Origin of the sequence: Pediococcus acidilactici, assembly GCF_016127815.1 — a bacterium.
GTDB lineage: Bacteria > Bacillota > Bacilli > Lactobacillales > Lactobacillaceae > Pediococcus > Pediococcus acidilactici.
Genome location: NZ_CP066046.1, coordinates 634,386 through 692,056 on the forward strand (window position 1 = coordinate 634,386; position 57,671 = coordinate 692,056).

General features: G+C 40.2%; 59 protein-coding genes, 1 pseudogene and 1 riboswitch (2 of these 61 cut by a window edge). Of the genes and pseudogenes, 52 read left to right on the forward strand and 8 right to left on the reverse strand.

Going from position 1 to position 57,671, the window contains the following annotated elements; all coding sequences use genetic code 11:
* Nucleotides 1-805: the 3' portion of a S41 family peptidase gene (locus I6H64_RS03165; protein WP_056984964.1), read on the forward strand. The gene continues 614 nt to the left of window position 1, outside the view; only the last 805 of its 1,419 coding nucleotides appear in the window; its start codon lies beyond the left edge, outside the window; the stop codon is at nt 803-805.
* A gap of 200 nt (nt 806-1,005) precedes the next feature.
* A complete protein-coding gene (locus tag I6H64_RS03170; RefSeq protein WP_005917033.1) occupies nt 1,006-1,359 on the forward strand; it encodes an arsenate reductase family protein in 354 nt (117 codons plus the stop codon).
* Between the two features lie 331 nt (nt 1,360-1,690).
* On the opposite strand, the gene I6H64_RS03175 is transcribed toward I6H64_RS03170, so the two are convergent.
* Nucleotides 1,691-3,244 carry an APC family permease gene (locus I6H64_RS03175; RefSeq protein WP_051069949.1) on the reverse strand — a complete coding sequence of 518 codons (1,554 nt, stop codon included), beginning with the start codon at nt 3,242-3,244 and terminating at the stop codon, nt 1,691-1,693.
* 408 nt (nt 3,245-3,652) lie between these two features.
* On the opposite strand from I6H64_RS03175, the gene I6H64_RS03180 reads away from it, so the two are divergent.
* From I6H64_RS03180 to I6H64_RS03200, 5 genes are all read left to right on the forward strand, one after another.
* Nucleotides 3,653-4,003, forward strand: a complete 351-nt coding sequence (locus I6H64_RS03180; RefSeq protein WP_224428680.1) for a hypothetical protein — start codon at nt 3,653-3,655, stop codon at nt 4,001-4,003.
* Between the two features lie 187 nt (nt 4,004-4,190).
* Nucleotides 4,191-5,474, forward strand: a complete 1,284-nt coding sequence (locus I6H64_RS03185) for an alpha/beta hydrolase (RefSeq protein WP_008841043.1) — start codon at nt 4,191-4,193, stop codon at nt 5,472-5,474.
* 211 nt (nt 5,475-5,685) lie between these two features.
* Nucleotides 5,686-6,540, forward strand: coding sequence for a PRD domain-containing protein (locus I6H64_RS03190; protein WP_008841042.1), 855 nt, complete (start codon nt 5,686-5,688; stop codon nt 6,538-6,540).
* Nucleotides 6,530-8,380 (forward strand): PTS beta-glucoside transporter subunit IIBCA, encoded by a 1,851-nt coding sequence (locus tag I6H64_RS03195; protein ID WP_056984965.1) that lies wholly within the window; start codon nt 6,530-6,532, stop codon nt 8,378-8,380. The genes I6H64_RS03190 and I6H64_RS03195 overlap by 11 nt, the downstream gene beginning before the upstream one ends.
* A gap of 10 nt (nt 8,381-8,390) precedes the next feature.
* Nucleotides 8,391-9,818, forward strand: a complete 1,428-nt coding sequence (locus I6H64_RS03200; protein WP_008841039.1) for a glycoside hydrolase family 1 protein — start codon at nt 8,391-8,393, stop codon at nt 9,816-9,818.
* Nucleotides 9,819-10,040: 222 nt separating this feature from the next.
* Here the strand turns inward: I6H64_RS03200 and I6H64_RS03205 are convergent, their stop codons facing one another.
* Complete coding sequence (locus tag I6H64_RS03205; protein ID WP_008841037.1) at nt 10,041-10,409, reverse strand: TIGR02328 family protein; 369 nt, start codon at nt 10,407-10,409, stop codon at nt 10,041-10,043.
* Between the two features lie 276 nt (nt 10,410-10,685).
* Between I6H64_RS03205 and I6H64_RS03210 the strand changes: the two genes are divergently transcribed.
* The 9 genes from I6H64_RS03210 (at nt 10,686) to ndk (ending at nt 20,522) form a co-directional block, all read left to right on the forward strand.
* Nucleotides 10,686-12,143 (forward strand): AcpB/EbpR/MafR family transcriptional regulator, encoded by a 1,458-nt coding sequence (locus I6H64_RS03210; RefSeq protein WP_056984967.1) that lies wholly within the window; start codon nt 10,686-10,688, stop codon nt 12,141-12,143.
* Nucleotides 12,144-12,353: 210 nt separating this feature from the next.
* Nucleotides 12,354-13,010 carry a WxL domain-containing protein gene (locus I6H64_RS03215; protein ID WP_036685081.1) on the forward strand — a complete coding sequence of 219 codons (657 nt, stop codon included), beginning with the start codon at nt 12,354-12,356 and terminating at the stop codon, nt 13,008-13,010.
* Nucleotides 12,997-14,058 (forward strand): WxLIP family cell surface protein, encoded by a 1,062-nt coding sequence (locus I6H64_RS03220; protein WP_008841033.1) that lies wholly within the window; start codon nt 12,997-12,999, stop codon nt 14,056-14,058. Before I6H64_RS03215 ends, I6H64_RS03220 begins: the two co-directional genes overlap by 14 nt.
* 1 nt (nt 14,059) lies before the next feature.
* Nucleotides 14,060-14,389, forward strand: a complete 330-nt coding sequence (locus I6H64_RS03225) for a hypothetical protein (RefSeq protein ID WP_008841032.1) — start codon at nt 14,060-14,062, stop codon at nt 14,387-14,389.
* Complete coding sequence (locus I6H64_RS03230; RefSeq protein ID WP_036685079.1) at nt 14,386-16,428, forward strand: hypothetical protein; 2,043 nt, start codon at nt 14,386-14,388, stop codon at nt 16,426-16,428. Before I6H64_RS03225 ends, I6H64_RS03230 begins: the two co-directional genes overlap by 4 nt.
* Before the next feature lie 251 nt (nt 16,429-16,679).
* Nucleotides 16,680-17,150: a hypothetical protein gene (locus tag I6H64_RS03235; protein WP_008841030.1), complete on the forward strand. Its 471-nt coding sequence runs from the start codon at nt 16,680-16,682 to the stop codon at nt 17,148-17,150.
* A 61-nt stretch (nt 17,151-17,211) separates the two neighbouring features.
* Nucleotides 17,212-18,210 carry a WxL protein peptidoglycan domain-containing protein gene (locus I6H64_RS03240; protein WP_008841029.1) on the forward strand — a complete coding sequence of 333 codons (999 nt, stop codon included), beginning with the start codon at nt 17,212-17,214 and terminating at the stop codon, nt 18,208-18,210.
* A 271-nt stretch (nt 18,211-18,481) separates the two neighbouring features.
* Nucleotides 18,482-19,930: a helix-turn-helix domain-containing protein gene (locus I6H64_RS03245; RefSeq protein ID WP_036685077.1), complete on the forward strand. Its 1,449-nt coding sequence runs from the start codon at nt 18,482-18,484 to the stop codon at nt 19,928-19,930.
* Nucleotides 19,931-20,096: 166 nt separating this feature from the next.
* Entirely contained in the window at nt 20,097-20,522 is a 426-nt protein-coding gene (gene ndk / locus I6H64_RS03250; RefSeq protein WP_008841027.1) for a nucleoside-diphosphate kinase, read from the forward strand.
* A gap of 140 nt (nt 20,523-20,662) precedes the next feature.
* On the opposite strand, the pseudogene I6H64_RS10085 reads toward ndk, so the two are convergent.
* From I6H64_RS10085 to thiS, 5 genes and pseudogenes are all read right to left on the reverse strand, one after another.
* Nucleotides 20,663-21,810 (reverse strand): annotated as a pseudogene (locus I6H64_RS10085) (dicarboxylate/amino acid:cation symporter).
* Between the two features lie 75 nt (nt 21,811-21,885).
* Entirely contained in the window at nt 21,886-23,106 is a 1,221-nt protein-coding gene (locus tag I6H64_RS03260; RefSeq protein ID WP_008841024.1) for a M20 family metallo-hydrolase, read from the reverse strand.
* Entirely contained in the window at nt 23,103-23,876 is a 774-nt protein-coding gene (locus tag I6H64_RS03265) for a thiazole synthase (protein WP_008841023.1), read from the reverse strand. The genes I6H64_RS03260 and I6H64_RS03265 overlap by 4 nt, the downstream gene beginning before the upstream one ends.
* A 21-nt stretch (nt 23,877-23,897) precedes the next feature.
* Nucleotides 23,898-24,560 (reverse strand): sulfur carrier protein ThiS adenylyltransferase ThiF, encoded by a 663-nt coding sequence (gene thiF / locus I6H64_RS03270; protein ID WP_008841022.1) that lies wholly within the window; start codon nt 24,558-24,560, stop codon nt 23,898-23,900.
* The gene (gene thiS, locus I6H64_RS03275; protein ID WP_008841021.1) at nt 24,561-24,758 is read right to left on the reverse strand and encodes a sulfur carrier protein ThiS; all 198 of its coding nucleotides are present in this window, start codon (nt 24,756-24,758) and stop codon (nt 24,561-24,563) included.
* 93 nt (nt 24,759-24,851) lie between these two features.
* Nucleotides 24,852-24,943, reverse strand: a riboswitch (TPP riboswitch).
* Nucleotides 24,944-25,031: 88 nt separating this feature from the next.
* Here thiS and thiE point away from each other — a divergent pair.
* From thiE to I6H64_RS03450, 35 genes are all read left to right on the forward strand, one after another.
* Complete coding sequence (thiE, locus tag I6H64_RS03280) at nt 25,032-25,661, forward strand: thiamine phosphate synthase (protein ID WP_036685073.1); 630 nt, start codon at nt 25,032-25,034, stop codon at nt 25,659-25,661.
* A gap of 61 nt (nt 25,662-25,722) precedes the next feature.
* Nucleotides 25,723-25,890 carry a hypothetical protein gene (locus tag I6H64_RS03285; RefSeq protein ID WP_036685071.1) on the forward strand — a complete coding sequence of 56 codons (168 nt, stop codon included), beginning with the start codon at nt 25,723-25,725 and terminating at the stop codon, nt 25,888-25,890.
* Nucleotides 25,891-26,082: 192 nt separating this feature from the next.
* Complete coding sequence (locus tag I6H64_RS03290) at nt 26,083-26,802, forward strand: hypothetical protein (RefSeq protein WP_008841018.1); 720 nt, start codon at nt 26,083-26,085, stop codon at nt 26,800-26,802.
* Nucleotides 26,803-26,826: 24 nt separating this feature from the next.
* Nucleotides 26,827-27,552, forward strand: coding sequence for an ABC transporter ATP-binding protein (locus I6H64_RS03295; protein WP_008841017.1), 726 nt, complete (start codon nt 26,827-26,829; stop codon nt 27,550-27,552).
* A gap of 49 nt (nt 27,553-27,601) precedes the next feature.
* On the forward strand, nt 27,602-29,002 hold the full coding sequence (locus tag I6H64_RS03300) for an ABC transporter ATP-binding protein (RefSeq protein ID WP_144235474.1): 1,401 nt from the start codon (nt 27,602-27,604) through the stop codon (nt 29,000-29,002).
* 30 nt (nt 29,003-29,032) lie between these two features.
* Entirely contained in the window at nt 29,033-29,185 is a 153-nt protein-coding gene (locus I6H64_RS03305) for an ABC-type multidrug/protein/lipid transport system (RefSeq protein WP_008841015.1), read from the forward strand.
* A gap of 580 nt (nt 29,186-29,765) precedes the next feature.
* Nucleotides 29,766-30,563 carry a sensor histidine kinase gene (locus I6H64_RS10090; RefSeq protein WP_232623515.1) on the forward strand — a complete coding sequence of 266 codons (798 nt, stop codon included), beginning with the start codon at nt 29,766-29,768 and terminating at the stop codon, nt 30,561-30,563.
* Nucleotides 30,564-30,579: 16 nt separating this feature from the next.
* A complete protein-coding gene (locus tag I6H64_RS03315) occupies nt 30,580-31,326 on the forward strand; it encodes a LytR/AlgR family response regulator transcription factor (protein WP_008841012.1) in 747 nt (248 codons plus the stop codon).
* 26 nt (nt 31,327-31,352) lie between these two features.
* A complete protein-coding gene (locus tag I6H64_RS03320) occupies nt 31,353-31,682 on the forward strand; it encodes a DUF4260 family protein (RefSeq protein ID WP_008841011.1) in 330 nt (109 codons plus the stop codon).
* A 215-nt stretch (nt 31,683-31,897) separates the two neighbouring features.
* On the forward strand, nt 31,898-32,236 hold the full coding sequence (locus I6H64_RS03325) for a helix-turn-helix domain-containing protein (protein ID WP_008841010.1): 339 nt from the start codon (nt 31,898-31,900) through the stop codon (nt 32,234-32,236).
* Between the two features lie 14 nt (nt 32,237-32,250).
* Nucleotides 32,251-32,946 carry an ATP-binding cassette domain-containing protein gene (locus I6H64_RS03330; RefSeq protein WP_008841009.1) on the forward strand — a complete coding sequence of 232 codons (696 nt, stop codon included), beginning with the start codon at nt 32,251-32,253 and terminating at the stop codon, nt 32,944-32,946.
* A 79-nt stretch (nt 32,947-33,025) separates the two neighbouring features.
* A complete protein-coding gene (locus tag I6H64_RS03335) occupies nt 33,026-33,724 on the forward strand; it encodes an ABC-2 family transporter permease (RefSeq protein WP_036685065.1) in 699 nt (232 codons plus the stop codon).
* Complete coding sequence (locus tag I6H64_RS03340; RefSeq protein ID WP_128472171.1) at nt 33,709-34,389, forward strand: hypothetical protein; 681 nt, start codon at nt 33,709-33,711, stop codon at nt 34,387-34,389. The genes I6H64_RS03335 and I6H64_RS03340 overlap by 16 nt, the downstream gene beginning before the upstream one ends.
* A gap of 4 nt (nt 34,390-34,393) precedes the next feature.
* On the forward strand, nt 34,394-34,735 hold the full coding sequence (locus tag I6H64_RS03345; protein ID WP_008841006.1) for a hypothetical protein: 342 nt from the start codon (nt 34,394-34,396) through the stop codon (nt 34,733-34,735).
* Nucleotides 34,736-34,957: 222 nt separating this feature from the next.
* Nucleotides 34,958-35,140, forward strand: coding sequence for a hypothetical protein (locus tag I6H64_RS03350; RefSeq protein ID WP_008841005.1), 183 nt, complete (start codon nt 34,958-34,960; stop codon nt 35,138-35,140).
* Nucleotides 35,141-35,523: 383 nt separating this feature from the next.
* Entirely contained in the window at nt 35,524-36,006 is a 483-nt protein-coding gene (gene purE / locus I6H64_RS03355; RefSeq protein WP_008841004.1) for a 5-(carboxyamino)imidazole ribonucleotide mutase, read from the forward strand.
* Nucleotides 35,990-37,150, forward strand: coding sequence for a 5-(carboxyamino)imidazole ribonucleotide synthase (purK, locus tag I6H64_RS03360; RefSeq protein WP_008841003.1), 1,161 nt, complete (start codon nt 35,990-35,992; stop codon nt 37,148-37,150). Before purE ends, purK begins: the two co-directional genes overlap by 17 nt.
* Nucleotides 37,128-37,862 (forward strand): phosphoribosylaminoimidazolesuccinocarboxamide synthase, encoded by a 735-nt coding sequence (purC, locus tag I6H64_RS03365; protein WP_008841002.1) that lies wholly within the window; start codon nt 37,128-37,130, stop codon nt 37,860-37,862. The genes purK and purC overlap by 23 nt, the downstream gene beginning before the upstream one ends.
* A complete protein-coding gene (purS, locus tag I6H64_RS03370; protein ID WP_008841001.1) occupies nt 37,849-38,109 on the forward strand; it encodes a phosphoribosylformylglycinamidine synthase subunit PurS in 261 nt (86 codons plus the stop codon). The genes purC and purS overlap by 14 nt, the downstream gene beginning before the upstream one ends.
* A complete protein-coding gene (gene purQ, locus I6H64_RS03375) occupies nt 38,106-38,780 on the forward strand; it encodes a phosphoribosylformylglycinamidine synthase subunit PurQ (protein ID WP_036685062.1) in 675 nt (224 codons plus the stop codon). Before purS ends, purQ begins: the two co-directional genes overlap by 4 nt.
* A gap of 17 nt (nt 38,781-38,797) precedes the next feature.
* Nucleotides 38,798-41,002 (forward strand): phosphoribosylformylglycinamidine synthase subunit PurL, encoded by a 2,205-nt coding sequence (purL, locus tag I6H64_RS03380; protein ID WP_008840999.1) that lies wholly within the window; start codon nt 38,798-38,800, stop codon nt 41,000-41,002.
* Nucleotides 40,987-42,456, forward strand: coding sequence for an amidophosphoribosyltransferase (gene purF / locus I6H64_RS03385; protein ID WP_008840998.1), 1,470 nt, complete (start codon nt 40,987-40,989; stop codon nt 42,454-42,456). Before purL ends, purF begins: the two co-directional genes overlap by 16 nt.
* 2 nt (nt 42,457-42,458) lie before the next feature.
* Entirely contained in the window at nt 42,459-43,505 is a 1,047-nt protein-coding gene (purM, locus tag I6H64_RS03390; RefSeq protein WP_008840997.1) for a phosphoribosylformylglycinamidine cyclo-ligase, read from the forward strand.
* The gene (purN, locus tag I6H64_RS03395; protein ID WP_008840996.1) at nt 43,505-44,086 is read left to right on the forward strand and encodes a phosphoribosylglycinamide formyltransferase; all 582 of its coding nucleotides are present in this window, start codon (nt 43,505-43,507) and stop codon (nt 44,084-44,086) included. The genes purM and purN overlap by 1 nt, the downstream gene beginning before the upstream one ends.
* A 12-nt stretch (nt 44,087-44,098) precedes the next feature.
* A complete protein-coding gene (gene purH / locus I6H64_RS03400; RefSeq protein ID WP_008840995.1) occupies nt 44,099-45,634 on the forward strand; it encodes a bifunctional phosphoribosylaminoimidazolecarboxamide formyltransferase/IMP cyclohydrolase in 1,536 nt (511 codons plus the stop codon).
* A gap of 12 nt (nt 45,635-45,646) precedes the next feature.
* Complete coding sequence (purD, locus tag I6H64_RS03405) at nt 45,647-46,906, forward strand: phosphoribosylamine--glycine ligase (protein WP_056984970.1); 1,260 nt, start codon at nt 45,647-45,649, stop codon at nt 46,904-46,906.
* Between the two features lie 665 nt (nt 46,907-47,571).
* Complete coding sequence (locus I6H64_RS03410) at nt 47,572-48,153, forward strand: TetR/AcrR family transcriptional regulator (protein ID WP_008840992.1); 582 nt, start codon at nt 47,572-47,574, stop codon at nt 48,151-48,153.
* A gap of 37 nt (nt 48,154-48,190) precedes the next feature.
* The gene (locus I6H64_RS03415; protein WP_036685059.1) at nt 48,191-49,048 is read left to right on the forward strand and encodes a DUF4097 family beta strand repeat-containing protein; all 858 of its coding nucleotides are present in this window, start codon (nt 48,191-48,193) and stop codon (nt 49,046-49,048) included.
* A 71-nt stretch (nt 49,049-49,119) separates the two neighbouring features.
* Nucleotides 49,120-49,308 (forward strand): hypothetical protein, encoded by a 189-nt coding sequence (locus tag I6H64_RS03420; protein WP_158441190.1) that lies wholly within the window; start codon nt 49,120-49,122, stop codon nt 49,306-49,308.
* Between the two features lie 270 nt (nt 49,309-49,578).
* Entirely contained in the window at nt 49,579-50,595 is a 1,017-nt protein-coding gene (locus I6H64_RS03425) for a YdcF family protein (protein ID WP_008840989.1), read from the forward strand.
* 16 nt (nt 50,596-50,611) lie between these two features.
* Nucleotides 50,612-50,983, forward strand: a complete 372-nt coding sequence (locus I6H64_RS03430; RefSeq protein ID WP_008840988.1) for a YxeA family protein — start codon at nt 50,612-50,614, stop codon at nt 50,981-50,983.
* A 423-nt stretch (nt 50,984-51,406) separates the two neighbouring features.
* A complete protein-coding gene (locus I6H64_RS03435; RefSeq protein WP_056984972.1) occupies nt 51,407-53,521 on the forward strand; it encodes an ATP-dependent Clp protease ATP-binding subunit in 2,115 nt (704 codons plus the stop codon).
* Nucleotides 53,522-54,105: 584 nt separating this feature from the next.
* Nucleotides 54,106-54,837, forward strand: coding sequence for a lantibiotic protection ABC transporter ATP-binding subunit (locus tag I6H64_RS03440; RefSeq protein WP_198458926.1), 732 nt, complete (start codon nt 54,106-54,108; stop codon nt 54,835-54,837).
* Nucleotides 54,830-55,612 (forward strand): lantibiotic immunity ABC transporter MutE/EpiE family permease subunit, encoded by a 783-nt coding sequence (locus I6H64_RS03445; RefSeq protein ID WP_008840983.1) that lies wholly within the window; start codon nt 54,830-54,832, stop codon nt 55,610-55,612. The genes I6H64_RS03440 and I6H64_RS03445 overlap by 8 nt, the downstream gene beginning before the upstream one ends.
* Entirely contained in the window at nt 55,609-56,367 is a 759-nt protein-coding gene (locus I6H64_RS03450; protein WP_056984977.1) for a lantibiotic immunity ABC transporter MutG family permease subunit, read from the forward strand. The genes I6H64_RS03445 and I6H64_RS03450 overlap by 4 nt, the downstream gene beginning before the upstream one ends.
* 208 nt (nt 56,368-56,575) lie before the next feature.
* Here I6H64_RS03450 and I6H64_RS03455 read toward each other — a convergent pair whose 3' ends face one another.
* Nucleotides 56,576-57,208, reverse strand: a complete 633-nt coding sequence (locus I6H64_RS03455; protein WP_036685056.1) for a GyrI-like domain-containing protein — start codon at nt 57,206-57,208, stop codon at nt 56,576-56,578.
* Nucleotides 57,209-57,652: 444 nt separating this feature from the next.
* Here I6H64_RS03455 and I6H64_RS03460 point away from each other — a divergent pair, with 444 nt between their 5' ends.
* On the forward strand, nt 57,653-57,671 hold the beginning of the coding sequence (locus I6H64_RS03460; protein WP_008840980.1) for a thiolase family protein. 1,160 nt of this gene lie beyond the right edge of the window; 19 of the gene's 1,179 nt are visible here — the first part of the coding sequence; its start codon is at nt 57,653-57,655; its stop codon lies off the right edge, out of view.

A 57,671-nucleotide genomic window follows, 5' to 3' on the forward strand; every position in this document is an offset into this window, starting at 1 on the left:
CATCACGATTTCTTCTGTAGCAGAGAAGACGGCGAGTGAACTAAAGAAGAACTTGAAGGAGCTAGATCATCAAGGGGCTAAATCATACATTATCGACGTGCGTAATAATCCGGGAGGCTTGATGCAACAGGCGTTGAAGATGTCTTCAATGTTCTTAAAAGATGGCCAGCCAATTATGCAGGTCAAAACCCGGAGTGGTAAGCCTGAAGTTTATAAGGCTAGTCGTAAGTTAGACGGGGGCTACAAAGTTAAGAAACCGGCCGTAGTAATTATTAATGGCGAAAGTGCTAGCGCTGCCGAAATTTTTGCGGCTGCTTTGCATCAATCAGCGGGGATTCCGTTGGTGGGCGCGCAAAGCTACGGCAAAGGAACCGTACAAAATATTACCCAGTACACGAATAATGACGAACTTAAGCTAACGATTGCTAAGTGGTTAACGCCGGATGGAACCTGGATCAATAAAAAAGGACTAACGCCAGATTACAAAGCCGACTATCCTGAAATGGCCTACATCACCACGTTTAACCACCATCAAACGTACCAAGTGGGGCAAAGCGGTACCGATATTAAGAATCTACAAATTGCGTTGAAAGATTTGGGTTATTATTCTGGCAAAGTTACTAAAGATTACACGGAAAGCGTTGCGCAAGCAGTGCAAGCTTACCAACAAGCTAATCATCTAACGGTTACCGGAAAAACTGACGCGAAGACCATGCGTTCTATTGAACAAGCGGTAATTAACGCACTTTCGAAGAGCGACCCCGCGTTAAATAAAGCAGAACAAGTGCTTGCTAAGCAAAAATAAGTATGAATCAAAACTTTTAACATGAACTTCAATTTAGTAAAAGTAATTAGGGTCTCGTCATTAAGTTGGCGAGCCCTTTTTTAATACGGAATTTTCAAAATAATAGTGAATCTCTAAATAAAAAGCGGATGGAGTCTGGTTCTTTAGCTAAAAAATGTAGTATCATAAATTAAAGTTTAGATATGACTTAGGAGGCTACTATGACCACATTTTATTGTTATTCTAAGTGTAGTACGTGTAAAAAGGCCGAAAAATGGCTAAAAGAGCAGCAAGTTTCGTATAAAAAAATTGACCTGGTTGAACAGCCGCCAACTAAGGCGCAAATGCTGGATTTTTTTGCTAAAAGTGATCAGAATTTACGCTATTTTTTCAATACCAGTGGAATGGACTATCGTAAGATGAAACTTAAAGATAAGGTAGATACGATGTCAAAGGAACAAGCAGCGGAATTAATGTCGCAGAATGGCAAATTGATTAAGCGCCCACTAATGGTTGATGATACTAAGGTTACTTGTGGCTTTAATACCGCGGTATATGAAGAAAACTGGCTTTAGTCTAAGAAAAAATTTTATCCAAGGTGGAATAAAAGCTAGTTTAGAAAAGTAATCTGACAATTCGGTGCCTACTAATTTGTTCCTACGTAAAAGAGAGCGGGACAAGAACCGGTAGTTTGCGAGCATTAACTGAAAATTGGCCATGATGCCTGAATTTGGCATGATGATCAATTTTTTGGTTAAGCGAAACCAACTGACTTTTGGTACACGCTTTGGCTCAATTGAAGTCAAAAAACAAAATAAAAACGATTCATGAGGAAGTTTCACCTCATGAATCGTTTTTTTTGTTTAGAGACTTTTGTCACAGCCCCTTATTTTTACATTAGTTAGTTTATTTTTTGACGCGATTATTAACTTCGCGGGCATTGCCAAATGAGACGGTAATAATTCGGCTACGCATTCCCCATACGTAGAAAATGAACGCCGCTATAATGATCACAATAAAGTCGAAGGGGTAGTGAATTAAGTTTTTACCGTTAAAATCGGCGCTACCAATGTAGGACATGATTGAAAGAAAAATTAGATACACAATTAGCCAAAGACTACTACGCAACTGGTTAATAGTTTCTTTCCAATGTAAACGCCACTCGTAATATATGAAAATTGGTAAGCCAAGTAAAATAACTAGGATAACTTCTACCGTAGTGGGCCACATTGCCCAGTAAATAGCTAAGGAAGCTAAGATGAAGGCTAACGGAGCCATGAATTTAATTGCTTTTAACCGGACGGGCCGGTTGAAACGCGAGGCCATCTTTCTTAACGAAACCACCGTAATCGGGCCCGTTAGGTAAGCAATTAAGGTCGAAGTTGAGATGACACTTGCTAAAGTACCCCATGACCTAAAAATCGAAACCATTACCATACTTAAAACGGCATTGAAGGCCATTGCGATCCGTGGAATTCCATACTTAGCATTGATCTTCCCTAAAATTTTAGGAAAATGGTTATTACTCGACATGGCGGCTAAGGCCCGTCCCGTTGAAGCAACGAAGGAAACTCCGGTACCAAATGGTGAAATAAAGGCGTCCAGGTAAAGTAGGACGGACAACCAGTGAATCCCTAGGAGGATTGCTAAATCGGCGAAGGGAGATTCAAAATTAATCCCGTGCCAACCTGATTGAGCGATCAATGAACTTGGAATCGAAGTAATGTAGGTGCTTTGTAAAACTAAGTAAAGTACGGCACTAATCAAAAGGGAGATCCCCACACCCAAACCAACGTTTCTTTTAGGGTTCTTAACTTCATTACCCATATTAATTACCGTCTGAAAGGCATTGAAGGAAAAAATGATTCCAGAAGCCGAGGTGGCAGCAAAGATTGAAGCCGATCCGTACGGCATAAACTCAGTTAAAGAATGGCCGTAATTTTCTGGATGAAAACCGCTTAACGTTAAAAAGATGATGGTGATTAAGGGCACGGCAATTTTAAAGATTGAAATTAAACTTGTAAACCTAGTTAATAAAGATACCGACCAGTAATTTAAGAGGGTAAAGATTAAAATGAAACAAAATACTACTAATAAACCACTAGTGGTGATGGTCCCATTTTTGAAAAAGTGATGGGTCCAATTAGCCCAGGCCCACGGCCAGGTACTCATGTATTGGACCGAGGCAACAGCTTCAATGGGAATTAAGGTTATTAAAGAAATCCAGTTGGCCCAAGAGGCAATGAAGCCCACCAGCGAACCGTGGCTGTATTGGGCAAATTTACTCATTCCTCCGGATTCGGGAAACATGGTGCCTAGTTCGATATAGTTGTAGGCAATCACAGCAATCACGATAAACCCAATTATCCAAGAAAAGATTGCTGCCGGACCTGCCACCGAAGCAGCCTCCATTGATCCGAAAAGCCACCCGGAACCAATTAGAGAACCAAGTCCGAGCATTACTAGCTGAAAAAGATTTAGTTTTTTAATAAAAAATACGCTCCTTAATTTTTGATTGATAAGGAAAATGTTAACGTATTTGTAGGTATAAATCAAATTGGTATAGGTTGCGCTTGCTACGGCATTAAAAGATTTTCTTACCGGATTAGTTGAATTCGACGGTTAGTTGCTAACCTAGCTGTTAATTTAGCATGGTCCTTTTAACGTTAGGAAAGCCCAGCCATGAACAAGGGAAAGGTTAATTTTAGTGATTCGGTGAAAAAGATAAGTTTTGTAAGGAAGGCACCAAACCCAACGGTTAAAAATTGTAAATTTAAGAAACTATAAAGAATAGTGCTCCCTAATTTTTGGCTCAGGATTGGTGTTAGACTTCAAGTGAAATTGCACACTAAAATTAGGAGGGGCATTTTGGATAACGATAAAGATTTTATTATGAAACAGGTGAAGTCGTTTGCTGAAGGATTGGGATATGTGCTTGGAAAGAAAAGGAACGGAGATATCGAGGTGGTTTTTCAGCAAGAAAATCAGCAAAAGAATAAGTTTTTAGCCGAAATAGAGCAGTATCTTGAGAAGAAAAAATATCGTGAGGCGATTCAATCTTTTTTTAAATTAAAGTATGAACTCGAGCCAGGAGAGTACCTAAAAATTGGAAACCAACTCTTAGATAAATTAAAAGCGCGACTAGCTGATGAAGACGAGCAGGTTTTACTCTTGGAAAGAAGTTTGAAAAATTTTAAGGAGCGGTGGTTGGGAAAATAGTGAGTATCAAGAAACCCAGTCTCTGACTTTAAAATTGTGAATCATATTATTTGCCTTGCGAACCATTAAGCGGGTATAATACCCTTACACATTAATAATGTGAATAAAAACACGAACTATATTACATATGAGGCTATCTTTTAGATCATGGTTAATATTGGCACTGTTTTATTACGGGGGAAGAACAATGAAAAAAAAGTATCTATTGATGACTGGGATGGCATTAACAATTGCGGTAAGTGGACCAGTGCAAACCGTCGTCCATGCTGCTAATTTACCAAGTGAGAAATTAGCTAAAAACGTTAAACAATCTCAAGAATTTAATGCGAAGGAGTATGCTGATGAAATTATGGAATTTATGCAGAAACAAGACGCAACGGATTTGAAAAGTTTGTTTAAAGCGATTGTTGATAAAGAAAATAGCGATATCACTACTTATGGTGCGAAAAACACGGAACAAATTAAGATGTTATGGGGCGCTTATATATTCTTTGATTTTGGATTTGTAGGGCAGAGTAAAATATTTGAGCTATTCCAAAATAATACAAAAGGCTATCCACAACTAAAAGCGTTGCCTGGACTAAGTGATGACAACCAATCAAACGGGTTCTTGCCGGGGACTGGTGAGGCAATTGCTTTACCAGTAAAAAATAATGCGGATGGAAGTACCTTTACCTCGTATGCTTATTACACGCCACACAAAGAGTCAATTACAGAAAATGCAGATAAGACGGTAGTAATGCATGGAGGTTTTCGTGGAAATATTGATTCAGGAAATGATATTCCAGAAACACGCACTTTTTATGATAAAGGGTATAACGTTTTGTATATTGATAATCGGGCGACTAGTAAGAGTGGCGGCGACTACGTAACACTCGGACAGTACGAATCAGACGATGTAATTGCATGGATTAAAGATTATTTGAATGTTCAGCACGCCAATCAAAAAGTAGTTTTGTATGGTGGTTCAATGGGAGCGGCTACGATGATGAGTGTGCTGGCCAAGGCACATCCGGAAAATATTCATGGCTTGATCGAAAATTGTGGGTACGCGTCGACAAGGGGTGAATTAGAGTACGTCTATGGAATGGTGACCGGATTACTAAAAGGGTTCATTAAGAGTGCAACCGGGGTCGATTTTGCGGAAAGCTTTTTAGTTACCAAAGACAATTCAGATAAAATGTTTGAAATTCTGGACCAATACTACACACGGCCAAAAGCAAACATGGATATTAACAACTCGTTGCCTGCAGAGGGCGTTCAAAAATCTAAACTCACTAAATTATTTATTCATGGCACTCTGGATAGGGTGGTTCCATTTTCAAATTTAGAAACTTTGGAGGCTATTAACGGAGGACCTTACTACGAACCTTTCATTGCTGATAAAGCTGGCCACGGTGAAGCACAAGCGAAGTACCCAGCAGAATACGACGCTGCAGTGCAGGGATATTTAGAGAATATTTTTGGTTAAAAATTAAGTTGATGAAAGCGTTGACAAAACAAAATTAGAAATGATAATATTAAGAAGTTAAAGAATTAAATATAGAAAAAAGCTTAGAAGAGTACGTAACTTTTCTTTGAGTAATGTGACCGAACAAAGGGCAGGACTCAGGCAAGACACGTTTTAGCCAATAAATGGCTTAGCGTGTTTTGCCTGAGTTTTTTTCTGGAAAGGAGTAGGAATGAAAGTAAAAAAGATACTAAATAACAACGTTGCCATTATATCTAAAGGTACTCATGAATTAATTGCATATTCTCCAGGAATTGCTTTCAAGAAAAAAGTTGGACAGCAAATCGAGGAAAAAGAGATTAGCAAACTGTATGTTCTAGATTCAAAAGACCGTTTAGAACATCTTAGTTTTTTATTAACCCATTCTGATAAAAAAATCATTGCTTTGGTTAATAGGATCGTTGATTACGGTGAAAATTACCTAAAAGTTAAGGTGACTGATTATTTGTATTTAGCGTTATTAGATCATATTTCGTTTGCGTTAAAACGAGGTCAAAAAGGACAGTTTATTGCAAGTCCGTTGGTATGGGAAGTAAAGAAATTTTATCCCCAATATTACGAAATTGGAATAAAGGCAATTAACTGGCTTAATCAGACTTATGAGGTTGATTTTCCAGAAGACGAAGCAATTCCAATTAGTTTGCACTTTATTAATGTTCAAGATGAACAGAACAATGTCGAACAAAAGGTTAAAGACATTACGGTACTGAGAGATTTACTAAATATAATTAAATACCATTTTAATATCAATTTTGATGAAAGCAGTATTAACTACCTGCGCTTGGTCACGCATTTACAGTATTTTATTGACCGTTTAAATTGCCACGAACTGTCCACGAAAACCGACGTAAACGTTTTATATGAACAAATAAGGGAAATTTATCCTGAAGCGTTTCGAGCGGTACAAAAAATTGATAATTACATTAGTAAAAGTTTTGGGCAGAAAATTTCTCCTGATGAATATACCTATTTGATGATCCATATTAACCGAGTTACAAGCAGAAAGGACGTTGGAAATGAAGTATAAAGAGTTTAATGAAAATATTATCAAGTACGTCGGTGGAAAAGAAAATATCCAAGCGGTAGTCCATTGCATGACAAGACTGCGTTTTACACTCAAAGATCGTAATAAAGCAAATACGGCAGCACTCAAGGATTTAGATGGGGTAATTGACGTAGTTAGTAACAACGTGGCTTACCAGATTATTATTGGGACTCATGTAGTGGATGTGTACGATGAATTAATCGATTTGTTGGGAATCAGTGGTAACGATAAAGGAGAAGTACATAAGGTAAAAAAGAACTGGATTAAAGCAGTGTTGGATGTGGTTTCAGAATCCATGACGCCAATTTTAGAACCGATTATTTGTGCAGGTTTGTTGGCAGCCTTTTTATCGATCATCTCGCTTACGGGGTTAATTTCACCAAATAGTCCTACTTACCAGATCTTTGACGCATTGCGGGTTTCGGTATTTTACTTCTTACCAATCTTAATGGCAATGAGTAGCGCCAAACGTTTAGGTGCCAGCCCGTACTTGGCGGTTGCGTTAGCCGCAACAATTTTATCGGAGAGTATCAACGGAGTAAAGGGGCTTAATTTATTTGGAATCCCGTTGCCCCAAATTACGTACGCAAATAGTTTTATTCCGATTCTCTTAGCAGTTTGGTTTATGGGGTACGTAACCAAATTTGTGAAACGAATAGTTCCCAACGCTTTACAGTATTTTATGACTCCGCTACTTATCATGCTAATAACTTTACCGGCGACGCTACTAGTTTTTGGCCCGTTGGGTTATTACCTAGGTGAAGGAATTATTGCCTTCTTTAATCTATTAATGAAGTATGTTGGTAGCTGGTTTGTAATGATGCTTTATTCAGCGTTACAACCGTTCATCGTCATGTTAGGAGCGGGTAACTTTATCATGCCAGTGGTTGCCTCCTTAATTTCGGCTAACGGTTACGATCCTGCATTTATTTCTTCATGTACCATCTCAGATATTGCAGTTGGTGGCTCAATGTTAGGATACTTTTTGAGAACCCGTAACCGTAAGCAAAAGCAACTATTTGGAACGGTGACCCTATCCGCAATTCTAGGGGTTACGGAACCTGCCATCTATGGTGTCTTTGTTAAATATCGTCGGCCTTTCATTGCCGTTATGATTGGCGGAGGCTTAGGAGGTTTATTTGCCGGTCTTACTGGTGTAAAAGCATATTCAATTGCTTGGGGATTATTTGGTTTACCAGCTTACATTGGTAAAGGGCATTTCATGAACTTATGGTTGATGGTTGCTTCCGTTATTATTAGCTTTGTTGGTGCGGCAATTGCAGCATTCTTACTAGGTGTGCCTGCTGAAGATTCCGCAGAAGATGAAGCTGGAAATGTTGATAATGCGGTTGCTTCAAAATTACAAACGGTATCTTTGAGTAGTGTAGTGAAGGGAGATTTAGTCCAGCTAGCCGAAGTTGGCGATGCCGCGTTTTCTACGGGATCCATGGGTAAAGGAATTGGCATTAAGCCCACTGACGACCACATCTATGCACCAATTGATGGAAAGGTAACTGCGGTTTTTCCGACTAAACACGCAATTGGGATTACCGGAAGCAACGGAATTGAGATCTTGATTCACATCGGAATTGACACTGTTGAATTAGAGGGGAAATATTTCACGCTCCAAGTAAAAGAAGGGGAAACCGTTTCCCAGGGGGATGTTTTAGCGGTCGTAGATTTTTCCAAAGTGGTCGAGGCTGGATATGATCCGACCGTGATGGTGATTATTACTAACACGAACGACTTTTTAGACGTAATTCCCAGTGTTAATCAAATTGTAACTGACAAAGATCAGATGCTAAACGTAGTGCTCGGATAAGGAGGAAGTAATGAAATTTCCAGATAACTTTTTATGGGGCGGAAGTATTGCTGCCCACCAAACGGAAGGAGCTTGGAACGAAGACGGTAAGGGGCCAGCAATTATGGACTACGTAACGGTTGGTGAGTATGGGCAACCAAGAAAGATCCACCAGACAATTGATCCAGAATGTCGGTACCCATCCCATATTGGAATTGATTTTTATCACCGGTATCTAGATGATGTTAAACTCTTTGCGCAGATGGGGTTTAAGGCACTTCGAATTTCAATTGATTGGAGTAGAATTTATCCAAATGGCGACGACTTAGAGCCTAATCTAAAAGGAATTGAATTTTATATAAATTTAGTTGACGAGTTAAAAAGGTATCATATCGAGCCTATCGTAACTCTATATCATTTTGAAATGCCAATTAATCTGGTTAAAAAATATGGTTCTTGGCAAAATCGCTCGGTTGTTGAGTTATATCTCAAATTTTGCAAGACGATGTTTACAGCGTTGCGCGGGAAAGTTAAATATTGGGTTACCTTTAATGAGATGAATCATATTGATCCACAAACGGAGGCTAGCGACATCTTTACGTATATAATCGCTGGCTTGAAATATTCCGAAATGAAAGATAAACCGCAAACGTTGGCAACCATTGGCTACAACATGACCTTAGCTAGTTGTAAAGCAGTCCGGTTAGGACATGAAATTGATGCTTCCAATAAAATTGGCTGCGTATTCGGAATTGAACCCGTTTACCCAATTAACAGCGATCCGGAAAATGTAATGAACGCCTTTAGACAAATGGACCGTGATTTTTATCAAATTGATGCAATGTGTAACGGCGAGTTTCCGCAGTACAAACTAGCAGAGTATGAAGATGACGGGATTCATTTGGCGGTTTCAAAAAATGATTCCGCTGATTTTAAACAAGGAAAAATCGATTTTATCGGAATGAATTACTATGCCTCATCGGTGGCCGAATATCATGGGGCAAAGGAAGCAAAAAGTACACTTTTTGGCGGTTTAACTAATCCTTTTTTGGAAACGAGCAAGTGGGGCTGGACAATTGACCCCGTGGGAATTCGATACTTATTAAATTATACGTATCGAAAGTATGGAATCCCAATTATGATTACTGAAAACGGACTAGGTGCGGAGGATCGATTGGATGATAATGGAAAAATCCATGATGATTACCGAATTGATTATTTACGTAAACATGTTCAAGAAGTCAAAAAGGCAGTAGAAATTGACCAGGTAAATTGTTTTGGCTACTTAACTTGGGGGCCAATTGATCTTGTTAGTGCGACAACCGGCCAAATGAGCAAACGATATGGGTTCATCTACGTTGATCTGGATGACTCCGGACGCGGAACATTGCAACGATTGAAAAAAGATTCGTTTGCTTGGTACAAAAAGGTGATTAAATCTAACGGAAAAGATTTATAAAATATTTTATAATTTGGAAGGCTAGAAGAAAAAATACTTTTCAAGGATGAAAAGATCCTTAAAAAGTTGTTTTGATATTTTGCCTTCAATAAAGCCAAAACGTGTGCCAAAAGTCAGTTGGTTCCGCTTACCCAAAAATTGACCATGATGCCAAATTCAGGCATCATGGTCAATTTTCAGTTAATGCTCGCAAACTACCCGACTTTTGTCCCACTCTCTTTTTCAAATCAATATCTGAATTCCCTTAGATCTCAAATTTTCTAAGCATTCTGCCAAATATTGTTGGTCATGTTCGGGATAGATCGGGTCGGTGAGCGGACAAGGTGTCAATGCTAAATAAGCTGGGCAATGCAACCCCCGGTAAGTGGGGTCGAACCATTTAGGGTCAGGATGATATCCCCGCACCTGCATTTCAGCCATCACTAACAAATGAAATTGGTACAACTTGTATGGCGAATGGGTAAAAACGTAATCGACGGTGGCGTGTTTTTTACCCCAGCCCTTGCCGCGGAGCGCCGCGACTTCCCGGTGCTGACCTAAAAGCTGGGCCCGAGGCAGTTTGGAAATTAATTTCTCGTGCCATAAACGCATGAACTCGGCCTCCTGTATTAATTTAGTTTAAGAATAGCTTAATCAAAGAATAAATGGAATTAACTTGACTGAGGAATTTTTACTTAAGCTGTAATGCTCGAACCCGGTTAAGCTAAAGATGTATTTTTCAAGTCGAATATGGTATAAATAGCTACAAAAATAGCAAACCCTGACTATTTTGGAATAGATAACTCACTAATTAGGAGAAAAAGTCTCTTAAGTGGTGGGCATTAGCTCAGTACGTGCAATTTGAATTTAACTTTTTGGGGGCAAAAAATGAAAACGTTTTTGACAGCGTCGTCTTTGAACAAGGTGATTTTACTAGATTATTTATTAGAAAGTACTACGTGGCGCTCAAGCAAAGCGCTTGCAAAGGTAATCGGCGTAACGGAAAAGTCGATTTTAAATTACCTTGAAGAATTCCAGCAGTTATTTAAGGAAACCGGGCAAAAAATTCAGCTGTTTAACGATCATAATAAGAATTTTCAAATCGTAAAGGAGGAGGATTTCCCCATTTACACCCTGTATTTGAAGTTTTATCAATCTTCTTACAATTATAAGTTGATTGACTTCATGTATCATCATCCGCACCAGCGGTTAACCGATTATGCGGAAAGTCAGTTTACAAGCTTATCAACGGTTTTCCGCTATGCCAAGCTATTAAAACCTTACTTTAAACGTTATCAGTTAGAATTTTTGCCGTACCGTCTGGAATTAAAGGGCAGTGAAACTAACGTTCGAAGCTTCTACTATTATTTTTATTGGAATTCAACCCGGGAGATCGCAGATGATTGGCCGTTTAGTACTGAATTGTCGGCAATCGAAACGGTCATTACTGACTTCGAAAAGGTGTATGCGGTTACTTTAGAACCGCTTCAACGTAAAACTTTTGCTTATTGGTTAGCGATTACGTTAGAAAGAAGTAAAGTTGTTATTGCAACGACGGACGCAACGAAGCAAAGGGTGATTGATAGCGATCCGACTTTCAAATTAATGCAAAAATGGCATAAAATATGCAATCTGCCGTTAAGCAGAGATGAGTTGTATTTTCTATATCAAGTGATATATGATTTCGGGATTATTGATGGTAATCCGAATTATGAAAACAGCTATGCGTTAGCTCACCAGCAAAATCAGACGGACTCCTACCTGGCCGTAATGAATTTGGCTAGGGTGGTTAAAGAAAATTTTGAGTTTCAATTGGCAACTGACGATTTAGAATTAATGTTTAATTTTATTGCTTTTCACGAACGGAGCGCCTTTTTTAACGGTAATTCCGACGTGTTTTTTAACCGTTCTTACATTATGGAATTAAAAGCGGAGCGCCCAAGGGAGTTTCAAATAATGCAGGAACTTCGTAAACATCTTTTAAAACGTGCGCAGCCATCAGTTAAGGCTTTACTAACTAATTGGCAGCAACTATTTCTAAACTATTATTTTATCTTAGATTATTACGACCTCTTCGCTAAAAAAGTTACGCCTATCAAAATTTTAGTGCAGGATGATTTGCATCACACCCACCGATTGTGGTTGATGAATAAGGTGCGTACTTACTTTGGCCATTCCTTTGCGTTTGAGTTTTACGATTACCAAACGCCCATTGCAGAAGTAGATTTAGTGATCTCTAACTACTACATTGATACTGGAAATACACCATTAATCTTAATGAAAAATTTGCCCACGGAACGTAACTGGCGACAACTAGGAGCAATGCTTTATCAATTAACCAAGTAGTCCCCAGGGCAAATTATTTTTGGGAATTATAACTCGAATAGTTAAAGAACCGCTCCAGAAGCTAAGTATTCTGGGGAGGTTCTTTTTAGTTGAAAAACCTTTTAATTTTTTTCTGAATCAGGAAAAAAGTTGGACTAGTAACTAAAAAAGGGGCGTGCGAGAATGTTTTTAAATCGATGAGGTTGATTAAATTTAAGGAGGAAGTATTCAATGAACAAGAAAGCAATGATCACAAGCCTTGCATTAGGAATGTTAGTTTTAAATGCGCCCACGGTAATGGCGTCTCAGATTTCCGAGGCAACTAATAAAACGGACGTGACCTTGACCGCTGGTTCTGGTAAGGATATTCATCCAGTCGTCCCCGATGATACCCATGATGATGATTCTGGAACTGGTGACGTGGGTTCGCTATCCATTCCGTACGCTTCAAACATTACGTTTGGACAACAGGAAATTAAGGCAGAAGATACGGACTATTATGCATTAAACAAAAAACCTCACGTGCAGGTTAACGACACCCGCGGAGGTGCGAAGGGCTGGAGTTTGGGAGTAGCAATTTCACCTTTCGTAGGTGCCAACGGAAAAGAATTAGTGGGTGCCAAGATGTCCCTTACGAATGGAAAGGTAGTAACTAAAAACAACCAATCTCCGATGCCGAAAATCACTCAAAATACTTTTGAATTAAATAAGGAATATCAAGAAGTAATGACGGCTAAGGAAGGCCAGGGAGCCGGAGCATTTGCGGCCGTATTTGAAGGAAAAGATGGAGAAAATGAGAATGTCAAACTTCACGTACCGCGTGCTGGTGTAGAAGCACAAAGTTATTCTGCTGATTTAACTTGGGTGTTGACCGATGCACCATCTTAAACCAATTAAACAAAGCCCAAAACTGTATTTTCTTAGCTTTATTCTGGTTTACGTATCCTGCATTTTACTAGCGCTAACTTTTCCCCATGCCGTAGCTGCGAACACAAAAGCAAATAACCGGGTAACCTTTGATGCGGAGGCAATTTTACCGAAGAATCAGCAATCTGATGCCAGTTATTACGATTTGCGGGTGCGCCCGGGAAATAATGAGCGACTATTTATTAGGTTGCGCAATCTCACTAACGAAAAGCAAACCATTATTATTAAAACAAATAACGCGGTTACTAACCGGAATGGCGCGATTGATTATTCCAAGTCCAAGACTAAGTTACTAGGAGGTCCGACTTTCAAACAAATGATTTCGGGACCGCAGACCGTTACGCTGAACCCTAAGGAAGTGCGTAAAGTTGACTATCATTTAAAGATCCCCTCAAAAGGATTCGAAGGTACGGTGCTGGGCGGTTTTTATTGTTACGCAAAGTCTTCGAAACGAACCACTAAGCAACAAAGTTTAAGCTTAATAAATAATTTTGCTTATACCATCGGTGCAAAGCTGAGATGTTCAAATAGTCAAGTGCGACCCAAGTTGTCATTAGAAAAGGTTACTCCAGGATTAGACAACGGTTACTTGACGGTGTTTGCAACTTTACAAAATTCAACACCGACGTTGCTAAGTAAATTACACATGCGGGCTACCGTAACCCAAAAAGGACATCGTAAGGTGCTAAAGGAAACTAACCAGCAAATTTCGATTGCTCCACGAGTGCGTTTTCGGTTGCCAATTAGCTGGGACAATCAGCCCTTAAAAAGCGGGAAATATGTTTTAACGATTGTTCTAAAAAGTGCCGCTGGTAAGAAATGGCAATTCAGTAAAGAATTTACAATTACGGGTGCCGATACCAAATTAAACCAAAAGGCGGTGGAAGTTAAAAGGCCTATTAATAACCGGTTGATTTACCTAATCATAGGACTTTTAATTGCAGTGATTTTACTTCTGAGTGGTTATATTTATCGGATGAAACGGAAAAATAGTAAAACGGAGAAATAAAATGAAATTTTGGGGTGGGTTAGTTTTATTAACATTACTATTTAACGTAGAGGGGGTGGTGCTGGCCAACGAGCGCACCAATAGTGAAGTAGGCATTACCTTTTATCAAAAAACGACCGCAAATCAAGTAGTGCCGATGCAAAAGGTTTCCCAACCAAATCAGAATTATCTAAAGCGGCCTCCTGCAAAAAATCCTCGATTTCAACTTTTACCGCAAACTAACGAAAAGATAGGTTTAGGACTGATTTGGGCAGGAATTGGTTTGATTTGTTGCGTTGTAGCAAGCAAAGCGTGCCAAAAATTTTTAAAAGGCAAGGGGGATGACGAATGAAAAAAGTTCCAAGTTTAATATTAGCAACTTTTCTCATAAGCTTCTGGTGGCTAACAGCCAGTGCGAAGGCTAGTCTAAGGCCATTGCCCACTTTCGGAAATTTTCAGTGGGCTAATCAAACAGTCACCCCGGCTGATAATACCTTTATAATGCATAACGGTGCACATACGGTGGTGACTCCCTTGAGCGGAGATGCAACTGTAAATCGGTTAGTGGTTGATCAAAAAACTAACGAAAGCCGAGCGCTGGTAAAAAACGTTGGTTTTTACAAAGGTAAGTCGGTAAATTTACTAGTCACGTTAAAACGAAACAAAAGTAATTTTAAAGGAGGTTCGTTGAGTTTTTCTAAGACTTATTTCCTAGGTATTGACGTCGATGGTGAAGTAAAGGTGACCTATAATTTTGTTGATGAGCACGATAATCCCTTAACTATTAAAACGGCCTTTAATTATTATGGGCTCAATACAAATAAATATATTGGATACCAAAATCCCGATTCCGTCATTAGTGCGATTTACGCGAATAACCCAACCAACATTATGTATGACACAGAAGACCGGTGGATGTATTTGAAGAATATTACCGCTGGCGTTCCGTGGCGAGACCCGCGTCAAAGTTTTGAAGTGGTTACTAAGGCAATCTCGCAAGTTACTTTTGTGGTGCATAATAACGATAGTACAACCTCGTCACTAGTTTATTTAACTGAATTTTTAGCGAAGCCTGAACTCGCTCCTGCTTACGCTGTAGATGCTAAATTTGATCAAGCTGACCGGGATGTCTATCTGGCTGCACAACAAACGATTCCTAATAGCAGCAACTTGGAAACCGAGATAAGTTTTAATTTGGCCCAGGTGCACGACGGTGAGCAGTACGTACCACAACGTGTGGTAGTCACCAATTTTAACGGTGAGGACGTAACCAAATACTTTACCAGTCAAATTGAGGACCAAAAAGTTCAGATTAAAACCAAAGGATCTTCTGCTGATCAAATAAGTGATACGGCATTAAATTATAAAGTATATTTGAAATGGCAGGGAAAAGAAAAGCCAGTTGATCCTAAAAAAGTGATTGATGGTAAATTAACGCTTCCATTTGACGTAACCACCACCATAAATGGTCAATCCGTCGGTAAAAGCGGAGCAGTAACGGCGGTTAATTACATTGGCAAAGTAACGACCATGTTTTTAAACGAAGATGATGAAAAAATCCACGACGCCCAAGTAAAAAGCGGGATCTTGACGACCAATTTTGATTTGGCTGGCAACTATCCGGAAATTAAAGGATATTTTCCACTTAAAAATGATCCTAAGAAGGATAAGGGAATTTTTCTGCCTAGCGCCCAAACAATCGTTCACCGATACCGAAAGAGCCAAGAGCTTAAATTTAAACTAAAGGATGCCGGCACAGAACTTCATATTTCTCGTTTCACTAACAAAGGTAGACTTGCATTCTCCTTTACGCACGAAGACAGCCAGCCGGTAAAGTTAATCGCCAGTTATGATGGAGAAAAACGAGTGCTAAAGGATTATGTTAACGCCGCCTCCTCAGTTAAGGATGAAGTCGAGTGGCAATGCCCCAAAAACTGGATAGATAAAAAAGTGAGTTTTTACATTGAAGATGACCATCACCAATCATCAAACAAGGAAGACCGGGTAGTTAGATTAGAATCCGGTCCGCAACTAACCTTACCATATGAAATTAACTTTGGTACTCACGAAATTCCCGGAGAAAAGAGTACCGTTCCGCTAGCCACCAAAGCAATTTTACGAATTAAGGATCGACGTAAAATTGACCAAGGTCGCTGGACTTTAAAGGTTCGCGAACGTCATCCCCTTACTAATCAAGATGGCCAAGTGCTTTCTCGGCGGCTTCTTTATCAGGGTACGCCAATTAACAAAGATGAACAGATTATTTATCAAACTACTGGAGACGCCACCTTAGATCTAAGCAAACTCCTCAAATTACAACTTAACCCTGCGGATCAAATCGGTGACTATCAAGGGGGACTCGGGTGGACCATCGAGGATGCGCCTAATTAAGAAGTCGATCATCTTAACCTTGTGAATTTCAAGCAGGGGTTAAGACCCCTAAGTATTATTAACCGGAAAATGTCTTATATAAATATTATCAACTGTTAGACTGGGAACTCGCCATTTGCGGGTTCCTTTTTAAATTCCCTATCCTTTAATATGGAAAATTCGTAAAAAGAAGAGAATCATAAAATCGTTTTGCACTTAAAGTAGGGGTAACGGGAATGTCAATACGCATGATATTTTAGGAGGGCATTAAAATGAAAAAAATCACTTTAGCGGCGGCCATGTTAATTACGCTGTTATCGTTAGGAATTGCGGGCGGTGCCAAGGCGGCAATAGTCACGGGGCCTACTGATGCAAACATTACGGTTAGTGAAGGTAACTCTGCAATTGAATTAAGCGGCGTTAAGGATATTGCTTTTGATTTTAATAACATCACTAAGGAAACCAGAACTTTTAAAGAGACCGAGCCGATTAACGCCGACGTCATTAATAAAACTTTCGGCGAAAAAGAGTATACACTATCTGTCGAAAAGAACTTCGTTTCCGCGGGGTTGGATGCTCAACTTGTTGGAAGTAAAAAAATTGGTCAAGCGTTGAACGACACCGTCAATGGTGACCTTGTAGTTAATCTGGATGCTACCAAATATACCGTTCCTGGAAAGGATCAAAGTAATACGGTAAAGGTAGTGGTAACGGAAGCACCAGTAGAAGATCCAATTGAGTAGCGAATAAATGAAAACGTTATCAAAAGTAAAAACACACCCTTTTATTAGGGTGTGTTTAATAATGTTAATTTTATTGTTGGAAATCGGGATAGCTGGTCTTTCGGTACATGCTGCTCAACGGAACGGTTCCGCTCTTAAAGTAACCGTTCAAGCTGGAGAGCGATCTACTTCCCCAACCGACATCCGATTTTCACCGAAAGTAAATAAGGAATACTCGTTCATAGTTACCGTTAATAACACGAGTAGTAAAGAAATCAACGTAGCCGTTTTTCCGAGTGTCGGGACTGCTACTAGCGGCGGAATAACTTACGTAAAATCCACGAAAAATCTGTTAAATGACAAATATGCTTTACCAAAATATACGAAGATAACCCCAATTGGCGATAAATTAAGAAACGGTGCTTTAAAATTGCAGGCTAAGCAGAGTAAAAGGCTTCGGGTGGTTATTAACGTAACACAAGACCTTCAAGGAGAACTTTTAGGCGGCATTAACTTTGCCCAAACTATTGGAAAAAGAGTGAATCGGCGGCTGATTAACGTCGTTAAGGTTTACCAAAAAGTGGTTGTGGTCCGCTTAAGAATGCGGGATTTGGTTAAGCGAAAGGGACTGACCTACGTAAACTTTAAATTTACCAATGCTAAAAGTGCCGCGTTGCTCAGTTATGATGTATTAAATAATAACCCGCTGATTGCCTATGCTGAAAGTGGTTCTTATCAAGTGCTAAATCCTAAGGGAAGGGTGATCGCTAAGGGTAATTTGGAGAAAAATAAGGTTGTTTTGACCCCAGTTACTAGAACTCAGCTAAACGTCCCCCTCCTTGATGGTGCCAAATTGATCCCAGGAAACTATAAATTTTTGGTAACTAGTAACGGCAAACACCGGGTGTATAAATTCACCTACACTAAAAAGCAATTAAATAATTTTGTTAAGAAGAACGGTAAACCGACACACGTAACGATAAAGACGGGCCACGCGGGAATGATTATTTTCGGAGTAGCTGTTTTGGCAACGTTAATCCTAGTAATAACGGGGTTCTATGTGAGAAAGAAAAGGACTTGACGTTTTCTAAAACGAAGAAGACCAGTGGAGGGCGACTAATCGCTGATATCGGCACATCAGTGAGTAGTCGCCTGATTTTTAAATAGCAATAAAAAAATTAAGGGTGATTTGATTATCGAAATTGCTCAATTACATTTTTAGTGTCCTAAAAATATAAATATTGCTGAATTTAGGTAGCTAAATGGACTATATTTAAACGGGTACGTGATTGTATGAATACAACAACGGGTATTGGGTTGAGCTAAAATTTTTGTTAAAAGGAGCTTGGTTTATGGATTTATGGCGATCATTTTTGTCTTCAAAACAGGTAAGAAAGATTAGACTTCTTGAACAGATTATTTCTAAGTCAGCGGTTTCTCCCGATGATTTAGCAACTAACCTCGCAACAACTAACCGATTAATAAAGGACCTGATTGAGGAATTGAATCTTGAACAGCAACAATTCTACAATAGTTCCCAAAAGTATTATCTGTTTGAAAACCGGATGATCAAGTTATCGAAGCAAGTCCGGGTACGGACGTACGTCGAATTTTACCTGCATTTAAAATCGCAATACGTTAACCAAAGCGCAGTTTTTAAATTTTTACGGTTTTTTTTAACCAACCGAAAAGCAGGAATAATAAAGTTATCCCACTATTTTAACTATAGCCAATCTTATTGTTATAAATTAATTAACAAGGCTAACAGCTTATTACAACGTTTGAATTTTAAGTGTCAAATCAATAAAAGGCTAAATTATTTGTTGGTTGAAGGCGACGAAAATCAAATCCGGATGTTAACCTATCTTTTGGAAATTACCGCGAACCAAATTGATAAGACGATGACAACCACAGTTGCTGTTTCGACCAATCAAGCGTGGTCGCTTAGCCATCAGCTAAAAATGCAGACTTTATTAAATGTTTTTGATAACGCTAACAAAATGGGGAAACTTGCTCAAAAAGCGTCTCGTGAGGAATTGGAGGTTATGACTGCTGTTTATAAAGAATTACACCTAGGTTTTAGTAATCACTTTAATTACATAAGTAAAAATGCTTTTCCAACCGAAAAAATGTTTTTTTACTTGGCGACAATGTATTATTTACCGGAAAGCTTAACGGCTGACTTGATGAGAAAAGTCGGTGAACACCTGGGAGAATACCGCAATAACCAGATCATCGTTAAAGCAAACCAGCTCTTAGGTAAACTAGTAGAAAAATATACCATTCCTAAAAAATACCATCAGCTTTTCTTATTTCACATTACTTATCGGTTCCTCATTACGAAGCAGCTGTCGTTAGAAGTACTGTTTTTAGCAACTAACTCAATCAGCGATATTAACGCAAACGTTCGGCAAATTAGCAGAGACGTTCAAATGACTTACAAAAATGAGTTATCGGTAGGGGTACTTGAAGTTTTTGGCTTTCAAATTGCAGAACTACTATATTCGTACATGAGTCATCTAGTAGCTGAACCAGTGAAAATTGCCATTTATTCTTCATATAGTGCTAACTACCTAATGGTTTTAAAAAACATTCTGCACGGGATCTATAAAAAGAAGTCCGTTTTAATTGTGGAAAAAATAGAAGACGCAGAAATTGTAATTGCCGACAGTGCGGTTAATGTAAATGATCACCAAGTCCTTTTTTATTTCGAAGACGTGCACCGGATTGAGACGTGGAAGAAGTTAGCGATTTATATTCAAACGGTCTTGATTAAGCGAAGGACACAATTAAATATTTAACTGGTTAAAAGCGGATGTTTTCCGAAAGCGTCAGGACTAGACTCGTCCGGATTTAAAATGTAACGGTTAGCAAAAATGAAAACTAAACGTAACCAAATATGGATGCTGAACGATGAGTTTTCTAGTACAATTAAAGCACGCTTAAACGGAAAATGGAGGGGTTTTGATGGACCAAGAACGAATTTTAATTTTAGTGAAGCCAGACGGGGTTAGTTTAGGACACATTGGTGAAGTGATTACCCGCCTGGAACGGAAAGGCTACGAAATTGATGCGCTCAAAGTTACCCGGGCTACCGATAGCCAATTACAGCAGCATTACGCTAAATTAGTTGATAAACCATTCTTTAAGGAAATTGAAACATACATGTTGGAAGGCAAAATCGTGGCCATGATTGCTAGTGGTACTCGCGTGATTGAAGTTTTCCATCGGATGGCGGGGGCTACCAATCCGTCCGAAGCTGCCTTCGGAACGATTCGGGGAGATCTTGGTCGGGAATGGCCAGACGGACTACTTCGAAACGTTGTGCACAGCTCTGATAGCGTTGAAAGTGCTGAACGAGAAATTAAAATTTGGTTCCCCGAATTAAGTTAATTTGGTTATCCAACTAAGGCATGTTTATAAGTATTTATGAATGAAAAATCTAGCTAACTAGTGGAATTATTTCCGGCTGGTTAACTAGATTTTTTTGTATAGATTAATAAATCAATTCCTGAAAAAGCCAACCTCAGCCATCAACCAGCTTCTTCATGATCAATGATTACTGCTGTAGTTACGTCCCCAATTACGTTGGCCACGGTGCGAAACATGCCTACAAACCAGTCTATACTAGCGAATAGCGCGATACTTTCCGCTGGCAAATGGAGGGTGGTTACCGCAATGGTCAGTGCCATGATTCCGCCACCGGGTACCGTAATCGTTCCCACGCATAGGAGTACTGCCAAAAGAATAAATTCGGCTAATTTAGGGGTAGTGAGGGGGAGGTGGTAGATTTGGGCAATGGCGGTGCAAACTAAAGCAAGATACATTGCTAGACCGTTACTATTTAAAACCATCCCTAACGGTAAAACTAATTCGCTGACTGATTTACTGACGCCAAGCCGGTGCTGAACATCCATCAACTCAACCGGAAGGGTAACTACTGAAGAAGTAGTGGTAAACGCCACGAGCAGTATGCGGGTGAGCCCCTTGAACAATTTAGCAAGCGGGATTTGCGTACGCCAAATGGTGAGTAACGTTAAGAATACTAAAATACAACGACGCCGCTCCCATATAAAAACAAAAAGTAAAGCAGCGGTAATAGTAGAGTGATTCCGTGAGTGGCAGTAGTTTTAACCATCAGACAAGCAATTCCTAATGGGGCAATTCGCATAATCAAGGTGATCAATTGGATAATTAAATCATTTAGTTGGGTAACCAAGGTAAGCAATTGGTCATAATGGTGCTGGCGATTGCTATAGCTTAGCAGGGCACCCAGAAAAATTGCAAAAATAATAATCTGGCCAGTGTTTCCCTGGACAAAAGCGTTAAAAATATTTTGTGGAACTAAATTAAGCAGAGTTTTTTGCCAATTTACGGGCGAAGTAGTCTGAACTGCGGGTAGGGAACTATCCGCAAGCAATTTGGCATGCATCAAGAAACCTAGACCGATTCCGATTATCCCGGCAAAAAAGGTGGTCGTCGAGAACCAAAATAATATTTTTGCACCGACTTTTTTAAGGTTAGCAGCGTCAAGGTGTCCAAGTGCGTTAACCACGCTGCAGAAGACCAAGGGGACGATCGTCATCTGGAGGAGATTTAAGAAAAGCTCACCACCAATATTTAAGAAGGACAGTTGGCGACCAAAACTTAACCCCAAAAGGCTTCCCACTAGTGTACCCATAAAGATTAACAAGGTGAATGACGGAGCAAATTTTCGAGTCAGTAAACGTTGTGCCAAATGACCACCGCCTTTTAATTAATTTAAATACGCTTGCTGATATAAACTCTCGGTTAGTACATGAAACCCAGCTTCGAGATCAGCTTGGTCAGTACATTCGGTAAAAGTGTGACTAATGCCAGCTTTACTGGGAACGAAAATCATGGCGGTTGGTACAGATGAACCCATGATTTGACTATCGTGCCCCGCTCCAGAAGCTAGAATCATCGTGGAATAATTTAAATGGTGGGCAACGGTTTGGTTTAAGCGTAGTAAGTTGGAAGCTAATTTAACGGGTTTGGTTTTCGATGAGTAATCAATTTTTAATTTGATTCCGGAATCTGTTCGCTGGGCGGCCGCCTTATGAAGAAGCCGGTCAAAGTATTTTAAGCGCTCTTCGTTGGGATGACGGAAGTCTACGCTGAACTGCACTTCTCCAGGAATTACGTTGGCAACGTTAGGAAAGGTTACGAAATGGCCGATCGTAAAGCGAAAGTCCGGGCCTAATTTAGTGGCAAATTGATTAAACTGGTTAATTAACTCAAGGGCAGCTTGAAAAGCATCGTGCCGAAATTTGGGAGGGGTAGTTCCCGCGTGGTTAGCCTTTCCAATTAATGTAAATAGCAACCGCCGCTGGCCTACAATCCGATTAACTAATCCGATTTGACGGTGAGTGGCTTCTAAAATGGGACCTTGCTCAATGTGCAATTCGGTGAAGGTAGCTGGAAGGGCAGGTTGTTGATGGTTAACTTGCGGTAATGCTAGTAAACTTTGAACGGCATTTTGCCGCGCCTCGTTAAAATCAATGCCGTTAGCATCGACCAAATTATTTAAGCGTGCCTTTTGGACGTAGTACCTTGAGCCGCTAAAAGTGGTTGGAAACCGACTCCCTTCCTCTTCGCTAAATGAAATCGCGCGTAAAGAAAGCTGGGGTTGTCCGTAACGTTGTTTAAGCTTGATTAAGGCATTTATTCCGGCTAAAACGCCGTATAGCCCATCAAAAATCCCCCCATCTTTGACCGTGTCAATGTGCGAACCCGTCGCCACTATCTTTGCGTCGTCTTTTCCAACTAAATCAGCATAGACGTTACCATAGTCATCAACACTGACGGTTAATCCGCCCGCCAGAGCCCATTGGATGAGCTGTTGCTGGGCGGTTGTCCATGCTGGACTATAGACTAATCGATTTTGCTTAGGAAAAGTGGGTGAAGCGTGGGCGATTAATTGCAATTGGTCATTTAAATCAGGGATGTCTTTCATTGCTTACTAATTCCTTGCAACGGGGAAGAAGCAACGGCTTTATGGTTAACCACTCGACCTAATCCTGCCAAGTAGGCTTTCCGACCGGCTTCGATTCCCATCCGAAATGCTTCTGCCATTAATGGAATATCTTCTGCGGTCGCAATTGCAGTATTGGCCATTACCGCATCCGCACCCATTTCCATTGCTTCCGCAGCCTGACTAGGACTGCCAATGCCAGCATCCACAATGATGGGGAGTTTGATTTCATCGATTAAAATTTGGATTAAGTTTTTATTGGCTAATCCTAAATTTGAACCAATCGGGGAAGCTAGCGGCATGACGGTGGCCGCTCCCGCATCCACCAGTTGTTTTGCGGTGTTTAAGTCAGGAAGCATGTATGGAAGAACAATGAACCCTTCTTCAGCAAGAATTTTAGTTGCCTTTACCGTTTCTTGGTTGTCAGGCAGCAGATACTTTTTATCAGGAATTACTTCTAATTTAATGAAATTGCTACCGCTAAGTTCACGAGCTAAGTGGGCAGTTCGAACGGCTTCTTCTGCATTAGTCGACCCGGAGGTGTTTGGCAAAATGGTTACGTGTTCGGGCAGATAATTTAGGATGTCTTCCGTAGTCTCCGTAGTTCGCCGAAGGGCCATGGTAATAATCTCGGCATGGGCATTTTTTACAGCCGCCTTGATTAAGTTATAATCATATTTTCCTGAACCTAAAATAAAACGTGAGTTAAATTGCTGGCCTTTGATGGTTAAGTAATCGTTATTAGATGTCATTGGTTTAGTTCCTTTCTTAATTTAATCGGCTTGGTTACCCAAGATTAAGCGAACAATTTGGTTGGCCTGGTGCCCGGCTGCCACCATGACGCGTGGCGCCATTAACCCTTCTTGCCCACTAGAGACTCCATCGCCGGCGACGTAAACGTGTTGGTTAATTTGCTTAGTTTTAATCTGGTTTGCGGGATGAATTCCGGCCATTCCACTAGCCATCACTAACGGCTTTTGAGGAAATAGGCGACTGCATTCACGTAAAAGCAAGGCTTTAGCTGCCGGGTCGTCAAAAGCTTCGCAAATTACGTCGGCATCCGCAAATAAGTCCGCAACGTTAGCTGCATTAACCGTCACTTGTAAAGGCGTCACGGAAATGAAGGGGTTGAATTCCTCAATATTTTGCTTAAGGGCGACTACTTTAGCCATTCCAATCTGGTTTAATTTATACTGTTGGCGATTTAAGTTACTTAATTCCACTTGATCAAAATCAACCAAGGTTAGATGACCAATCCCGATCCGTGCTAAGGCAATTGCAATGTTAGAGCCCAAACCACCAGCACCCGCGATGGTAACTTTTGACGAGCTTAAAGGTAGCGCAGAATGAGCTACGTTTCGACTAGTCATCTGAGTTTGCAGGTCGGTAATGGAATGTCCATAAAGTTGGAGTTGTTTTTCTTTAAAATTACTCATTTAACCTCCTCCCACGAATGCAATTATTTCTAAATGGTCTGCTGGTTGAATAATGGTAGTGTTCATTTGTTGGCTGGTAATAATTTCGCCGTTTAATTCAACCGCGAGATTGTCAATTTTAGTGTATTTAGTCTTCAAGAAGGCTAATAAATTTTGAGCATCCGCTGCTTGATTTTCTTCTCCGTTAACGATTGCCATGCAAAAACCCCCTTTCTTATGGATACAACCAAAGAAAGGGGGTACGCAATTATGGGTGGCGTAATTCACTAAAAGTGAGTTACAGAATTATGCGATTGCGGTATTCGGTCTTCCTTCGGTAGTACGAACTACATCAGGTTCAATGGGTATGATCTCAGCCAAAAATGGCACCCCAGACGAACTTTAAAGTTTTGATTTATGTGGTAAAATTATTACCACATATATTGTAAACGCTATCATAAAGAAAGTCAAAATTAAATTGAGGTGGATCAAATGTTAGAAAAGCCATTACTTTACCTCGTCACGGACCGGTTAGGGCTAAATCAACAACAATTTTTAGAAAGGATTGAGTTGGCTTGCCAAGGAGGGGTTGATTTACTACAGCTACGGGAAAAAGAAATCAGCAGTGCTGAATACTATAAATTGGCGGGTCATGTAAAAAAGATTACCGACCGTTACCAAGTCCCGTTAATAATCGATGACCAGGTAGCGATTGCGCAAGCTGTCGATGCTGCGGGTGTTCATCTTGGACAAGCTGATTTACCAGTGGCGGTAGCACGGCGAATTTTAGGACCCAACAAGATTATTGGAGCGACTACTAAAACAGTTGCGCAAGCACAATGCGCGGTTGAAGAAGGGGCTAACTATTTGGGAGTGGGAGCAATTTTTCCCACTACAACCCACGTTAAAACCGTGCACACTAGTGTTGCAATGCTAAAACGAATTAAGCAGGAAGCAAAAATAACGGTTTTTGCAATTGGCGGGCTAAATGCGGAAAATCTATCCGTTTTGCGGAATACGAATGTCGACGGAGTTGCAGTAGTTTCGGCAATCATGAAGGCTACGCAACCGCAGCAAGCAGCTCAGCAATTAAAATCTACAGTTATAGATGTTCTTAGTTAAGCTGGGGATTGCTTTGATGGCTAGTAATTTTTTCTGGACCCGATTAACGGAGGAGATAATAATGGAAAAACTTTATCGCGTGTTAAGCTATGGCAATCAATATTTAAAAATTGACGTTGGCAAACCAACTTTCTTTGCTCATGGTGTGGAAGTAAAAGCTAAGGTTAATAAGGAAACTGGTGAAGTGACTCTTTTTATTTCTCAGGAGGATTTGAAAAAATTAGGGTGAACGTTACATAAACTTAATTAAATATTTTGTAAAAGTCCTTGGTTACTTGTGAGCTAGAAAGTAATCAAGGACTTTTTTGCAAGCGTGAGGATCTTTTTTAAGCTAATTAGGAACTAAAACGGACTATTCAGGAATAGTTAATTTACTTAGTTATTTAGCTCTTGCAAGATAGAAGCAAGGAGGACGGTAAAAATGTTTAAAATTACGAAAATGTGTTCAAAACAAGTGGGTTCAAAAAGGCTTGTAGGTACTTTAACCATTATTTTAGGTGCAGCTTTAATAATTACTACAGTGATTTTACATGGGTTAGTTAAGGAAAATAAATTGATGGAATTGCTTCCGGATTCCTTTATAAACGTCCCGAAGCTAGTCCAATATTGGGCCGTCTATTATTATTTTTTTAGTTTGTTTATACGAGCGGGAGTTTTATTACTGCAAGGATTTTTAGCATTTCAAATCATCGCTAGGAGCAGGCAAACGCAACGACTCAGCCAAATTGCAACCTTCCCTTTTTCTAGAAGAAGTATTTTAACCGGGATGTTTTTAATGATCTGCATTTTTTCGGGCATGATTTTATTACTACTTCACGGCTCGATTGTGGCGTTAACGTATTTAAAGTTTAAGCAGTTTTTACCAGGTACGTATCAAGTTTTTTTAGTGAAAGATTGGTTACTTGATTTACTGTACGGATTTATTGCATTAATTCCAGCTTCAATTGCCTTATTAATCCCTAAGGTTAGTTACGTAGTTGGTTCTGCGGTATTGATGATTATTATCCTTTGTAACGCGGGTACGCTAAGCTTTGGCACTAACAGTATTCAGCTTCCGTTAATAACTTTGCTAGCTTTACTGGTAATTGCAACGTTGTTGGGATTGGTAGCATTTAAAAAATTTGCATTATTAGAACTGTAGTTTTTAAACGAAAGGGGGCGCACTTTGAAAAAACAAAATAGCATTTTGGAAATCAAGGGTTTATTAAAACAAATTGATAATGAAGATACTTTGCATAACGTAAATTTAAATTTTAAAAGTGGCCGGGTATACGGTCTATTAGGACCTAATGGAGCGGGAAAAACCACCCTGATGAAGTGCGTATTAAGTTTATCTCGAGTGAATGGCGGAAAGATTGTTTTTGACGGAGAAGAAATTACTAATGGTCAAAACTTTATGAAAAGGGGTAGCATCGGAAGCTTAATTGAAACACCTCAATTTCCAAGTAGTTACACCGTCCAAAATGTTATTGATGAGCAATTGGAAATGATGAACATTCGGGTAGGCCAAACGATGTTAGCTGATCTATTAAGTCAGATGCAATTGACCACCAAGCTAAATGATAACGCGGCAAATTTATCGTTAGGCTGGCGGCAAAAATTAGGAATTACTCGAGCAATGTGCACACTTCCTAAGCTTTTGCTACTGGATGAACCTTTTAACGGGTTGGATTTATCTGCGGTAGAACAAGTAAAGAAGCTGATCGTTAAGCTAGCGAGCCGAGGGACTTGCGTGGTGCTTACTAGTCACATTTTAGAAGAATTACAAAACATTGCAGATCATCTGTACCTGGTTGATGCTCAAGTAATCAAGGAGATCAAAGACAGTGAGTTGCAAGACGGTATTCGGGATTACTATTTAAAAAAATTTGAAAAAGAATCAGGTGTTTAAAATAGGTAAGGAAAAGTTAGTTACGATCAACAGCCTTTGGGTTGCAACAATGCTAATAAATATATTAGCTCCGCTAGCTAATATTGGATTTGCGTTTTCAATTAAGTTCTTAATTGATGACGGTATTCAACAAAATTTAACCCTGCTTTACCGCCATCTTTGCGTTAGCATCCTTGTGGTAATTGTTTTTGTTTTAGGAAATTATCTTGCAAAAGTGCTAACTAGTTTATACACGGCCAAGCAAATACAAAAGTACCGAATGTATTTAATGTCCAGCATGCTTCAAGAAAACTACGTAAGTTTTATAAAGCAAACTACTTCTGATTACCAACACGCACTGCTTAGTGAGGCTGACCAGATTGGTAAAGATTATTTGATGGGATTTTTTGAAATGGTTCGCAACCTGATGTTAGTGGGATATTCGTTAGTGGCAATGTTTATGAGTAGTGGATTTTTGGCCGCGGCAATATTGATTCTAACAGCAATCCCAATTATACTCAGTGCTTTTTCAGCAAAAAAAGGTCAAATTCAAAAGAAACGTGCGCTGGCTGCCGAAAAAACATTTGCAAATAAAATTAAAGAAATGTTGGCGGGGTTTTTAACTATCAAAATTTATCAAGCAGAAAAGAGTGTGAAGCGTTCGTACCAGCTTTTTTTACGTGAGTACACCCAAAAAAGTTTAAAACTAAGCATTACCGAAGACATGACTTCCACCATTTCGGAAGTTTCTGGGCTGATGATTTTTTTAGTTGCCTTTGGTGGCGGGATGATAATGTCAGCTAAAGGAACGTTAAGTGTGGGAAGCGTTACGGCCATTGTGCAATTGGTAAATTTTGTGGTGATGCCGATTAATCAACTAGGATTACAGAACTCTCGTTATCAAGGGGCTAAAGCGCTTTTAAATTCTTTAACCGTATTTTTGCGAAAAGAAACAAGTTCAATCACATCCGGAAGCCACCAGAACCATTTTACTCAAGCAATCGGATTTACCAACGTTAGCTTTAGATATCCAGAGACTAAAAAACAAGTATTGACCAATGTGAATTGTCGACTGCTGGCAAATCATAATTATGCGATTATTGGAAATTCGGGCAGTGGTAAAACCACCATTTTCAACTTATTACTGAAGCTCTTTTCCCCCGATCAAGGAAAGATCACGATTGATGGGAATGATTTAAATAGCATTTCTGCAAAGTGGTGGTATTCTCAAGTGGCAGTGGTGCAACAAGAAGTATTTATTTTTAATGATTCAATCAAGTACAACGTGACTTTGGGTCATTTGTATAGTGACCAGCAGATTGTGCAGGCGCTACAGGAAGCTGGATTAGGGGAATTTCTAGCGACAGTTAACGGCGACTTAAATTATAATTGCGGCGAAAATGGAAAAAATCTCTCTGGTGGACAACGGCAACGGATTTCGATTGCCAGAGCTTTTATCCAAGAAAAGTAGATCATTTTATTAGACGAAGCCACTTCTGCATTGGACAATAAATTAAGCAATGAAATTGAACAAACTTTACTTGCCAAAACTAAGATTACCGTAATCGTAATTACCCATAAAACTAGCGTGGTCAACTTAGCGCGCTTTGATAAAGTTTTTCGGTTAGTAAACAAGAAATTAATCGAAGTATAGATGTTAATGGGAGATGAAACGATTTTTTTAAATTATAAGACAAATGAAGAAAGCGCAAACATTATTTGAGGTGTAGAATATGTATGAGGTGAAGTATATGGTCAATGTGGCGGTAACTGCGGGTGCACAGTGTTTCATTATGCAGATCTTCAACTTCTACATACTCAAAGCGCATTTAACTAAACAATCCTATCCTATTCTGATTGTGCTTGCGCCGGTATTGTCAATTTTGAGCGGTCTTATCGCAAACCAATCTCCGATATTTTCGGGCTTATTTTTAACTGCAGTTTTAGTGGGGTTAAACCAAGTAATCACCAAAAGTAACGTTATCGATTCTCTATTTCCCATCTCATTTTTGTTATGCAGCCTAATTATGTATTTGCTGATTAGTGATATTTTCTCTTTATCGAAGGTAAGCGCGCACTTAGGGGATTTTATCCGCTTAGGTGCTTTCGTTGTGGGAGGATTTATTGCAGTTTATTTGCAAAGTTATCTCACTAATAATTTACTTGATTTTTTTAACAAGCGAAAAATAGTAAAATTGCTCTGCAAATGGTACATAGTTATCTTGGCAATTTTAATGTTTACGACGGTACAAGGTAAAGTTGTCGTTGAGTCAAACGTTAATTCGTTGATTTTAGAAGCTTTATTCGTTGCTTTATTACTGATTGCCGTTTTGAGTATGATTTTTTCTTTTTTAAACGAACTGCACCGGACTAAGCTAAAAAATGAGTTGCAACAAATTAAACAATTAGAAAATTACGCTGCCGTTCTTGAGGATGGATATAGGAATCTCAGAAAAATTAAACATGATTACGTTAATGTGATTTCTAGTTCGTTATTTTTGCTTGAGGACCAAGAGTACGCCGATTTGCGTAAATATTATAAAGAAACGTTAACAATGCTAAATGCAGATGATAAATATGATGAAATCAGGATTGGCGATTTGCAAAATATTGGTAATTCGGCATTGAAGGGAATTATCGCGTATAAATTAATTCAAGCTGAACATCAGAAACTTAAAATTCATTTTGAGTGTATTCAACCGATTGGTGAGCTACACGTGGCTAACGTACATATAGTTGAAATTGTGGGAATTCTAATGGATAACGCAATTGAATACGTTGAAACAAATGGGGGACAAATTGACGTTGTAGTTACCGTAAACGAAGGATACCGATCAATTTTAATTCGTAACTCCTTGAAAAAGGCCAGTAAAACTAATTTACGGGAAATTTTTCAAGAAGGTTATACAACAAAAGGGAACCATGAGGGAATTGGATTGAGTAGTTTACGCGATATCACCGCTAAAGAAGATCACTTGGAAGTAATGACTTCAATTGAAAACGGCTACTTCTTACAAGAAATTGTGTGTTAATAACGGGGAACTTAACATGGATATTCTAATTTGCGAAGACAACATTGAACAACTTTATAATTTAGAAAAAATTATCAAGAATTATTGTTCAAAGAAGAACCTAGAATTAAACATTTTGGCAACGAGTACGAAGGCAGAAGATATTTTGCCAATCATTAAAAATAAAGAGTATGCAAGTGGCGCGCTGTTTATTTTAGACATCTGTTTAGATAAAAGTAACGTTAACGGATTTGAGGTCGCTAAAGCAGTCCGTCAGCGGGATCGAAGTTCGTCAATTGTTTTCTCTACAACTCACGATGAAATGACCTACTTGACCTTTTTATATAAGGTTGAAGCGTTGGATTACGTTCTTAAAGATGAACCTGTAACTTACCAAAAAAGAATCGAAGCTTGTATTGAAGCTGCATACGCAAAAAATCAAGCGTTTAAGAATAGTAAAGTACATAGTGAAAGGTACTTAACTTTTAAAATTGGTCCTAAGTTAGAACGAATCTTAGAAAACGAAGTACTTTACGCTGAAACTTCCGCCAACAAACATCGCATTATAATTCATACCGTAAATAAAGTTTTAGAGATTTACGGCTCGCTAAATAATTTACTAGAAGAGTCGCCAAAGATGGTGCGGTGTCACAACTCTTTTGTAATTAACCGAGAAAAGATCCAAGTTTTAGATTTGAACCAAATGCAAGTACTGTTGAGTAGTGGTGAGAGCTGTTTTGTTTCTAGAAAGTACCTTAGTAAATTAAGACAGCTACTGGTTTAAGCAATTGAAAAAGCGAGCGTGAGTAAATGGCCTTTAAAACGTGGACATCCAAATTAGAATATTTGTTATTGTTAGCGATTTTAGGAATCGTCTTTGTTAAAGCTAGGGTAAACCTGCTTTTTTTACTGGCGACATTTTTAATATTTGATGTGGGGGCTTTAGGCTACTTGGTTTCTCCGAAGATGGGTAATTATTTATATAATCTAACCCATACATTTACGTTGCCACTGATTTTATCATGCAGCTACTTGGTTGGAGAAAATGTCTTAGGAAAAATGACGTTACCAATTATACTAGTATGGTTAATTCACATTACAATTGATCGATTATTGGGTTGGAAACTAATGCCGCGATAATAAAAAGGAAACTTCAAAATTAAAGTTTTTTAAATAGATTGAAATAAAAGCGCCCTTAAATTGCGGGACCTAGTACACCCAGATCATTTTATTACTTTAAGACCTCGATAGAGCACGCTTGTTGAAGGCGGTGCTAATAATCGGGGCAGAATGCTAACAACAAGTTCGTGATTTTTACTGAGGAAAGTTGCATATTGAGTGGGGGAGGGTCAAAAATGGTTGGTCAAAAAATTCGAAAAGAACGTGAAAAAAGGGGGTGGAGCCAAAATGATTTAGCAAAGTTATTGCAAGTTAGTCGGCAAACCATCTCGAAGTGGGAAACGGAAAGTGCTTATCCTGACGTAGAACGGTTAATGCAACTTAGCGACTTGTTTGAAATTAGTTTAGACGCGTTGATCCGGGATCGGGAAGTCTCTGCCAAAAAATTACGGGTTCAAAGAGCCCGGACAGGGATGACTTTTTGGGATTTTTTAAGTAAACGTTGGTGGCTAATTTTTGTTTTTACGTGGTGTTTAGCGTGGTTGCTTCCCATAGTTATTCGGGCATTTAAGTAAAGGGAGGTCGTAAAATGACAAATTACTTGGTAGAAACCCAGCAATTAACCAAGTCTTTTAAGGGACGGACGGTACTATCAAAAATAGATTTGGCAATCCCCCAAGGAAAGATATACGGCTTATTAGGAATTAACGGAGCGGGAAAGTCCACCTTGATGAAAATAATTACGGGGATCATTATCAAATATCAAGGGAAAGTTTTTTATCATGGTCACCAGTGGGAGCGTAATGACTTGCGTTCGATTGGCTCATTAATTGAAGAACCGGCGGCTTACCAAAATCTAACGGCCGTTCAAAATATGCAAATTGTCGCTTTGGAAGAACAGCTAAACTTTTCTACGATTGAGCACGTATTAAACCAGTTTGGAATTGCTAACACTGGGAGTCGTAAGGTGGAAGATTTTTCAATGGGAATGAAACAACGCTTAGGAATTGCAATGGCAATGTTAAAAGATCCAGAACTTTTAATTTTGGATGAACCTTTTAACGGACTCGACCCGTACGGCATTAAAGAATTGAAAAATTATTTAAGGAAACTTGCTAGGCAGGGGAAGACCATTATGATTTCTAGCCACATACTACCCGAGTTGCAGGATTTTGCTGAGTACGTTGGTATCATTCACGATGGTAAATTAGTGTACCAAGGCCAAGTTTCGGAGGAACAGGATATTAGTCAAATATTTTTCGCTGAAACGAACCAGAAAGGCTAGGGTAATGCTGAATACATTTAAGTGTGAACTACTTAAAACAAGGTCAAGTAGTTTGTTGCATACGACGGTGGGGATGCCAATGTTATTTATGATTTTAACGGTCATGGCAATATTGTCCTCAAAAAGTAAAACTGGTGAAATTGACGGTTTGAGTTTTATCCAGACTGATATATATAACCTGTGGGCTACGGCTTTGTTGCCCATTATGGTGGTAATATTGGTTAGCCTCGACCAATTCCAGGGAAGACAGGCTCATGAACTGCAACGTTATTATGCCAACGACTGGTCAATTAATAAGCTTTACTTAGCAAAATTAATTAAGTTTTGGGCACTAATTTTACTGGCCCAGTTAGAAGTTTGCTTGGTGACGATGCTTAGTAATTTATTAACGACTGGGCACGTAACTCAAATAGGGACTTTACTAGGAGTTTCCATGCTCATTTGGCTAGGAGCGCTACCGCTAATATCGATAAATGCATTTCTATTGCAGTATGCCAACCCCGTTATAGCTAGTATTTTAAACGTGGGCTTAGTTATTATGAGCGTACTCTTGCGAAATGTTTTTTCACCGTTTTTTGCGTTTAATCCATGGAATTATAGTCTCCGAACGATTGCTTTATTACGTATTAACCCCAATAATACCATCCTGGACAAAAACAGTTGGATGGCACATGACTTAAGTTTTATTTGGTACATTATCGTTGCAGTTTTAGGGTGGTTATTGGTTGACTACCTAGTCGTTACTTTGATTGGCAAGCAAAGGTGGCAAAAGAGATGAAATTGTCGTTATTCAAGCTTAAATACCAACCACTATTAATGCTCATACCGTTATTTTTTGTCTGCTATACGGCTTATTTTATTAAATTTAAGATCACGTACTTTCCGCAAAAAGCAGATTTTTGGTTTAAAAGTAGCGAATTACTTTTAAACGCGTTAATTCCCTTTCTAATTAGCTTAATCACGGCGATTCAATTTAGTTTTGAAGAACAGCGACGTAATTTAAATCCCGTGCTAAGTCTTCCCAAACGCGATACATGGGTTTCTAACGTGGCTATCTTAACGGCGATGGTTTATCTTGAAGGGGCATTAGTTTTTGGTGTTGGAATGGCTTGGTTTGGCAAGTTTGATTATTGGGATAATATTGAAATTTGGTTGAACTTATATGGGCAGCCTTTAATTTGGATACCGATTTTCACCTGGATTGGCATAGCTTTCAATTATCGAACTGGATTAATTGTTGGCGCGGTCCTGATCCCCTTTATGTTAAACGTTGCCAGTCAATCGCAAGGCTCCGGCTGGCGTTGCTTACCATGGTTTTATAATTTTACTGTGGAAAAAAGCCCTGGTCCTTCAATAATGCCAGCAGTCTTATCCGTAGCAGGAATAACCCTTTTGGAACAGCTGGTGTTAAATTACTACGTGAATCATTTTTGGGAGAGGTGATGAGATGCATAACCGGATGGTTGGAAGCATTGGGGGCTGGTTATCAATGGCACTAATATTCTGCTTACTAGGCGTCCAAACTAATTCAGTCAACGCAATGCTGTTTGTAATGGTACTTTTAGTCCCTAGCTTGTTGTATCTTCCAACTATAATTAATAGTCCGACAAGCCCTCCGTTATTTATCAAGGCTAATCTGGTAATGAGTGATGTTATATATATTCTTGGATTAATTGCGGGTTGCGCAAACGTATTTCAACATGGGAACTATTTAAATTGGGGACAAATTGTATTTAGTATTACTGGATTAGGATGTAGTGGGATGGTTTGGTTAGCAGTTGGAAAATGATTTAGCAATAGTAAAGAGTCTTAGCTGTGAGTTGGTGTGAATCGCGTTTCTGCATGATGAAAAGGGTAAGAGGACTTATTTAAATAAGCGGTGAACTAGGGGAGTTGGATGGCTAAGTATAAGAGATTGGCGATAGTTATTATTTGCGTCCCAGAAGTATCCACGATAAAATGAAAGCGTTCACATATATAATGCTTTAACATTAAGAAAGAAGGGATCAATATGGGACAAAAAGATTTATTAACGTTGGCCGTAATTTTAGGGAGCTTAGGGCCGTTGGTTAACAGCGGGCACGTATTCGCTGATGCAAAGTCGTCGGCAGTCGGGACGGAAAAACTTTTACTGGTGGCTGCGCAAAAAATGCAAGTTGCTAGCGGACAAAAAAATAGGTGGGTAGTACCTTAAGATTAGTGATGCAACTTTTTTGATGATTAGTTACTAAATAATAATTTAAAGAAACCTATGGATGTATACTTTATTAGTTGAGTTAGTGGTGAATGTTTTTTCTCCAGACCCATTTTCGGGACCTTATTTTTAAGCACTTATTCAAAAATTATTTTCACCACACTTTATATTGGACCTCCTCGAGCAGCGGTTAGCGCTGATTGGGGAGGTTTTTCGTATAATTCGGATTATTAATGATGAAATATCTATTTTTTATAAGTTATAAACGAACTATAAAATAAAATTAAATAAAAATAGTTCGTAAAACGTGTTGATTAAAGTTAACTAAGTTGGTACACTAAACGTGAAAACTAACCTAGTTTTTCCGTTTGAAAGGAGCTGTTATGAAAAAAGTTGCGGTAGTAATGGGATCAATTTCCGATTGGCCCACGATGAAGGAAACGGCAGCGATGCTTGATAAGTTTGAGGTGGCTTATGAGCGACACGTAATTTCAGCGCATCGGATGCCTAGTGAACTTCAAAAATTTGGCAAGCAAGCCCAAAAGGATGGTTATGGGGTAATAATTGCGGGAGCTGGTGGAGCTGCGCATTTACCAGGAATGTTAGCGGCTAACACCATTTTGCCGGTGGTGGGCGTCCCGATTGAAAGTCATGCGTTGCACGGCTTGGACTCTTTATTGTCAATTGTGCAGATGCCCAGCGGAGTACCGGTAGCAACCACGGCGATTGGACAGGCCGGGGCTAAAAATGCAGCTTTACTGGCAATCGAAATTTTAGCGGTTACCGAGTCGCGGCTTGCTAAAAAAATGATTGAGTTTCGGCAAAAACAAACACAGGAGGCCCAGAATAGTGAAAAGCAGTGGTGAAGCGGGTGTATACCTACCGCCAGCAACGATTGGAATTATTGGAGGCGGCCAATTAGGACAGATGATCGCGCTGGCTGCCAAGGCAATGGGGTATAAGGTGGGTATTTTAGATCCGACCCCTAACTGTCCGGCTGGTCAGGTTAGTGATTTTCAAATCGTGGCCGCTTATAACGACCAGCAAGCCCTATTAAAGATGGCCGAACGTAGCGACGTTTTAACTTATGAATTTGAAAATGTCGATTTAGTTAGCTTGGAGGCTGCACAAAAGTTAGCGGCTCTTCCGCAAGGGACTAATTTGCTATACGTAACTAGTGATCGTCTTCGTGAAAAACATTTTCTTGCTAGCCACGACCTCCCGATAACGCCTTATCAACCCGTCAGCAATCCAACCGAGCTAAATGACGCGATTACTAAGCTAGGGTACCCTTGCATTTTAAAATCTTGTGAGGGCGGTTATGACGGACATGGTCAGCAAGATATTAATTCAGAGGCCGATTTGCCAGCGGGCCGGAGTTTAGTATCCCAAACACCGTGCATTTTGGAAAAGCGTCAGAAATTCAGCAAAGAATTATCGGTAATGGTGACGCGAAGCCGGGATGGCCAGGTGCGATGTTTTCCAGTAGCGGAAAATATCCATCACAACCATATTCTCCATCAAAGCATTGTCCCAGCACGGGTAACGGAAGAGGTTCAGCAAAAAGCACAAAAAATTGCTCGGCAAATTGCGCAAGGTTTATGTTTACGAGGAGTATTGGGGATTGAATTCTTCATGTTAGCTGACGACCGTTTGTTAGTGAATGAATTAGCCCCTCGTCCCCATAATTCGGGACATTACTCGATTGAAGCCTGTAACATTTCACAATTTGAAGCCCACGTTCGCAGTATCTGTGGACTTGAAATACCGAAAATTACGCAACACGCCCCCGCAGTGATGGTCAATTTACTCGGGCAACATTTAACATTAGCCCGCCAAAAGCTAGCACAACGGCCGCATTGGCATTTTCACGATTACGGTAAAGCGGGAAGTCGGGTGAACCGGAAGATGGGGCACATTACCTTGCTAGGCGAACTGCAACCAAGCTTAGATTCAATTCAAGCGGAAAAGATTTGGGAGATTAGCAATGAAGAAAACGACGTTAATTAAAGAGGGTAAAGCTAAACGATTGTATAATACGGATGAGGCAGACGTGGTGTGGGTTGAATACCTAGATCAGGCAACGGCGTTAAATGGTAAACGAAAGGACCAAGTTATTGGCAAGGGAGCTTTGAATAATCAGATCGATTGTATCCTTTTTAAAATGCTGGATGCAAAAGGGATTCATACGGACTTTATTAAAAAAATTTCCGATACCGAACAATTAAATTACAAAGTAGACGTTATTCCACTAGAGGTAGTCGTACGTAATGCAGCAGCGGGCAGTTTTCAGCGAAAATTTGCGGTGCCGTATTTACGAGAGTTCGACCAGCCGATTGTGGAATTTTTTTATAAATCCGACAAATTGGATGATCCATTTATCAACACTAATCAAGCCGTTGCTTTGAAAATTATTAGTTATGCAGAAGGTGAAATCCTCGAAAACTTAGCGCTCCAAATTAACCGGTTGTTAAAGGAACGGTTTCGGCAGGCTCACTTGCAACTGGTAGACTTTAAGGTTGAATTTGGCAAAACCGCAAATGGAAAAATTATGCTTGCGGACGAAATTTCACCTGATTCTTGCCGGTTGGTAGATCTAACCACTAAGACTTCCTTAGATAAGGACGTTTTCCGCAAAAAAACGGGTGATCTGGTGACGGTTTATCAAGAGGTACTCCGGCGTTTAATAAATTCACAGGAGGAAGCGCATGTACAAAGTTAAAGTTTACGTAACTTATAAAGAATCTATTTTGGATCCTCAGGGAGCTGCCATTAAAAAAGCACTTCATCATTTGAATTACCAAGAGGTCCAAAAAGTGACGGTGGGAAAATATTTCGAAATCCAGGTGGCCGATGGCGGACAAAACGTTAACGAACAAATCCAAAAAATGTGTGATGAATTATTAGCCAACGTTAACATGGAAACTTACCGGTTTGAGATTCAAGACGTTCAAGAGGGCGAAAAATGATATATAGCATCCTTCGTTTTCCGGGCTCTAATTGTGACTGGGATATGTATTACGTTTTACGAGACATTCTTAAGGTCACCCCGCGTTTTGTGGATTATCGTGAGACTGTTTTACCAGCTGAAACCGGCGCCGTCTTAATTCCGGGAGGCTTTTCGTACGGTGACTACCTGCGAAGCGGCGCAATTGCCCGTTTTTCGCCCATCATGTCCGCGGTGCAGGAATTTGCGGAAGCTGGAAAACCAGTGATCGGAGTCTGCAATGGATTTCAAATTTTAACCGAAGCCGGGTTATTACCCGGAGCATTGCGACCTAACGAGAGCTTGAATTTTATTTGCCGCCCCCAGAAATTGGTTGTTGAAAATTGCCAAACGCCGTTTACCCGCCAATTTAGTTTAAAGCAAACCGTAACATTCCCTATCGCTCACGGTGAAGGAAACTATTATTGCGATGAAACAACTTTACAAGATTTGAAGGAACACAACCAAATTGTTCTGCGTTACGTAAACAACCCTAACGGCAGTACTGATAACATTGCCGGAATTACTAACCAAGGGGGCAACGTACTCGGATTAATGCCCCATCCGGAACGAGCTAGTGAAGCAGTTTTAGGCGGAACCGATGGAAAAATATTGTTTCAAAGTTTAGTTGCTAGTATCACGCAACACGTTTAATAAGGGGAGATTTTGCGATGATGACGGAATTAACACCGACCGAAATTAAGGATCAAAAATTATATGTCCAGTGGGGACTAAGCGAAGACGAATTTAACCAGATCAGGAACACATTGGGTCGACTCCCTAACTTCACTGAAACAGGATTATTTGCTGCCATGTGGAGCGAGCATTGTGCGTATAAAAACTCTAAGCCACTTTTAAAACAATTTCCCACAACGGGTCAGCAAATATTACAGGGACCGGGAGAAGGTGCTGGCATTGTCGATATTGGCGACGGGCAGGCGGTAGTTTTTAAAGCCGAAAGTCATAATCATCCTACGGCAGTGGAACCTTATCAAGGTGCGGCAACCGGCGTGGGCGGCATTATTCGAGATATTTTTTCCATGGGCGCCCGACCAATCGCGTTAATGGACAGTCTGCATTTTGGTGAATTGACTGACGCCCGGACAAAATACTTAGTGGACCAAACCGTAGCGGGAATTGGCGACTACGGTAATTGCATGGGGATTCCTACGGTTGGTGGAGAAACGACTTTTGATGCGATTTACCAGAATAACCCGGTGATGAACGCCATGTGCGTGGGCTTGTTGAACGTTGCTGACCAACAGCGGGGAGCTGCCGCAGGGGTCGGCAATTCAATCTATTATGTGGGCGCTAAAACTGGCCGAGATGGGATTCAAGGCGCTATTTTTGCTTCTACTGAGTTTAATGATGCACAGGCTACACAACGGTCGGCGGTCCAGGTTGGGGATCCGTTTGCCGAAAAACAGTTAATGGAAGCTTGCTTAGAATTAATTAATAACCATGCCGAATGGTTGGTAGGGATTCAAGATATGGGGGCGGCGGGCTTAGTTTCCTCATCAGCGGAAATGGGGGCCAAAGCGGGATTTGGGATGCGCTTGGATCTTGACTTGGTTCCTCAACGGGAAACAGACATGATTCCCTACGAATTAATGCTTTCTGAATCCCAAGAACGGATGTTGCTCTGCGTTAAGCAGGGGCACGAACGTGAAGTAGAGGAAATTTTTGCAAAATATGACAGTATCGCTGTAAAAATTGGGGAGGTCACCGAAGACCAGCGATATCAACTGATTTTTAAAGGGACCACCGTAGCCGATGTCCCAATTCATGCGTTAGTTGATGAAGCACCGACTTATCATCGACCAAGCCAAAAACCGCAACGTGTCAAGGGCGATGGAAAGCAATTTCAACCGCAAGTTAAGGATTTGACGGCAACCTTTAATGCCATGTTGCGTCAAGCCACGATTGCTAATAAAGAAGCAATCTTTGAACGCTACGATGCACAAGTACAAACTAACACGATTTCAACCGTTCAAAGTGACGCTGCAGTAGTTCGAATCCGCGGGACCCAAAAAGCACTCGCAATGACTACCGACGCGAATCCCCGTTACTTATACTTGGATCCTTACCTTGGAGGACAAATTGCCGTTAGCGAAGCCGCCCGCAACGTGGTGGCAACGGGAGGAAAGCCTTTAGCAATTACCGATTGTCTGAATTTTGGGAGCCCAGAAGATCCAGAATGTTACTACGAATTAGCCCAAGCCATTAATGGAATGGCCGCAGCCTGCGATGTTTTTGATACTCCCGTGATTTCGGGCAACGTTTCACTGTACAACGAATTTAATCGGCAATCAATTTACCCTACGCCCATGGTGGGCATGGTCGGAATAATTGAAGATCCAGCTTGGATAACCACCTTAGATTTTAAACAAACGGGTGATTTGATTTATGTTTTAGGCGAAACTACGGATGCCTTAAACGGTAGTGAACTCCAAAAAATGCAATTAGGCCACGTGGAAGGTAAACTGTTCGACTTTGATTTGCAATACGAAATTGACCAACAACGCTTAGTAAGCGACCTAATTCATGAAGGACTTTTGGCTAGTGCGCACGATTTGGCAGAAGGTGGATTAGCGATCGCCCTCGCAGAAAGTGCCTTCGCAGGAAAAATCGGGTTTAACGTGCAAACTGACTTAGCGGCCGCCGAATTATTTGCTGAAAACCAATCGCGATTCCTCGTAACCGTTACGCCAGCAAACCGGGCGCATTTTGAAGCTAAAACTGCTGGCAAAGCAACGCCATTAGGGCATGTAGGGGGTGATCGGCTTAAAATCTTAACCACTGATGACATGTTGGACGTTGATTTAACGGCGGCCGAAACTAGTTGGAAGGAAGCACTCGCATGGCAACTGAATTAAAGGGACTCAACGAAGAATGCGGTATTTTTGGAGTTTGGCAAGATTCTGATGCAGCTCAACGAACGTATATCGGATTACACAGCTTACAGCATCGCGGACAAGAGGGGGCGGGCATCGTAACCCGTACTCCCACGGGAAAATTTGCCATCCACAAAGGCCTAGGTCTTTTAGCGGACGTATTCAGTAACCCGGATGACTTAACGAACTTAATTGGGCGCAGTGCAATTGGCCATGTCCGTTATGGTACGGCTGGAAGCCGCGGGGTTGAAAATGTGCAGCCGCTGCTTTTTCACTATCTACAAGGGGACGTGGCGATGGCCCATAATGGTAATTTGACAAATGCAATTACGCTGCGCCACCAGTTAGAAGAGCAGGGCGCAATTTTTCAATCCAATTCGGATACCGAAGTTCTAATGCACCTAATTCAGCACCAAAAGCAGGCGAGTTTTAGTGAAAAATTAAAGGCTAGTTTGCGACAAATTAAGGGTGGGTTCGCGTACCTAATTCTTACGGAAAATGCTTTATACGCAGCACTGGACCCCAATGGTTTCCGACCTTTGGTGATTGGACAATTAGCTAATGGCGCATTCGTGATCGCAAGTGAAACTTGTGCGTTAACGGCGGTGGGTGCCGAGTTTGTTCGGGACGTAGAACCTGGCGAACTAGTCCAAATTGACGACCAGGGAGTTAAAATTAGCCATTTTACGACCGAGACTCAGCTAGCAATTTGTTCGATGGAATTTATTTATTTCGCCCGTCCAGATTCGAACCTTTACGGGGTGAATGTCCATCTCGCGCGACAACGAATGGGTAAGCGATTAGCCCAAGAAAATCCGTTAGATGTGGACATTGTCGTTGGGGTACCCAATTCCTCGCTATCAGCAGCGGCAGGAGTGGCGGAGCAGTTGGGAGTCCCAAATGAAATGGGCCTGATTAAAAATCAGTACAGCAGCCGCACGTTTATTCAACCCACCCCTAAGTTACGTGAACAGGGGGTTGAGATGAAGTTGACAGTGTTATCCGCGGTAGTTGCGGGGAAAAAGGTAGCCCTCGTTGACGACTCGCTTGTTCGGGGGACCACCAGCAAGTACATTGTAAAAATGTTGAAAAAAGCGGGGGCTAAAGCGGTGCATTTGATGATCAGTTCACCACCGTTGAAATACCCTTGCTTTTACGGAATTGATATCGAACATACTCGTGAATTAATGGCGGCAAACCTCACGGTAAAGGAAATGCGCGTTGCAATCGGGGCGGACTCGTTGCACTTTTTGAGCTTGCCCGGTTTGATTGAAGCCATCGGTTTGCACCAAGATGTCCCTAATGATGGACTTTGCGTAGCGTACTTTGATGGAAAATATCCTACGCCGCTTTACGATTACGCGGCCGGTTTTGAAGTTCCTAAAACCGCAAAAGACACTACGTTATCGGCAACGGGAGTCGCAAAGGAGAAATAATAATGACCAAAAATGCTTATGAACAAGCGGGAGTAAACATTGCTGCGGGCGAAGAAATTATTGAAGGCTTAAAGCAAGCAATTGGTGAACAAGGTCCCCACATTCTAAATGGGATTGGCAATTTTGCCGGATGTTACCAACTTTCCGAAGATCAATTAGACGATCCAGTTTTAGTGGCGGGGGCTGACGGAGTGGGAACTAAAGTGCTGTTAGCTGCCCAAACTGGAAAAGTCGAATCGTTAGGGCAAGATTTGGTAGCAATGTGCGTTAACGATTTGTTGGCACAGGGCGCATTACCGCTATTCTTTTTAGATTATTTGGCGTTTTCACATTTAGAAAGCGACCAAACAGATGCAATTTTAAAAGGGATTTTGAAAGCTTGCCAGGCCCAATCCATCCCGTTATTAGGCGGAGAGACGGCCGAGATGCCAGGACTTTATCAAGACCAGCATTTTGATTTAGCCGGCTTTGCGGTTGGTTTAGGTGCTAAAAGAGATCTCCTCAGTTCAGCCATGGTAAGTGAAGGGGATTATTTGATTGGTTTACCTTCGACTGGATTACACAGTAACGGTTACTCATTGGTGCGTAAAATCCTCTTTACGGATCACCATTACCAATTTGACGACTATTTGCCAGGGATTGCCCGTCCATTAATCGAAGAACTTTTGGAACCGACCCGGTTATACGGCAACGCGATCCGACCTCTATTACAAAAAAGGTTATTAAACGGGATCGCCCACATTACGGGTGGCGGACTACTAGAAAACGTACCGCGGATGTTACAACCTAACCAACAGGCTGAAATAAAATTGGTTAGTTGGCCTAAACCAGCGATTTTTAAGGTTCTCACTAAGCTTGGAAAACTTTCACAAACCGACCGTTACCAAACTTTCAATATGGGAATTGGCATGGTGTTAACCGTGAGTCCTCAGCAATATCAGCAAGTAAGGGACGAACTCGACCGCCAAAAAGAACCGTATTTTAAGATTGGCCAAGTGAAGAGGCGCCCAGAAAATGCACCAGCCGTCGTACTTTTAGGAGCTGATTAATGATTAAGATCGCAATATTTGCGTCGGGGACCGGCACCAATTTTGTTGCACTTGCCCGTCACATCGAAGAAACTAACGTACCAATTCGCATTGCATGTTTAGTCTGTGATCAACCAGATGCACCAGTAGTTGAAAAAGCGGTCAGATTGGGGATTCCAGTTTGGACCCACCGTTTGGGCGAATTTGCCGACAAAACGGCTTACGAACAAGCAATTCTGCTCGAGTTGCAAAAATACGATTTAAAACTAATTGTATTAGCCGGTTACATGAAAATTATTACGGAAGTGCTACTAGAAGCCTACCCGCAGGCCATTATTAATATTCATCCCGCATTGTTGCCTGCCTTTCCGGGACGACACGGCATTGAAGACGCTTTGGCATACGGTGTAAAAGTTACCGGGGTCACCGTGCACTGGATTGACGATGGAATTGATACTGGCCCCATCATTGCGCAGCGGGCGGTTCCTATTTTGCCCAATGATGATGTGGCAAAATTAGCGCAAAGAATTCACCAAGTCGAGCATGAATTATATTTTGTTAGCCTATGCGAAGTTCTAAAACAACGAAAATTGATTAAATAAGGGAGCGTGCTCATGAAAACTGCATTATTAAGCGTGTCGGATAAAACTGGAATTGTTGAATTTGCCAAGGGCTTAGCGGCTCAAGAATATAGAATAGTCTCTACTGGCGGGACTAAGAAGGTTCTTGAAGAAGCGGGGCTAACGGTGACAGGAGTAGAAGAATTAACCGGTTTTCCAGAAATGCTGGGTGGTCGGGTAAAGACGTTACATCCCGTAATTCACGGCGGACTATTGGCTCGACGCGACTTACCGAACCACTTGCAAGCGTTAAAAGAACAGCAAATTGGTCTGATTGACTTAGTCTGTGTGAACCTCTACCCATTCAAAAGCACCATTATGCAAGACGGAATTACTGAAGCAGAAGCAATTGAACAAATTGACATTGGCGGACCTAGCATGTTGCGTTCCGCGGCTAAAAATTTTGCGTCGGTTTGGGCGGTGGCGGATCCTGCAGATTATCAAGAGGTTTTAGACCAGCTGGCGCAACCGGACGACGCAATTGTTTTTCGGCGGGCGCTAGCTTTGAAAGTTTTCCAGCATACGGCCGCGTATGACACGTTAATTGCCCAATATCTGGGACGTGCGGATGAAAAATTTCCTACCCAACTCACGCTGACCTATACCAAGAAACAAGCAATGCGCTACGGTGAAAATAGTCACCAAAAAGCCGCTTTCTACGAAAATGCCTTACCCGTGCCGTTCTCGATTGGCCAAGCTAAGCAATTACATGGAAAGGAACTTTCGTATAACAATATTAAAGATGCTGACGCGGCTTTGAAAATGAGTGCCGAGTTTGAGCAGCCTGCGGTGATTGCCGTTAAGCATATGAATCCTTGCGGAATTGGACTAGGCAAGTCGATTGAGGAAGCGTGGGACCGGGCGTACGCTGCTGACCCAATTTCTATTTTTGGCGGGATTATTGTATTAAATCGTCCAGTTGATTTGGCGACTGCCCAGAAAATGCACCAGCTCTTTTTGGAAATTATAATTGCTCCTAGTTTTGAAAAGGAAGCTTTTGCAGTGTTGGCGCAGAAGAAAAATCTACGAATAATGACGGTTGATTTTAGTAAAAAACAAGCGTCTAAGGAACTCGAAACAGTCTCCGTAATGGGAGGGCTTTTAGTACAAGAGCCTGATGAAGTCGCTGAAAGCCAGGCTGATTTCAAGGTGGTTTCTAAGCGCCAACCGACAGAGGCCGAACTAAGAGCCATGGTTTTTGGTCAAACGGTGGTTAAACACGTTAAGAGTAATGCAATCGTGGTTGCTACGGAAAATCAGACTTTAGGAATCGGAGCAGGGCAAATGAATCGGATTGGATCGGTTGAAATTGCCATTGAACAGGCAGAAAAAGCTGCTGGATTTAAAAATGCAATTATGGCGTCCGACGCCTTTTTCCCAATGGATGATTGCGTCGAGTTTGCAGCTAAACACGGGATTAAGGCCATCGTCGAACCTGGTGGTAGCATTAAAGATCAAGCGTCGATTGATAAAGCAAACGAGTTAGGTATCACGTTAGTCTTCAGCGGTCGGCGTCATTTTAGACATTAGGGGGCTTAATTCGTGGCAAAAGTACTAGTTATTGGGCAAGGAGCCCGTGAACACGCAATTGGCCGCCAGTTATTATTAAGTGAGCAGGTTGAAGAAGTTTATTGCGCGCCCGGAAATCCCGGTATGTTGCGAAGCGGAATTAAGACCGTTCCCATCAAGGAATTAAACTTTGAAATGTTGGTTGAGTTTGCCCGCAAGCAAGCGGTTAGTCTAACGGTTGTCGGCCCGGAAATGCCGCTGCAACAGGGGATTGTGGATTATTTTAAAGCGGCAGGGTTAACCATTTTTGGTCCGACTCAAGTGGCGGCAAAATTAGAGAGCTCGAAGCAATTTGCCAAAAAGGTTATGCAGGAGGCGGGAGTACCAACCGCGCGCTACGCCAGCTTTCAAGACGAAAGCTCTGCAATCCAGGCGTTATCCAAGACAACTTATCCATTAGTAATTAAAGCTGACGGATTAGCCGCCGGGAAGGGGGTTGCGATTGCTAAAAATCAAAGTGATGCCGTAGCAATAATTCATCAATTGCTAGGCGAGCACCAATTTAATACCACGTCGATCGTTATCGAGGAATACTTGGAAGGACAAGAGTTCTCGCTAATGGCATTTGTTAACGGCGACCAAATTATCCCAATGCCGCTTTCCCAGGATCATAAGGCAGCTTATGATGGCGACCGCGGGCCTAACACGGGTGGAATGGGCGCATATAGTCCGTTACCTCAATTTTCAACAGAGCTGGGGAAGCGGTGTGTAGATGCGGTTGTCCGTCCAATCATTCATGCTTTACGTCAACGGGATATTAGTTTTTGTGGGGTTTTGTATGCCGGTTTGATTATGACTAAAACTGGGCCCAAGGTAATTGAATTCAACGTCCGCTTTGGAGACCCCGAAACGGAAGTTGTATTACCACAACTGCAAAGTGATTTTTACGAGCTTATTCTGGGGTTACTGGATCAGCAACCACCCCAAGTGAAATGGCAAAATAACGACATTTATTTAGGGGTGGTTGTGAGTTCAGAAAATTACCCACAATCTTCAGCTACAGGGGTTAGATTATCCAGCTTTAATTGCGTTCCAGCAGACCTTACCATCAATTATGCTGGCGTGGCACAAGATTTGAAGGGCGAATTGGTTAGTAATGGTGGCCGGATCCTTTGTACAACGACCAAAGCTAGTAATATTACGCAAGCGCGAACAATTTTATATTCGTGGTTAAATCAACAGAAGTTAGTGGGGATGCGTTATCGGAATGACATTGGAAAACATGGAGAGTAGGCAATTGGATTATTAGCGGACAAAAGGGCGAGCTATTCAAGTTTGAATAGCTCTTCTTTTTGAGTATTTCAACTACAAGAATTTTAGGCACACAGCAAGTCGCGTTCCATCTGGGTTTTAAAACCGATATATTAATTGATGGAGTTACAATCATTAACGGGGATGTGCTGAATGCGGAACAAATAAAGAAGCACCATGCAAACATATAGGATAATCGATTTGGCAAGTTAATTACGGTGGCAGCCCCGCTAAGATGACGAGTCTATAATCGTTAATAAAGCAGTGAATTTTTTAACGAGCTGTCTGACTGGGTAAGGAGTCCCTTAAAACGGGACTTTTTGTTTTAAAAAAATTCAGTATAAATGTTTACTCATCTACTAATGATTGATAGCCCTAAATTAATGCTAGGTTAAACTTGAAATTTTTAGCAATTGGTCTAGCTTAAAACGGAAGAAAGGACTACAATTGATTAAAATAGTAAATGGGGTTAATTATTAGATGGTGTGTATGGGGACGGTGATGAAAAAGAATGTGGAGACTACCTAAAATTAGCAATAAAGAGATGGTTTAAATCAAACTAAGTTCGTATGAAATATTTTTTTAGCTATTTTATGACTATAAATTCAAAATTGGTCATACGTTTTTAAATTTAGGAGGACTAAGTGATGACAAGAGGTTTTTCAACTGCGGAAAAAGCCCAAATTAAGGCTAACTTATATGCAACATGTGAAAAAAGTTGGGTGAACGTTGGTTATCGAAAGACTAATGTTGATACACTTTGTAATAAAGTTGGGATTTCAAAAGGCGCGTTTTATATTTTTTTTAATAGTAAGGAGGAACTTTTTGCGGATGTAATGGACCGAGTGCAAAATCGGATGATTAACCGCATGAATGATGCAATCGCCGATTCTCCAGATAAAAAGGGATTTATCGAAGGATTTAAACGGTTATACGAAGAATACGATAAGGGAAATTGGATTAAAACCTTAGCTAGTGAGGACTTTAAAGCATTGTTGAACCGCTTGCCGAAGGAAAGATTAGCTGCGCATAATGCTGACTACACACTAGAGAAATTAGGCGTTGCAATTAAGAAAAGTAATCTAGTTTGTAAGCAACCAATGGAAAAAGTAATGGGGATTTTATCCGCATTATTAGCACTATCTGCGGAGAAAGACGCAATTGCTTATGATCATGAAGAAGTGTTTGATTATATGTTGGAACATCTTGTTGATTCGCTATTTGAGTGACTAGCATTATGGACGATCAGAACTGAAAAGATTGGTAATGTTACCCAGTTTTAAAATTGTTGGAGATGAACCAATTTGTTTGATGAAAGGATGTTTAAAAACGAAAACGATTACATTGATTTCAACATTATCATCGGTAACAATTTCTTGTTGGTTAGCAAAAAAGATGTATAAGAATCAGCAATTTCAGGGTGTGAACTCTGCAAAAATGCACTACCACTACGACATATCGGCCGTCCACAAAATTAATTTGTATTTTGAAAGGGGAACGGGAACTATTGAACAGACTGCGGGGGAACAGCTTAAAATTGAGTATTATTTCGCAAATGCCGCACAAGAAAATTCATTTGTGTATACGGAGAATGCGGAGTTTGGTCAGCTAGATTTACAACTAAAAAGGAAAAATCCGTTAGCTCCACTAAATTTTTTTGATGGAATTTTTGTTAAGGTGGGGGTTCCGGCGGCTTACAAGGGTCAAATAAATGTTAAAACGATTACCGGATCTCTGCGAGCCGAGAACTTAAGTTTAGAAAAGGTTTCATTAAAATCTGCTACGGGTGACATAGCGGTGCATACGCTACAAAGCAATCAGGTACTAATAAAAACAACTACAGGGGCAATTTCAATTGATGAGTTGGTTAATATCGGTCATTCCGCAAATTCAGCAACGTTTATTAGCACTACCGGAGCGATTACCCTTATGCATAATAATAAGCTCTTTACTAAAGAAACCGTTAAAACCACGACTGGCAACGTTCATTTAGGTATTGATCAAAAATTAAGCGATTATCTAATTACCTACGAAGGAACGAGAAAAAAAGATTCTGAACTAGTTGGAAATCCGGTTAACAAGATCGTGGTGAAAACCATGGCAGGTAACGTAAGCAGATTTTAAAGGCGCATAGTCGAAATGGGGATCAAGAGGTGAAATTATTTGGACTGCCAATCTCGTTTTTGGGTTCAAAGATGAGTTCTGAAACTATTCAAACGGGCAACCTTATTTTTATTATTTGGGGGGATTTGTTGTATTTAATAGGAGTTGTCCTGCTGGGTAACCAAAAGAAGCGCAGTAAAGTCCAACATATCGTAGCCCTTGGTTTATTAAGCGTTGGCATTTTGGTGGTAATCAATAATTTATTACAATACCTTTTTTGAAACTAAACTGCGGTGTAACTATTTAACGTTCCGTTTTTAATGAGTATGACATTTAAAATTAAAAGCCAGTTAATAAGCGTGTGGCCTTGGGATGACTTATGGCTGCAATGTGCAGAAAAGTTAACGGCGAGAAAGATTTTAGCAGATTTGTTCAAGCCTTTTTAGAGGTAAGAACCTCCACTAGTTGATATAATAACGTGTAGTCAATAGCAATTTACCAAAAGTTTTAATGGTTGCTTCGTATTTATTAAATAATTCGCGGAGGTTGCAATGCTTACTTACCTTTTTTTATTTCTTACTATTTTAGTTTCTAGCATTTACCTATATAAAGATCGGCGTAATTTTATTGCAGGAATCTTTTTTGCGGGAAGCTGTATTAATTTAACTTTACTAGCGACTTTAGGAATTGCCGCTTATCTAGCTGGGGATTCTAGGATTGGAATCATTAGTCTTGCGGTGTTTTTACTATTAGGGATTATCGTGGTTCCGTTACTGGTCGGTTTTAGTTTAATTATTAATACCTACGTCATGCAAACGCGCGAAGGCAAAAGTTTGACGGCTAAATTGTCGCTAATTTTTGGAGTTAACCTATTACTTGTATTGGGTGCGGGTGCGGCTATTTTACTTGCCAACCAGTACTTGGGGCGGTTAACAGGCATCTTGTTCGTTTTTATAGGAATCGACGTAACTTTTACGTTTATCTTTAGTTGTTATTTGTTCTATTCTTTTCTGTATCAAATAATTCCTATAAGAGAAAAAGTCGATTATATTATTACGTTAGGCGCTGGAATAAGGTCAGAAACCGTAACTCCGCTCTTAAAAGGGCGACTAGACAAAGCGTTAGAATACTTTTGGAAACAGGCTGGAAACCCTAAGTTTGTAGTTAGTGGCGGGCAGGGACCTGATGAACCCGTTTCAGAAGCCTATGCCATGGCGAAATACCTTAAAAGTCAGCATGTTCCCGAAGATAAAATCATTTTAGAAGACCAATCCACCACTACTTTACAAAATATGAAATTTTCAAAGCAAAAGATTGAAAAGGATTGGAAAAAGTCAGGAATGCCTAAGGTTATTTTTGCTACTAACAACTATCATGTATTGCGCAGTGCAATTTATGCTCGTAAGGCGGGATTAAATGCAAACGGTGTGGGTTCACCAACTTCATTTTACTTTTTACCGAGCGCGCTAATTCGTGAATATATCGCTTTGTTAGTGATTTATAAGAAAACAACCATTGCGATTGTGTTAGGATGGATTTTACTTGGACTCTTGTTAGCCTTTTTTTAGAATGGGAGAATAGTTTATGCGTAAACGAGTTATAGCTAGCGGTATCATTGTTGCAATATTTTTATTCATTTTCGGGGGTGCTTATTTCTGGTATAAGTCCAACTACGGTACCGAAAATTATTACACTCAAATCACTAATCAGGGAACCAAAATTGTTGAAAAAGATGACTCGGGCAGCCAAGTCGTGGATTACATGTATCATCAACCGATCTATGATCAAAATGGCCAAAAAGTAATGGCTAAGTTTAGAGGCGGGCTAGAACGGCCCTTAAAACTACATGCATATTTAAAGGTTGGATATAACACCAAGCGGCACCAAGTGATTTCTTGGGAAAAGGTTGCTAAAAAGGACGTCCCTAAAGCAGCTTTAAAACAGCTGCATGAGTAAGTTGCTAAAAATATTCAATAACTAAAAGGAAATCATTTCGTCTAGTGGCGAGTGGTTTCCTTTTTTATTTCCGAGCCAAATTTTTAATGGCTATCGATTGTAAAAGTTAGTGGCAGGTTGGAGATATTTCTAAATTTGCCAATGGGTTTCGACTTGCTGTACGGAAGTGAAATTTAAGATCCTGAATGTTTAAATTTAGATGCTAAGGCGCAATATTTAATCCTTACGGAAAACTTTTAAAGCCGGGAAATCGCGCTAATATGGTATTTCACACCCATAAATATTATACAGGGTAATCGAGTTAGCACTTTGCTTAACAGAGTGCTAAGAAGGATGTATACTATAGTTGTAGGTGAAAAGAGTGCTTCTAATTAATATTGCAACACGATTTTTACTTCATTTAATTAACGGAGGTGTTGTTACATGGCCAATTTTTACGGAAATGATCCTTTTTTCAACAATGATATGGATGATATTTTTAATCAAGTATTCAAACGGATGGGAAATCCTAACTCGGATTCCGCTCGTTACTTGGTCAATGGGCAGTCGTTAACACCAGATGAGTTTGCTCAATATCGAGCAACTGGTAAACTACCAGAAAATGCAAAAACAATCGAAGTATCCAAGGACGGACAACAGGCCCTTAAAAAGGGTGGTATTTTGGAGAAGTTAGGAACTAACTTGACTGAACAAGCCCGCGATGGTCTGCTAGATCCAGTTATTGGACGTGAAAATGAAATTCAAGAAACGGCGGAAATTTTGAGCCGGAGAACAAAGAATAACCCTATTTTAGTTGGGGACGCCGGAGTCGGTAAAACTGCAATTGTCGAAGGTTTAGCACAAGCAATTGTAAATGGTAACGTTCCGGAAGCTATTCAAGGCAAAGAAATTTATTCAATCGATTTATCCTCTCTAGAAGCAGGAACCCAATATCGGGGGTCGTTTGAAGAAAACATCAAAGACTTAGTCAAAGAAGTTAAGGCAGCTGGAAATATTATCCTATTCTTTGACGAAATTCACCAAATTATTGGCGCGGGTTCAACCGGCGGCGAAGATGGTGGCAAAGGGATGGCAGATATTATTAAGCCAGCATTGTCCCGTGGTGAATTAACCGTCATTGGGGCAACTACCCAAGACGAATACCGTAATACAATTTTGAAAAATGCAGCGCTAGCTCGGCGGTTTAACGACGTGGTGGTCAATGAACCAAGCGCGGAAGATACGTTTAAAATTTTGCAAGGTGTTAAGGATTTATACGAAAAACATCATCACGTAAAACTCCCCGATGATGTTTTGAAGGCAGCGGTGGATTATTCGGTTCAGTACATTCCACAAAGAACTCTACCAGATAAGGCGATTGACTTAATCGATATGACCGCCGCCCACTTGGCAGCTCGTCAGCCTGAAAGTGATCAAGCAACCTTAAAAGAAAAGCTCAATAAGCTTGAAAAAGAAAAGGAACAGGCTGTTAAAGAAGAAGACTTCAAACGTGCCGCTGACCTAAAGCAACGGATTGAAGAGACCAACAAGCAAATTAAGAATGCAGATAAGAAAGAAGAAGTCGTTGCAACGGTTGACGACGTTGCTCAATCGGTAGAACGGTTAACCGGAATTCCAGTTTCTGACATGGGTGCTAACGATATTGAACGGCTAAAAGATTTAGATAGTCGTTTGAAGAGCAAGGTCATCGGTCAAGACGAAGCGGTAGAAATGGTTGCTCGGGCAATTCGGCGGAACCGGGCTGGATTCTCCGAAGGTGAACAACCAATTGGCAGCTTCCTATTCGTCGGCCCGACCGGGGTTGGTAAAACTGAATTAGCTAAACAGTTGGCTTTAGATATGTTTGGCAATAAGAATGCGATTATTCGGTTGGACATGAGTGAATATTCGGACCGGACGGCGGTTTCCAAATTAATTGGTACGTCAGCTGGTTATGTAGGATACGATGATAACTCAAATACCCTAACCGAACGTGTACGGCGGAACCCATATTCAATTGTGCTATTAGATGAAATTGAAAAAGCGGATCCCCAAGTCCTAACACTTTTACTTCAAGTAATGGACGACGGACGTTTAACGGACGGTCAAGGAAACGTAATCAACTTCAAGAACACAATTATCATTGCAACGTCAAACGCTGGATTCGGTAACGAAAAATTAACTGGCGACGATGCTAAGGATCAATCCCTAATGGATCGACTTGCGCCATTCTTCCGGCCTGAATTCTTAAACCGGTTCAACGGCATCGTAGAATTCTCACACTTAACTAAGAAAGACTTAAGTCAAATCGTTGATCTAATGATTGCGGATGTTCAAAAGACATTGGCGAAGAAAGATTTGACTTTGGAAGTAACTAAACCAGCCAAGGATTGGTTAATGGAACAAGGTTACGATGAAGCAATGGGCGCTCGTCCACTAAGAAGAGTGATCGAACAACAAATTCGGGACAAGGTTACTGATTTCTATCTTGATCATTTAGATGTGAAGAACTTGAAAGCTGATTTGGTTGATGATCAAATCGTCATCGAAGCCAAATAGTTTGATTTTAGCGTTTTGCACATTAAAAAGTCACGCTATTAGTAAGTAGTGGCTATTAAGGAAATCATTTCGTTTAACGACGAAGTGGTTTCCTTTTTTGTTTTTTTAAAATTCAGGGAGGGGCAATTTTAGATGCTAACCAATGAGATTAGGGATGGCTAATCATTTAGCTGCGCGTGTTAGTAGTTAGGTGAAATGGTAAAGCTAAGAAACTTTAAAGAATATTCAGAATGCATTTTAAGAGGTAATCGAGTGCTATCCTTTAGGTGAAATCAAAAGTTGAAAGTTTATTAGTAGATTTGAAATGTAAGTTTCGCGAAATGCAGGATGACGATGGTCCCCATTTTACCTAAAAAAGTTTTGAATTCAATCGGATGCATTAAGTTAATTAAAATGCGTGAAAGTTAATGTTACTTCCTGCATTTTACATAAAATAGAACCTTTCAATCCTTATCGATCGAGTGATTAGATGCCGTGGACAGCCGTATTTTTGAAAGCGATTTCTATAAAGGAAGATCTAAGGAATGAAAGGCAACGATTGCGATTTAGTTATTTATCAATGGTTGGAACAAATGCCATAAACAATGGCATCCAGGGAGGGATTACGTTTGGAAGATTTAATCTTAGAAACTCGTCATTTATCAAAAAAATTCAAAAATGAATTAGCTGATAATGATATCTCACTGCACATTAAAAGGAATACGGTATATGGTCTGATAGGACCTAACGGAGCGGGCAAATCTACGTTATTAAAAATGATTGTTCAGCTACTAGCGCCTACCGAAGGGAATATTATCTTTGATGGACATCCGATATCTAGAAAAGATCTAGATAACATCGGTGCGCTGATTGAAGGGCCCGCTTTATATAATAATTTAACTGCCGAGGAAAATTTATTAGTCCACGCTAAATTATTGAACATACCTGTTAGCAGAATTAGTGAAGTCTTAGAAATAGTTGATCTAAAAAAGACTGGCAAAAAGACGGCGGGTAAGTTCTCAATGGGAATGAAACAGCGATTAGGAATTGCACTGGCTTTGCTGAATAACCCGAAATTGCTTATTTTAGACGAACCAACCAACGGGTTAGACCCTTTCGGGGTTAAAGAACTGCGAGACTTAATCGCAGGTTTCCCTAAACAAGGGATTACGGTGATTCTTTCTAGCCATATTTTATCTGAAGTAGCTCAAGTAATCGACCGAATTGGCATCATTAATAGGGGAAAATTGTTGTTTGAAGGCGTACCAGATCAAAAAGAAAGCTTGGAAGATTTCTTTACTAAGATTGTGTTAACTAAGGGTGAACGTTATGAATAGTATTGCGGTCGAAATATTAAAGTATAGGCGGACTTTTCTGAAAAAGCTGTTTTTTCTAATTCCAATTCTGCCATTGATCCTAACAATAATGATTGCCATAATATCGGCTAACGCGAAAGAGGCAATCGCGGCACATAACAACACCTTTACTTGGGATAAGCTATTCGGACTTATTTTTAATTGGTGGCCAGCAGTGTTTTTGCCAATCAGTATTGCATTATTAGCAATGATGATTATTAATACAGAAAATGAGGGGAGGAATTTTGAAGCGCAATTAATTCATAATATTGTTCCTCAAAAATTATGGATTAATAAGATTATTGTTTTTGCAATCTATATGATAATTCCTAACCTTTGTTTGGCGATTGGTCTTACGATAATTGGAATAATGCTTGTGGGCGGTCCCATTCCAATTGTGGATTTAGTTTGGGATGATTTGTTTTGTTGGGTATGTTTACTTCCCTTGTTACCGTTGCATCTAATATTAGATTACTTATGGGGACACTTATTGAATTTTTCTGTAGCTATTATGGGTGCTTTTAGCGGGATGTATTTTGCAGCCAGAAGTTTTTGGCTTTTTGACCCTTGGACCTGGGGTATTCGAGTATTGAGTCCCTTGATTGGAGTACACCCGAACGGAACAAAACTGATGGCTGGAGATGCACTTCTAAATGCTTCAGTGGTCCCGGTTGGTGTTTCACTAGCGGTAGGATTATTTGTAGTGCTTACTTTTGGAAGTGCCGCGATTTTTAAAAAGGAGAGTATCCTCAAATGAATTTCATTAGTGCAGAGTGGCTTAAAATTAAAAGGACTGGCATTCGGTGGATGGTTATCGCATTTCCGATTTTGCTTGCGTTTTTTACGATACTTTATATTTGGACGCATAAAGGGATTGTACGAATAAATCTTATTAACACATGGTTCAATATATGGCTATCTTTGATTATGCCGTTATTTATAGGTGTTTTGGTAGGACTAGATATCCATAAAGAAGCTGAAATAAAACAATTTTCCGCTTTATTCGCTAACCAAATTTCCAGGAAGAAAATCTTTTTAACGAAGTATATCTTTTTATGTTTATGCTTTTTAGTTAGTATTCTGTTATCTACGGGGATCTTTTGGTTAGGTACTTTGGGGCTAGCAAATGCGATTCCGCTAAGAATATTACTTATGGGAGTGGCTTTTGGAGTGATTGGAACTCTGCCAGTGGTTGCCTTACAAATCTGGATAAGTTTTAAATGGAATTTAGGAATTTCAATTAGCGTGAGCATTTTCGGCTTTTTATTGTCAACCCTTATTGGAACAACCAATCTTGGTGAGAAAATTTGGTATTTAATTCCTTGGACGTATGCTTATCGGTTGTCTGAGATTACAAATGTATTTGTAGTTAATTCGGTAGACGAAAATTTTAGGAACCAGGTTATCGGTTTAGCAGAACAAACAGGGGTAATTGGAATAGTAGCCAGCCTAGTCACTAGCTTATTATTTTTGGCGGGTGGGATTAGTTGGTTTAAGCGGTGGGAAACATAAAGAATGGTTACAAAGCTTTGTGTTTACACAAAATTTGGTGGTTAAGAATGGATATCTAGTGTTTTAGCTAAAAAACAAAAAAGACCTTAAAGATTGAAACAAAATCCTCAAGGTCTTTTCATTCGAAAAAATAGATACCTTACTTGAAAAAATTGGGCATACTTGACAATATTCACAGAGCCAACAAGCAAACCATCACCTTAACTAATTACTGTTTCTCCTGAATAGCCACCCGTAAAATAGTTTTGCGCTTAGCTTCCTCAACCCGGCGGAAATCGCTCATATAGATTTCCGTATGTTCTTTTTCACTACGTTGATAACCAGCTTCATCAATAAATTGCTCTAATTTTTGAAAACTTTCGGGTTCAGTATCAAATGAGCCAACGTGTACGATTTGGGCGACCAGTTGTGCTGGACGATGCTCGAAATAAATTTGATCAAACAGGGAAGCATCAATCTTAGGTTTAGCACGTTCTAGAGCTTCTTTGGCAATCTCGTCAGTTACAAAACTTGGTTGTTTAATGCTGATAATGTATTTAAAGTGTTCTTTTTTCATTACCGGAGCATTTAAATATTGGTCTTGAATTCCCCAGTATCCTTGGAGTGGGTACACCGTATATAGCTTAAAGTTAGGGATATCCCAGCCTTTCTTTTGACTCATCCGAATAGCATAAGAAACAGGATACAGGGATTGAACCCTTTTCTGAAAATCAGGTAAATTAGGATCACCTTCGCCAGCAATACTAAAATAATTTTGTTCGGGAATGGTTAATATTTGAGGCTTTTTCCTAAGGGAAAAGCCTTTTTCTTCCTTCCGCCATTCAATTTTTTCACTACTCATAAAAATTCTCCATTCACTTAAATGATATAGCATATTTTAGATAAATCCGTTCGTTGCCAATAACCATCGTTGACGGACTTTTGCGTGATGTATGCGCATTTATACGCTACTTTTCTTATAAATTCTGATTCTAATGTGATTTTAGCATATTTTAGTTTATCGAATATGGAGGATTTTTGGGTAAAATGCTTTAGAAATTGGGCAAAGCGGAGAACGCATTTTATAAAAAAACGTAATGATTTTGCCTGATGTATAAATAGTATATGTAAAGAAATATAACAAGTGATAACATTAATGCTTAAGAATAAACGAGAGAACGAGTTTTGAAAGCGCTCAGATACTCTTGATGAAGAGCGTCAATAAATTTTTTGCATAGTAACGAGCAGTTGTGCCGTTTCTTTTAAATAAAATGGCATTTAGTAAGATACATGGGGTGAACAAGGATTGGATGAAATTTATATAG

What these genes read in the sequence shown, in the direction of transcription:
- I6H64_RS03265 (WP_008841023.1), bottom strand. Translation starts at nt 23,876, where the DNA reads ATGACATCTAATAACGATTACTTAACCATCAAAGGCCAGCAATTTAAC.
- I6H64_RS03320 (WP_008841011.1), top strand. Translation starts at nt 31,353, where the DNA reads ATGGCCTTTAAAACGTGGACATCCAAATTAGAATATTTGTTATTGTTA.
- purM (WP_008840997.1), top strand. Translation starts at nt 42,459, where the DNA reads ATGACCAAAAATGCTTATGAACAAGCGGGAGTAAACATTGCTGCGGGC.
- I6H64_RS03260 (WP_008841024.1), bottom strand. Translation starts at nt 23,106, where the DNA reads ATGAAAGACATCCCTGATTTAAATGACCAATTGCAATTAATCGCCCAC.
- purL (WP_008840999.1), top strand. Translation starts at nt 38,798, where the DNA reads ATGATGACGGAATTAACACCGACCGAAATTAAGGATCAAAAATTATAT.
- I6H64_RS03315 (WP_008841012.1), top strand. Translation starts at nt 30,580, where the DNA reads ATGGATATTCTAATTTGCGAAGACAACATTGAACAACTTTATAATTTA.
- I6H64_RS03170 (WP_005917033.1), top strand. Translation starts at nt 1,006, where the DNA reads ATGACCACATTTTATTGTTATTCTAAGTGTAGTACGTGTAAAAAGGCC.
- I6H64_RS03330 (WP_008841009.1), top strand. Translation starts at nt 32,251, where the DNA reads ATGACAAATTACTTGGTAGAAACCCAGCAATTAACCAAGTCTTTTAAG.
- I6H64_RS03235 (WP_008841030.1), top strand. Translation starts at nt 16,680, where the DNA reads ATGAAAAAAATCACTTTAGCGGCGGCCATGTTAATTACGCTGTTATCG.
- I6H64_RS03300 (WP_144235474.1), top strand. Translation starts at nt 27,602, where the DNA reads ATGCTAATAAATATATTAGCTCCGCTAGCTAATATTGGATTTGCGTTT.
- I6H64_RS03245 (WP_036685077.1), top strand. Translation starts at nt 18,482, where the DNA reads ATGGATTTATGGCGATCATTTTTGTCTTCAAAACAGGTAAGAAAGATT.
- I6H64_RS03345 (WP_008841006.1), top strand. Translation starts at nt 34,394, where the DNA reads ATGCATAACCGGATGGTTGGAAGCATTGGGGGCTGGTTATCAATGGCA.
- I6H64_RS03175 (WP_051069949.1), bottom strand. Translation starts at nt 3,244, where the DNA reads ATGCTCGGACTTGGTTCTCTAATTGGTTCCGGGTGGCTTTTCGGATCA.
- I6H64_RS03240 (WP_008841029.1), top strand. Translation starts at nt 17,212, where the DNA reads ATGTTAATTTTATTGTTGGAAATCGGGATAGCTGGTCTTTCGGTACAT.
- thiS (WP_008841021.1), bottom strand. Translation starts at nt 24,758, where the DNA reads ATGGCAATCGTTAACGGAGAAGAAAATCAAGCAGCGGATGCTCAAAAT.
- I6H64_RS03205 (WP_008841037.1), bottom strand. Translation starts at nt 10,409, where the DNA reads ATGCGTTTATGGCACGAGAAATTAATTTCCAAACTGCCTCGGGCCCAG.
- I6H64_RS03430 (WP_008840988.1), top strand. Translation starts at nt 50,612, where the DNA reads ATGCGTAAACGAGTTATAGCTAGCGGTATCATTGTTGCAATATTTTTA.
- I6H64_RS03225 (WP_008841032.1), top strand. Translation starts at nt 14,060, where the DNA reads ATGAAATTTTGGGGTGGGTTAGTTTTATTAACATTACTATTTAACGTA.
- I6H64_RS03185 (WP_008841043.1), top strand. Translation starts at nt 4,191, where the DNA reads ATGAAAAAAAAGTATCTATTGATGACTGGGATGGCATTAACAATTGCG.
- I6H64_RS03445 (WP_008840983.1), top strand. Translation starts at nt 54,830, where the DNA reads ATGAATAGTATTGCGGTCGAAATATTAAAGTATAGGCGGACTTTTCTG.
- I6H64_RS03215 (WP_036685081.1), top strand. Translation starts at nt 12,354, where the DNA reads ATGAACAAGAAAGCAATGATCACAAGCCTTGCATTAGGAATGTTAGTT.
- I6H64_RS03350 (WP_008841005.1), top strand. Translation starts at nt 34,958, where the DNA reads ATGGGACAAAAAGATTTATTAACGTTGGCCGTAATTTTAGGGAGCTTA.
- I6H64_RS03325 (WP_008841010.1), top strand. Translation starts at nt 31,898, where the DNA reads ATGGTTGGTCAAAAAATTCGAAAAGAACGTGAAAAAAGGGGGTGGAGC.
- purC (WP_008841002.1), top strand. Translation starts at nt 37,128, where the DNA reads ATGAAGAAAACGACGTTAATTAAAGAGGGTAAAGCTAAACGATTGTAT.
- I6H64_RS03230 (WP_036685079.1), top strand. Translation starts at nt 14,386, where the DNA reads ATGAAAAAAGTTCCAAGTTTAATATTAGCAACTTTTCTCATAAGCTTC.
- I6H64_RS03190 (WP_008841042.1), top strand. Translation starts at nt 5,686, where the DNA reads ATGAAAGTAAAAAAGATACTAAATAACAACGTTGCCATTATATCTAAA.
- I6H64_RS03220 (WP_008841033.1), top strand. Translation starts at nt 12,997, where the DNA reads ATGCACCATCTTAAACCAATTAAACAAAGCCCAAAACTGTATTTTCTT.
- I6H64_RS03450 (WP_056984977.1), top strand. Translation starts at nt 55,609, where the DNA reads ATGAATTTCATTAGTGCAGAGTGGCTTAAAATTAAAAGGACTGGCATT.
- I6H64_RS03285 (WP_036685071.1), top strand. Translation starts at nt 25,723, where the DNA reads ATGGAAAAACTTTATCGCGTGTTAAGCTATGGCAATCAATATTTAAAA.
- I6H64_RS03200 (WP_008841039.1), top strand. Translation starts at nt 8,391, where the DNA reads ATGAAATTTCCAGATAACTTTTTATGGGGCGGAAGTATTGCTGCCCAC.
- I6H64_RS03425 (WP_008840989.1), top strand. Translation starts at nt 49,579, where the DNA reads ATGCTTACTTACCTTTTTTTATTTCTTACTATTTTAGTTTCTAGCATT.
- purN (WP_008840996.1), top strand. Translation starts at nt 43,505, where the DNA reads ATGATTAAGATCGCAATATTTGCGTCGGGGACCGGCACCAATTTTGTT.
- I6H64_RS03435 (WP_056984972.1), top strand. Translation starts at nt 51,407, where the DNA reads ATGGCCAATTTTTACGGAAATGATCCTTTTTTCAACAATGATATGGAT.
- purE (WP_008841004.1), top strand. Translation starts at nt 35,524, where the DNA reads ATGAAAAAAGTTGCGGTAGTAATGGGATCAATTTCCGATTGGCCCACG.
- I6H64_RS03420 (WP_158441190.1), top strand. Translation starts at nt 49,120, where the DNA reads ATGAGTTCTGAAACTATTCAAACGGGCAACCTTATTTTTATTATTTGG.
- I6H64_RS03415 (WP_036685059.1), top strand. Translation starts at nt 48,191, where the DNA reads ATGTTACCCAGTTTTAAAATTGTTGGAGATGAACCAATTTGTTTGATG.
- I6H64_RS03210 (WP_056984967.1), top strand. Translation starts at nt 10,686, where the DNA reads ATGAAAACGTTTTTGACAGCGTCGTCTTTGAACAAGGTGATTTTACTA.
- I6H64_RS03290 (WP_008841018.1), top strand. Translation starts at nt 26,083, where the DNA reads ATGTTTAAAATTACGAAAATGTGTTCAAAACAAGTGGGTTCAAAAAGG.
- purS (WP_008841001.1), top strand. Translation starts at nt 37,849, where the DNA reads ATGTACAAAGTTAAAGTTTACGTAACTTATAAAGAATCTATTTTGGAT.
- purF (WP_008840998.1), top strand. Translation starts at nt 40,987, where the DNA reads ATGGCAACTGAATTAAAGGGACTCAACGAAGAATGCGGTATTTTTGGA.
- I6H64_RS03335 (WP_036685065.1), top strand. Translation starts at nt 33,026, where the DNA reads ATGTTATTTATGATTTTAACGGTCATGGCAATATTGTCCTCAAAAAGT.
- I6H64_RS03195 (WP_056984965.1), top strand. Translation starts at nt 6,530, where the DNA reads ATGAAGTATAAAGAGTTTAATGAAAATATTATCAAGTACGTCGGTGGA.
- I6H64_RS03440 (WP_198458926.1), top strand. Translation starts at nt 54,106, where the DNA reads ATGGCATCCAGGGAGGGATTACGTTTGGAAGATTTAATCTTAGAAACT.
- I6H64_RS03410 (WP_008840992.1), top strand. Translation starts at nt 47,572, where the DNA reads ATGACAAGAGGTTTTTCAACTGCGGAAAAAGCCCAAATTAAGGCTAAC.
- I6H64_RS10090 (WP_232623515.1), top strand. Translation starts at nt 29,766, where the DNA reads ATGTTTACGACGGTACAAGGTAAAGTTGTCGTTGAGTCAAACGTTAAT.
- purH (WP_008840995.1), top strand. Translation starts at nt 44,099, where the DNA reads ATGAAAACTGCATTATTAAGCGTGTCGGATAAAACTGGAATTGTTGAA.
- ndk (WP_008841027.1), top strand. Translation starts at nt 20,097, where the DNA reads ATGGACCAAGAACGAATTTTAATTTTAGTGAAGCCAGACGGGGTTAGT.
- thiE (WP_036685073.1), top strand. Translation starts at nt 25,032, where the DNA reads ATGTTAGAAAAGCCATTACTTTACCTCGTCACGGACCGGTTAGGGCTA.
- I6H64_RS03455 (WP_036685056.1), bottom strand. Translation starts at nt 57,208, where the DNA reads ATGAGTAGTGAAAAAATTGAATGGCGGAAGGAAGAAAAAGGCTTTTCC.
- thiF (WP_008841022.1), bottom strand. Translation starts at nt 24,560, where the DNA reads ATGAGTAATTTTAAAGAAAAACAACTCCAACTTTATGGACATTCCATT.
- purQ (WP_036685062.1), top strand. Translation starts at nt 38,106, where the DNA reads ATGATATATAGCATCCTTCGTTTTCCGGGCTCTAATTGTGACTGGGAT.